General features: G+C 65.2%; 52 protein-coding genes and 1 pseudogene. 34 read left to right on the plus strand and 19 right to left on the minus strand.

Annotation, left to right across the window (positions count from 1 at the left end; all coding sequences use genetic code 11):
* Nucleotides 1-710 precede the first annotated feature (710 nt).
* Complete coding sequence (locus B7G53_RS18665) at nucleotides 711-1,379, plus strand: cysteine hydrolase family protein (RefSeq protein ID WP_096670498.1); 669 nt, start codon at nucleotides 711-713, stop codon at nucleotides 1,377-1,379.
* A 9-nt stretch (nucleotides 1,380-1,388) separates the two neighbouring features.
* Complete coding sequence (locus tag B7G53_RS18670) at nucleotides 1,389-2,117, plus strand: GntR family transcriptional regulator (RefSeq protein WP_096670500.1); 729 nt, start codon at nucleotides 1,389-1,391, stop codon at nucleotides 2,115-2,117.
* Between the two features lie 64 nt (nucleotides 2,118-2,181).
* Here the strand turns inward: B7G53_RS18670 and B7G53_RS18675 are convergent.
* From B7G53_RS18675 to B7G53_RS18695, 5 genes and pseudogenes are all read right to left on the minus strand, one after another.
* A pseudogene (locus B7G53_RS18675) lies at nucleotides 2,182-3,416 on the minus strand (ATP-binding cassette domain-containing protein).
* 109 nt (nucleotides 3,417-3,525) lie between these two features.
* On the minus strand, nucleotides 3,526-3,690 hold the full coding sequence (locus tag B7G53_RS18680) for a rubredoxin (RefSeq protein WP_096670502.1): 165 nt from the start codon (nucleotides 3,688-3,690) through the stop codon (nucleotides 3,526-3,528).
* Nucleotides 3,691-3,738: 48 nt separating this feature from the next.
* Nucleotides 3,739-4,497, minus strand: a complete 759-nt coding sequence (locus tag B7G53_RS18685) for a cytochrome b/b6 domain-containing protein (RefSeq protein WP_096670504.1) — start codon at nucleotides 4,495-4,497, stop codon at nucleotides 3,739-3,741.
* Nucleotides 4,498-4,514: 17 nt separating this feature from the next.
* Nucleotides 4,515-5,033, minus strand: a complete 519-nt coding sequence (locus tag B7G53_RS18690) for a diheme cytochrome c (RefSeq protein WP_096670506.1) — start codon at nucleotides 5,031-5,033, stop codon at nucleotides 4,515-4,517.
* Between the two features lie 30 nt (nucleotides 5,034-5,063).
* Nucleotides 5,064-5,486 (minus strand): DUF1924 domain-containing protein, encoded by a 423-nt coding sequence (locus tag B7G53_RS18695; RefSeq protein WP_096670508.1) that lies wholly within the window; start codon nucleotides 5,484-5,486, stop codon nucleotides 5,064-5,066.
* A 131-nt stretch (nucleotides 5,487-5,617) separates the two neighbouring features.
* Between B7G53_RS18695 and B7G53_RS18700 the strand changes: the two genes are divergently transcribed.
* Genes B7G53_RS18700 through B7G53_RS18710 form a run of 3 tightly spaced genes read left to right on the plus strand, consistent with a single transcriptional unit; the run spans nucleotide 5,618 to nucleotide 8,123 of the window.
* On the plus strand, nucleotides 5,618-6,013 hold the full coding sequence (locus B7G53_RS18700) for a PepSY domain-containing protein (protein WP_141396390.1): 396 nt from the start codon (nucleotides 5,618-5,620) through the stop codon (nucleotides 6,011-6,013).
* A gap of 17 nt (nucleotides 6,014-6,030) precedes the next feature.
* A complete protein-coding gene (locus B7G53_RS18705) occupies nucleotides 6,031-6,693 on the plus strand; it encodes a response regulator transcription factor (protein WP_096670510.1) in 663 nt (220 codons plus the stop codon).
* Entirely contained in the window at nucleotides 6,690-8,123 is a 1,434-nt protein-coding gene (locus B7G53_RS18710) for a sensor histidine kinase (RefSeq protein WP_096670512.1), read from the plus strand. Before B7G53_RS18705 ends, B7G53_RS18710 begins: the two co-directional genes overlap by 4 nt.
* On the opposite strand, the gene B7G53_RS18715 is transcribed toward B7G53_RS18710, so the two are convergent.
* A complete protein-coding gene (locus B7G53_RS18715; protein ID WP_096670514.1) occupies nucleotides 8,113-9,000 on the minus strand; it encodes an exodeoxyribonuclease III in 888 nt (295 codons plus the stop codon). The two genes, B7G53_RS18710 and B7G53_RS18715, sit on opposite strands and share 11 nt — an antisense overlap.
* 11 nt (nucleotides 9,001-9,011) lie before the next feature.
* On the opposite strand from B7G53_RS18715, the gene pyrE reads away from it, so the two are divergent.
* Together pyrE and B7G53_RS18725 are read left to right on the plus strand one after the other, a co-directional pair.
* Nucleotides 9,012-9,779: an orotate phosphoribosyltransferase gene (gene pyrE / locus B7G53_RS18720; RefSeq protein ID WP_096670516.1), complete on the plus strand. Its 768-nt coding sequence runs from the start codon at nucleotides 9,012-9,014 to the stop codon at nucleotides 9,777-9,779.
* A gap of 20 nt (nucleotides 9,780-9,799) precedes the next feature.
* Nucleotides 9,800-10,465, plus strand: coding sequence for a DUF4124 domain-containing protein (locus tag B7G53_RS18725; protein WP_096670517.1), 666 nt, complete (start codon nucleotides 9,800-9,802; stop codon nucleotides 10,463-10,465).
* Nucleotides 10,466-10,549: 84 nt separating this feature from the next.
* Here B7G53_RS18725 and gatB read toward each other — a convergent pair whose 3' ends face one another.
* The 3 genes from gatB to gatC are packed head-to-tail and all read right to left on the minus strand — an operon-like array spanning nucleotide 10,550 to nucleotide 13,881.
* Nucleotides 10,550-12,031: an Asp-tRNA(Asn)/Glu-tRNA(Gln) amidotransferase subunit GatB gene (gene gatB, locus B7G53_RS18730; protein WP_441339002.1), complete on the minus strand. Its 1,482-nt coding sequence runs from the start codon at nucleotides 12,029-12,031 to the stop codon at nucleotides 10,550-10,552.
* Between the two features lie 51 nt (nucleotides 12,032-12,082).
* Nucleotides 12,083-13,585, minus strand: a complete 1,503-nt coding sequence (gene gatA / locus B7G53_RS18735) for an Asp-tRNA(Asn)/Glu-tRNA(Gln) amidotransferase subunit GatA (RefSeq protein ID WP_096670521.1) — start codon at nucleotides 13,583-13,585, stop codon at nucleotides 12,083-12,085.
* A complete protein-coding gene (gatC, locus tag B7G53_RS18740) occupies nucleotides 13,582-13,881 on the minus strand; it encodes an Asp-tRNA(Asn)/Glu-tRNA(Gln) amidotransferase subunit GatC (RefSeq protein WP_096670523.1) in 300 nt (99 codons plus the stop codon). Before gatC ends, gatA begins: the two co-directional genes overlap by 4 nt.
* A 260-nt stretch (nucleotides 13,882-14,141) precedes the next feature.
* On the opposite strand from gatC, the gene B7G53_RS18745 reads away from it, so the two are divergent.
* The 4 genes from B7G53_RS18745 to mrdA all read left to right on the plus strand — a co-directional run bounded on the left by B7G53_RS18745 (nucleotide 14,142) and on the right by mrdA (nucleotide 18,763).
* A complete protein-coding gene (locus B7G53_RS18745) occupies nucleotides 14,142-15,185 on the plus strand; it encodes a rod shape-determining protein (RefSeq protein WP_077592290.1) in 1,044 nt (347 codons plus the stop codon).
* Between the two features lie 78 nt (nucleotides 15,186-15,263).
* Nucleotides 15,264-16,178 (plus strand): rod shape-determining protein MreC, encoded by a 915-nt coding sequence (gene mreC / locus B7G53_RS18750; RefSeq protein WP_096670525.1) that lies wholly within the window; start codon nucleotides 15,264-15,266, stop codon nucleotides 16,176-16,178.
* Nucleotides 16,175-16,693: a rod shape-determining protein MreD gene (gene mreD / locus B7G53_RS18755; protein WP_096670527.1), complete on the plus strand. Its 519-nt coding sequence runs from the start codon at nucleotides 16,175-16,177 to the stop codon at nucleotides 16,691-16,693. The genes mreC and mreD overlap by 4 nt, the downstream gene beginning before the upstream one ends.
* A 33-nt stretch (nucleotides 16,694-16,726) precedes the next feature.
* On the plus strand, nucleotides 16,727-18,763 hold the full coding sequence (gene mrdA / locus B7G53_RS18760) for a penicillin-binding protein 2 (protein WP_096670529.1): 2,037 nt from the start codon (nucleotides 16,727-16,729) through the stop codon (nucleotides 18,761-18,763).
* Nucleotides 18,764-18,776: 13 nt separating this feature from the next.
* Here the strand turns inward: mrdA and B7G53_RS18765 are convergent, their stop codons facing one another.
* A complete protein-coding gene (locus B7G53_RS18765) occupies nucleotides 18,777-19,535 on the minus strand; it encodes a TSUP family transporter (RefSeq protein ID WP_096670531.1) in 759 nt (252 codons plus the stop codon).
* Nucleotides 19,536-19,883: 348 nt separating this feature from the next.
* Here B7G53_RS18765 and B7G53_RS18770 point away from each other — a divergent pair, with 348 nt between their 5' ends.
* Both B7G53_RS18770 and B7G53_RS18775 read left to right on the plus strand, forming a co-directional pair.
* Nucleotides 19,884-21,344, plus strand: a complete 1,461-nt coding sequence (locus tag B7G53_RS18770; RefSeq protein ID WP_441339001.1) for an ammonium transporter — start codon at nucleotides 19,884-19,886, stop codon at nucleotides 21,342-21,344.
* A 14-nt stretch (nucleotides 21,345-21,358) separates the two neighbouring features.
* A complete protein-coding gene (locus B7G53_RS18775; RefSeq protein WP_141396391.1) occupies nucleotides 21,359-21,823 on the plus strand; it encodes a hypothetical protein in 465 nt (154 codons plus the stop codon).
* Nucleotides 21,824-21,846: 23 nt separating this feature from the next.
* On the opposite strand, the gene B7G53_RS18780 is transcribed toward B7G53_RS18775, so the two are convergent.
* Nucleotides 21,847-24,138: a response regulator gene (locus B7G53_RS18780; protein ID WP_096670535.1), complete on the minus strand. Its 2,292-nt coding sequence runs from the start codon at nucleotides 24,136-24,138 to the stop codon at nucleotides 21,847-21,849.
* A 153-nt stretch (nucleotides 24,139-24,291) separates the two neighbouring features.
* On the opposite strand from B7G53_RS18780, the gene B7G53_RS18785 reads away from it, so the two are divergent.
* The gene (locus B7G53_RS18785; RefSeq protein WP_176491412.1) at nucleotides 24,292-24,819 is read left to right on the plus strand and encodes a retropepsin-like aspartic protease family protein; all 528 of its coding nucleotides are present in this window, start codon (nucleotides 24,292-24,294) and stop codon (nucleotides 24,817-24,819) included.
* A gap of 321 nt (nucleotides 24,820-25,140) precedes the next feature.
* On the opposite strand, the gene B7G53_RS18790 is transcribed toward B7G53_RS18785, so the two are convergent.
* Both B7G53_RS18790 and B7G53_RS18795 read right to left on the minus strand, forming a co-directional pair.
* Nucleotides 25,141-26,901: a GMC family oxidoreductase gene (locus B7G53_RS18790; RefSeq protein WP_096670539.1), complete on the minus strand. Its 1,761-nt coding sequence runs from the start codon at nucleotides 26,899-26,901 to the stop codon at nucleotides 25,141-25,143.
* A 151-nt stretch (nucleotides 26,902-27,052) separates the two neighbouring features.
* Nucleotides 27,053-28,570 carry a CoA-acylating methylmalonate-semialdehyde dehydrogenase gene (locus B7G53_RS18795; protein WP_096670541.1) on the minus strand — a complete coding sequence of 506 codons (1,518 nt, stop codon included), beginning with the start codon at nucleotides 28,568-28,570 and terminating at the stop codon, nucleotides 27,053-27,055.
* A 129-nt stretch (nucleotides 28,571-28,699) separates the two neighbouring features.
* On the opposite strand from B7G53_RS18795, the gene B7G53_RS18800 reads away from it, so the two are divergent.
* From B7G53_RS18800 to B7G53_RS18830, 7 genes are all read left to right on the plus strand, one after another.
* Nucleotides 28,700-29,686: a LysR family transcriptional regulator gene (locus B7G53_RS18800; RefSeq protein ID WP_096670543.1), complete on the plus strand. Its 987-nt coding sequence runs from the start codon at nucleotides 28,700-28,702 to the stop codon at nucleotides 29,684-29,686.
* 226 nt (nucleotides 29,687-29,912) lie between these two features.
* Nucleotides 29,913-31,067 carry an MlaE family ABC transporter permease gene (locus tag B7G53_RS18805; protein WP_096670545.1) on the plus strand — a complete coding sequence of 385 codons (1,155 nt, stop codon included), beginning with the start codon at nucleotides 29,913-29,915 and terminating at the stop codon, nucleotides 31,065-31,067.
* Between the two features lie 145 nt (nucleotides 31,068-31,212).
* Nucleotides 31,213-32,001 (plus strand): ABC transporter ATP-binding protein, encoded by a 789-nt coding sequence (locus tag B7G53_RS18810; protein ID WP_096670547.1) that lies wholly within the window; start codon nucleotides 31,213-31,215, stop codon nucleotides 31,999-32,001.
* Between the two features lie 36 nt (nucleotides 32,002-32,037).
* A complete protein-coding gene (locus B7G53_RS18815; protein WP_096670550.1) occupies nucleotides 32,038-32,991 on the plus strand; it encodes an MlaD family protein in 954 nt (317 codons plus the stop codon).
* A complete protein-coding gene (locus B7G53_RS18820; protein ID WP_096670552.1) occupies nucleotides 32,988-33,692 on the plus strand; it encodes an ABC-type transport auxiliary lipoprotein family protein in 705 nt (234 codons plus the stop codon). Before B7G53_RS18815 ends, B7G53_RS18820 begins: the two co-directional genes overlap by 4 nt.
* Entirely contained in the window at nucleotides 33,671-34,270 is a 600-nt protein-coding gene (locus B7G53_RS18825) for a cyclic nucleotide-binding domain-containing protein (protein ID WP_096670554.1), read from the plus strand. The genes B7G53_RS18820 and B7G53_RS18825 overlap by 22 nt, the downstream gene beginning before the upstream one ends.
* 62 nt (nucleotides 34,271-34,332) lie before the next feature.
* Nucleotides 34,333-35,373, plus strand: a complete 1,041-nt coding sequence (locus B7G53_RS18830) for a DMT family transporter (RefSeq protein WP_096670556.1) — start codon at nucleotides 34,333-34,335, stop codon at nucleotides 35,371-35,373.
* Between the two features lie 85 nt (nucleotides 35,374-35,458).
* Here B7G53_RS18830 and B7G53_RS18835 read toward each other — a convergent pair whose 3' ends face one another.
* Together B7G53_RS18835 and B7G53_RS18840 are read right to left on the minus strand one after the other, a co-directional pair.
* Nucleotides 35,459-36,097, minus strand: coding sequence for a MarC family protein (locus B7G53_RS18835; RefSeq protein ID WP_096670558.1), 639 nt, complete (start codon nucleotides 36,095-36,097; stop codon nucleotides 35,459-35,461).
* A gap of 123 nt (nucleotides 36,098-36,220) precedes the next feature.
* A complete protein-coding gene (locus B7G53_RS18840; RefSeq protein WP_096670560.1) occupies nucleotides 36,221-36,967 on the minus strand; it encodes an SDR family oxidoreductase in 747 nt (248 codons plus the stop codon).
* A 109-nt stretch (nucleotides 36,968-37,076) separates the two neighbouring features.
* Here B7G53_RS18840 and B7G53_RS18845 point away from each other — a divergent pair, with 109 nt between their 5' ends.
* The 4 genes from B7G53_RS18845 (at nucleotide 37,077) to B7G53_RS18860 (ending at nucleotide 40,140) form a co-directional block, all read left to right on the plus strand.
* Nucleotides 37,077-37,679, plus strand: a complete 603-nt coding sequence (locus tag B7G53_RS18845) for a 2-hydroxychromene-2-carboxylate isomerase (RefSeq protein WP_096670562.1) — start codon at nucleotides 37,077-37,079, stop codon at nucleotides 37,677-37,679.
* Between the two features lie 60 nt (nucleotides 37,680-37,739).
* Complete coding sequence (locus tag B7G53_RS18850; protein ID WP_096670564.1) at nucleotides 37,740-38,429, plus strand: dienelactone hydrolase family protein; 690 nt, start codon at nucleotides 37,740-37,742, stop codon at nucleotides 38,427-38,429.
* A gap of 3 nt (nucleotides 38,430-38,432) precedes the next feature.
* Complete coding sequence (locus tag B7G53_RS18855) at nucleotides 38,433-39,347, plus strand: amidohydrolase family protein (RefSeq protein WP_096670566.1); 915 nt, start codon at nucleotides 38,433-38,435, stop codon at nucleotides 39,345-39,347.
* A 142-nt stretch (nucleotides 39,348-39,489) separates the two neighbouring features.
* Nucleotides 39,490-40,140: a glutathione S-transferase family protein gene (locus B7G53_RS18860; protein WP_096670568.1), complete on the plus strand. Its 651-nt coding sequence runs from the start codon at nucleotides 39,490-39,492 to the stop codon at nucleotides 40,138-40,140.
* Between the two features lie 17 nt (nucleotides 40,141-40,157).
* On the opposite strand, the gene B7G53_RS18865 is transcribed toward B7G53_RS18860, so the two are convergent.
* Genes B7G53_RS18865 through hemB form a run of 4 tightly spaced genes read right to left on the minus strand, consistent with a single transcriptional unit; the run spans nucleotide 40,158 to nucleotide 43,760 of the window.
* Nucleotides 40,158-40,736, minus strand: coding sequence for a DUF1003 domain-containing protein (locus tag B7G53_RS18865; RefSeq protein WP_096670570.1), 579 nt, complete (start codon nucleotides 40,734-40,736; stop codon nucleotides 40,158-40,160).
* Between the two features lie 37 nt (nucleotides 40,737-40,773).
* Entirely contained in the window at nucleotides 40,774-41,514 is a 741-nt protein-coding gene (locus tag B7G53_RS18870; RefSeq protein ID WP_096670572.1) for a DUF72 domain-containing protein, read from the minus strand.
* Nucleotides 41,515-41,525: 11 nt separating this feature from the next.
* The gene (locus B7G53_RS18875; RefSeq protein WP_096670592.1) at nucleotides 41,526-42,680 is read right to left on the minus strand and encodes a magnesium transporter CorA family protein; all 1,155 of its coding nucleotides are present in this window, start codon (nucleotides 42,678-42,680) and stop codon (nucleotides 41,526-41,528) included.
* Nucleotides 42,681-42,740: 60 nt separating this feature from the next.
* Nucleotides 42,741-43,760, minus strand: a complete 1,020-nt coding sequence (gene hemB / locus B7G53_RS18880; RefSeq protein ID WP_096670594.1) for a porphobilinogen synthase — start codon at nucleotides 43,758-43,760, stop codon at nucleotides 42,741-42,743.
* A 297-nt stretch (nucleotides 43,761-44,057) separates the two neighbouring features.
* On the opposite strand from hemB, the gene B7G53_RS18885 reads away from it, so the two are divergent.
* The 9 genes from B7G53_RS18885 to B7G53_RS18925 all read left to right on the plus strand — a co-directional run.
* Nucleotides 44,058-44,486 carry a CopD family protein gene (locus tag B7G53_RS18885; protein WP_096670574.1) on the plus strand — a complete coding sequence of 143 codons (429 nt, stop codon included), beginning with the start codon at nucleotides 44,058-44,060 and terminating at the stop codon, nucleotides 44,484-44,486.
* 18 nt (nucleotides 44,487-44,504) lie between these two features.
* Complete coding sequence (locus B7G53_RS18890) at nucleotides 44,505-45,755, plus strand: VanZ family protein (protein ID WP_255250087.1); 1,251 nt, start codon at nucleotides 44,505-44,507, stop codon at nucleotides 45,753-45,755.
* Complete coding sequence (locus tag B7G53_RS18895) at nucleotides 45,752-46,102, plus strand: (2Fe-2S) ferredoxin domain-containing protein (RefSeq protein ID WP_096670578.1); 351 nt, start codon at nucleotides 45,752-45,754, stop codon at nucleotides 46,100-46,102. Before B7G53_RS18890 ends, B7G53_RS18895 begins: the two co-directional genes overlap by 4 nt.
* A gap of 118 nt (nucleotides 46,103-46,220) precedes the next feature.
* A complete protein-coding gene (locus tag B7G53_RS18900; protein ID WP_096670580.1) occupies nucleotides 46,221-46,841 on the plus strand; it encodes an alpha/beta hydrolase in 621 nt (206 codons plus the stop codon).
* Between the two features lie 73 nt (nucleotides 46,842-46,914).
* Nucleotides 46,915-48,114, plus strand: a complete 1,200-nt coding sequence (locus B7G53_RS18905) for a D-alanyl-D-alanine carboxypeptidase family protein (protein WP_096670582.1) — start codon at nucleotides 46,915-46,917, stop codon at nucleotides 48,112-48,114.
* 149 nt (nucleotides 48,115-48,263) lie between these two features.
* On the plus strand, nucleotides 48,264-48,641 hold the full coding sequence (gene rpsL / locus B7G53_RS18910) for a 30S ribosomal protein S12 (RefSeq protein WP_096670584.1): 378 nt from the start codon (nucleotides 48,264-48,266) through the stop codon (nucleotides 48,639-48,641).
* 202 nt (nucleotides 48,642-48,843) lie between these two features.
* Entirely contained in the window at nucleotides 48,844-49,317 is a 474-nt protein-coding gene (rpsG, locus tag B7G53_RS18915) for a 30S ribosomal protein S7 (RefSeq protein ID WP_077592325.1), read from the plus strand.
* A gap of 210 nt (nucleotides 49,318-49,527) precedes the next feature.
* Complete coding sequence (gene fusA / locus B7G53_RS18920) at nucleotides 49,528-51,630, plus strand: elongation factor G (RefSeq protein WP_096670586.1); 2,103 nt, start codon at nucleotides 49,528-49,530, stop codon at nucleotides 51,628-51,630.
* Nucleotides 51,631-51,777: 147 nt separating this feature from the next.
* Nucleotides 51,778-51,922: GTP-binding protein (locus B7G53_RS18925; RefSeq protein ID WP_240523322.1), on the plus strand; the 145-nt coding region annotated here is incomplete at its 3' end.

The raw sequence follows: 51,922 nt of genomic DNA on the forward strand, positions 1-51,922 counted from the left end.
ATCTCCAGGCCGATGGTTTCTACGATGCTTTCTTCTGCCATCATCACTTCATGCGGCTCAACATGAAGACCCTCATCGATTCCAATTAACCGGCCAAGGTGTTTCCTATGTCTCCGAACACCTGTTTCCCATGTCTCCTGTCTATACACTTCGCCAAAGAAACCTAAGGAAAAGAAAGGCGACCCGATGGTCCGGGTCCCTCCGCTTCGCTACGGGCAATCTGCGGTGCTCGCCGAAAGTGGGGTCTAGCTCGAACTCGCCTTCGGCTCAGACAATCGCTCGCCCTGATCCACTTTCGGCTGCGCTCCTCGGCCCGGCCCGACGGGTGGGACAGACGAATACCAATGCGGGTGCGGGGAGGCGAGGACGCGCTTCGCGCGTCCTCGCCGGAGCCCGATCCCTTACCCGAATCCGCTCCAACCCCCCTTCTGGCTGCGCCGAGGAGCGGAGGTCCAGCCGGATCAGGGCGAGCGATTGTCTGAGCGTAGCGAGTTCGAGCTCGACCCCGGCTGGACCGAGCACCGCAGGTTGCCCCGGAGCGCAGCGCAGGGGTCGCAGACAGCAGGGGCGCCTTTTCTTTGCTTACTTTCTTTTGGCGAGACAAAAGAAAGTGAGTAGCCGCCGGGCTACCCCCGGCTTGCCCGAAGCACTGGCTAAGTTGGCACTGGCAAATACGCCAGCGGCAGCATGAAACCAACACCCAATCCACCATGCAACTAGACCAAGCCCAACCCTTCCCCTACACCTTCGAGCTGGCGTCCACCGCCCTCGTCATCATCGACATGCAGCGCGACTTCATCGAGCCCGGCGGCTTTGGCGAAAGTCTGGGCAACGACGTGTCGCTGCTGTCCGCCATCGTGCCGGCTTGCAAGGCCGTCCTCACCGCCTGGCGCACGGCCGGCGGGTTGGTGGTGCACACACGCGAGGCGCACCGGGCCGATCTGGCCGATTGCCCGCCTGCCAAGCGCAACCGGGGCAATCCTTCGCTGCGTATTGGTGATCCCGGGCCCATGGGCCGCATTCTCGTGGCCGGTGAGCCCGGCAACCAGATCATCGCTGCGCTGGCGCCGCTGTCCGGCGAGATTGTCATCGACAAACCCGGCAAGGGCGCGTTCTACGCCACGCCGCTGCATGAGCTGCTGCAGCAGGCCGGCATCACGCACTTGGTGTTCATGGGTGTCACCACCGAGGTCTGTGTGCAGACCTCCATGCGCGAAGCCAACGACCGCGGCTACGACAGCCTGCTGCTGGAAGACTGCACCGAGAGTTACTTCCCGGCCTTCAAGGCGGCGGCGGTGGAGATGATGCGGGCGCAGGGCGCCATCGTCGGCTGGACTGCTGCGAGCGGCCAGCTGCTGCCCTTGCTGCAAGACTGCTAGAGTTCCGCCATGCACACCGCTTCCCGCTCTTTGCCTGCCCTTGCCGAGGCGCCTGCCCACCGCTCGCGCGCCGACGAGGTGTACGAACAGCTCAAGCGCGATGTGTCCGAGTTCAAGCTGGTGCCGGGTGACCGCTTCACCGAAACCGAAATCAGCGAACGCCTGGGGGTGTCACGCACGCCAGTGCGGCAGGCGCTGTTCCGGCTGCAGCATGAAGGTTTTGTCGAGGTGCTGTTTCGCAGCGGCTGGCGTGTGTTGCCCTTTGACTTCAACCAGTTCGAGGAGCTTTATGACCTGCGCATGGTGCTGGAAACCACCGCGGCGCACCGCCTGTGTGAAGACGCCCTGAAGGTCAACCCGGCGCTGCTGGACGACCTGGCCGCGATCTGGCTGGTCAGCCCCGAGCAGCGCAGCAGCGATACGGTGCAGGTCGCGCAGTGGGATGAGGCCTTTCACTGCGCGCTGGTGGCGGCGGCCGGCAATGCCGAGATGGCCCGTGTGCACCGCGACGTGACCGAGCGCATCCGCGTGATCCGCCGGCTCGACTTCACCAAGCAGCCGCGCATCGATGCGACCTATGAAGAACACGCCAAGATCCTCAAGGCGATCCAGCGCCGGCGCGGCGACCAGGCGGCCCTGCTGCTGCGCGCCCACATCCAGGCCAGCCAGGCCGAGGTGCGCAAGATCACCCTGCACCAGGTGCACCTGGCACGCCAGCTGGGCCAGGCGATGCGGTAGGTCCGCTCGCCCGAAAATTCAGATAAAAACCGGCTCCAGCCCCTATGGTTTGGGCGCCATCAGCTCACATATCCATAGCATCCGGAGGCGGCAGCACTGCTTCCTCCTCATCCGGCAACGGCTCCGTAGCGCGGCGCAGATCCGGCCGTTCGCCGATCTGCTGGCGCCACATCGCGTAATACAGGCCCTTGCGCTCCAGCAGCGCGCCATGGTCACCGCTTTCGACGATGCGTCCCTTCTCCAGCACGAAGATGGTGTTGGCATGCATGATGGTCGAGAGCCGGTGGGCGATCAGCAGCGTGATCTGGCTGCTGCGCGCCGACACGCGCCGCACGGTGTCGGTGATCTGCTCTTCGGTGATGGAGTCGAGCGCCGAGGTGGCCTCGTCGAAAATCAGCAGCCGTGGTTGCCGGATCAGCGCGCGCGCAATCGACAGGCGCTGCTTTTCGCCGCCGGACAGCTTGATGCCCATCTCGCCGATCTGCGTGTCCAGGCCCCGGGCGACTTGTCCAGCAGGTAGGCACAGGAGGCCTGCTCCATCGCCGCCACAATTTCCGCATCGGTGGCGTCGGCTTTCACGAACTGCATGTTGTCGCGGATGGTGCCGGCAAACAGGTGCGTCTCCTGGGTCACGAAGCCGATCTGCCGGCGCGCCTCGTTGTAGCGCAGCTCCCGCGTCGAGATGTCGTTGTAGAAGACCTCGCCGCTGGCCGGTGTGTACAGGCCCACCAGCAGTTTCACCAGCGTCGATGTGCGGCTCAGCAGCCCGGTCAGCCCGCCCATCACCAGCACACCCACCAGGAACACCGGCACCAGCAACCAGTGGGTGGTGATGGCGTACCAGCAGAGAAAGCCCATGCCGACCAGCGCGGCAAACACGGTGTTGATGAAGATGTTGATGAAGCGTTCGCAGTCGGCGCGCACTTTCTGCAGCAGCGACAGGGTCTCCCCGCTGCGCAGGTCCTCGAACTCCTGGAACTTCAGGCGCAGCACCTGGCGCAGCCCGTCGTTGAAGATCTGCGTGCCGAAGCGCTGCACCACCAGCCGTGTCACATACTCCTGCAGCGCCCTGGCCAGCCGCGACAACACGGCGACCACCACCGCCAGGCCGAGCAGCCAGAGCACGCCCGACACCCGCTGCTCATCGGACATGCCGGGGTGGCCGACCGCATAACCGTCGATGATCTTGCCGAAAATGATCGGATCGACCAGGGCCAGCACCTGACTGATGGCCGCCAGCAGCAGCGCCAGCGCCGCCAGCGCGCGGTGCGGACGCAGGTAGGTCCAGAGGATGTGCATGGCATCAGTTTAAAGAAGATCGAACGCCTCCTCTTCTTGCTACTTCTCGCTTCTTCTCACCTCTTCTTTGTACAGGTGTCGCGCAACCAGGCCGCTGGCTGGGTGGTGTTCAGACCAGCACCATGGTGAAGTCGGCCTTGCCGACATTGCATTCCGGGCAGACCCAGCCGGCGGGCACCGCGGCCCAGGGCGTTCCCGGGGCGATGCCGTCTTCGGGCCGGCCGGCCGCCTCGTCATAGATGAAACCGCAGACGACACACATGTAGACGTTCATGAATTCCTCACTGGGGATAATTTTTGGAGAGACAGGAAACGGGCCTTGTCAGTCGTCATCGTGGGCCTGTCCGGCCGCCGGGCTGCTGCCCCAGGCCCTGGCCGGGATCAGTCCGTGACTCGACTGCTGCCACTCCCAGGCACCGAAGGCCAGCACGGCGAGCAGCAGCAGGGCGGCCAGCCAGACGCGGTTCTTCTGCACCAAGTCCGGCCCCTTGCCGTCGATCCGGCCGGTCAGCATGGGCAGGGCCTGGTTTTTGCGCCTTAGCAGGCTCAGGCCCGCGATCAGCGCCAGGTGGGCCAGCACGACAAACAGAAACGCCTCACCGAAAAATTCGTGGACCTCTTCCAGCCAGTCGCCGCCGAGGAAGTCGCCCCAGTCGTTGTAGGTGGCATAACCGCTGAGCGTCAGCGGCACCACCATCAGCAGCAGGGCCACCACGGCCAGCGCCATCAGCAGGTTCTGGCCCTGCCGCCAGTTGATGCCGGCCAGCGACCGGCTTTGCGTGAGCGAGCGCAGCCAGGCCGGCGCGCCGGCCAGCTTGCGCCACATCAGGCCCAGGCCCGCCGGGCGCGGACCCAGCAGTCCGTACAACACACGAAACACCAGCAGGCCGGCCATGGTGTAGCCGAGCGTGACATGCAGCAGCCGCCAGCTTTCGCCGTCAGCCGTCACATAGGCGCCCAGAAAACTCAGCGCAAACAGCCAGTGGAACATGCGTGTGGGCGCGTCGGTCACCCGGCGGCCCGGCGCGGCCGCTGCGGGCGCGGCTTGGGTGGTGGTGGAAATGGCGGGGGTGGCATGCATGGGGGTTCTCCTTGGGGTCAGTCGTTCCAGGCCCGGCGGTAACGGGCGTCCAGCCCGGCCGGGAAGCGGATGTTGTCGTCGTTGAAGTCGCCCTTGTCGGCCGCGGTGTGGCAGGCCGCGCAGTTGGCCGCGCTCTTGACGCTGGCATGTTTCCAGACGGCCGGATCGACCTTGCGGTGTTTGCGTTCAAACCAGGCCGAGCGCGTGATGCGGTCCTGCGGCGGCTCTTCCGCCACGCGTTTGTAGGTGCCTGCGTTGACCTTCAGCCAGCTGCTCAGCTGTTGCACCGTGGCCGCGTCCAGCGAGGCGTCGGTGCCGTAGTGTTTGTCCAGGCCGGTCATGATGCGTTGCCAGGAGCGGGCCGGCAGCAGACCCGGCGGATAGGCGGTGTGGCAGGCCGCGCACTCCTGGGTGTAGGCCGCCGGCACGTTGCCCGGCAGCAAACGGCTGCTGTCGGCCCGGACCAGGGCGGGCAGCGCAGCGAGGGCAAAGGTGGCGGCGATCAGCAGGCCGCGGGCGGTGGGGAGGGTGTTCATGAAAAAACTCCGGTGGGCGGACGGCACGGCTCAGGGCTTGAGGCTGTTGAGGTAGGCCAACAGATCGGCCTTTTCGCCAGCGCTGCATTCGCGGCTCAGCACGTCCTTGCAGTTGCGGCGGAACCACTTGTCCACCTTGGCGGTGTCGGTGAAAGCCTTGGGGTTGAACGCCGGGGCCAGCGGGGCAATCGACTTGCCGGTACTGGCATGTTTGCCCTGCGCCGTGGGTGGTGTGCCGTGGCAGGAGGCGCAGGACCATTCACCGCCGTGTTTGGCGGTAAAAAATGCCCGGCCCTTGTCGGCATTGCCGGGGGTTCCGGCCTGGGCGCTCCAGTGGCTGAGCTGCTGCGCCGGCGTGGTGTCGCCCGCCTGGCTGGTGGCGGGCAGGAACGCACTGGCCAGCATGGCGGCCAGCAGGGCGGCTGCGGGAAAGGGGCGGCGGATCAGGGTCATGGCTGGGCTTTCTGCGTTTCGGGTGGAGGGGCTCTTGCAGGAGATGGGAGGTAGTTTTGGCGAAGGCGCTTGAACCTTTCCTGAAGACGCCGTTCATCTGCGGTTCACAATGGCTGCAGCACAATCACGCCATGACCTCCGTCCAGCCTTTCCTCCTGACCGGCCAGCGCCGCCATTCGCGGCCGGGCGGGCTGGGGGTGCTGGCGCTGCTGGCTGTCAGCCTGGCGCTGCAGCCGGCCTGGTCCGGCAGCAAGGACGACCACAACCGTGCGCGCCAGGCGGTGCAGGCCGGCCAGGTGCTGCCGCTGCGCAGCGTGCTGGAACGGCTGGAGCGCGAGCACCCGGGCCAGGTCATGGAAGTCGAACTGGAGCAGGAAGAGGGCCGCTGGATCTACGAAGTCAAGCTGCTGCAGCCGCAGGGCCAGCTGGTCAAGCTCAAGCTGGACGCCCGGACCGCCACCCTGTTGCCCGGCAAGGGCAGCAGCAAAAGCGACGAGCGCCGCAGCGGCCGTGACAAGCGTCCCTGACACCCCATTGCCAGCCCATGCGCATCCTCCTGGTTGAAGACGAACCCACGCTGCGCGCCCAGCTGCGTGCCGGCCTGGTGGAAGCCGGCTATGCAGTGGACGAGGCCGACAACGGCCGCGACGCCCACTTTCTCGGAGACACCGAAGCCTTCGATGCTGTCGTGCTTGACCTGGGCCTGCCGGTGCTCGACGGCCTGACCGTGCTCAAGCGCTGGCGCGACGGCGGGCGAACGATGCCGGTGCTGATCCTGACGGCGCGCGACAACTGGCACGAGAAAGTGGCCGGCATCGACGCCGGGGCCGATGACTACCTCACCAAACCTTTCCACATGGAAGAGCTGCTGGCACGGGTGCGCGCGCTGATCCGCCGCGCCAGCGGCCTGGCCTCGGCGGTGCTGCAGTGCGGCGCGCTGGCGCTGGACACACGCAGCGGTCGCGTCACGCTGGCCGGCCGGCCCGTGAGCCTGACCAGCCATGAGTACAAGGTGCTCGATTACCTGATGCACCGCCCGGGCGCGGTGGTGTCGCGCACCGAACTCACCGAGCACATTTACGCCCAGGATTTCGAGCGCGACTCCAACACCATCGAGGTGTTTGTGGGCCGCCTGCGCCGCAAGCTGCCGCCCGAACTGATCGAAACCGTGCGCGGGCTGGGTTACCGGCTGGTGCCGCCGCCATGAGCCTCTGGCGCCGGGCCAGCTCGCTGCGTTTTCGGCTGCTGGCCGCGACGCTGGTGGCGCTGGCGCTGGCGCTGCTGCTGGCGGGCGTGCTGCTCAGCGGCCTGTTTCGCGACCACGTGATGCGGCAGTTCGAGGCGGCCCTGACGCAGCAGCTCGACCAGCTCACCGCCCGGCTCGAATTTGATGCCGCCGGCCAGCCGCTGATCGACCCCCTGGCCCTGTCCGACCCGCGCTGGCAAAAACCCTATTCGGGGCTGTACTGGCAGCTGGACCGCACCACCGCCGACGGCCGGTCCCGCGCGGGCGTGCTGCGCTCGCGCTCGCTGTGGGACACCAGCCTGCCGCTGCGCGCCGACGAACTGGCCGATGGCGCGGTGCATGTGCACCGGGGCAGGGGCCCGCTGGACGCCCCGCTGCTGATCCTGGAGCGCAAGGTGAGCATCGCCGAACAGCCCGATGCCCGTTGGCGTGTCGTGGTCGCGGCCGACATGCAGGAAGTCACCGTGGCCGTGGACAGCTTCAACGGGGTGATGGCCGCTTCGCTGGCGGTGCTGTTGGTGTTGCTGGTGCTGGCGGCGCTGGCGCAGGTGGCGGTGGGGCTGTCGCCGCTGCGCGCCATGCAGCGCGCGCTGGCCGACGTGCATGAAGGGCGGACGCAGCGCCTGCAGGGCCGTTTCCCCACCGAAGTGCAGCCCCTGATCGACGATTTCAACGACGTGCTCGACCGCAACACCGAGGTGGTGGCGCGCGCGCGCACCCAGGCGGGCAACCTGGCCCATGCGCTCAAGACGCCGCTGTCGGTGCTGGACCAGGCCGCGGCCGGGCCCCTGGCGGCGCAGGGCAGCGAGCTGGCCCGGCTGGTGAAGGAACAGGTCGGGCTGTCACGCCGCCACATCGACTGGCACCTGGCCCGCGCCCGCGTGGCCGCCACCCAGCGCCTGCCTGGCCAGCGCACTGCGCTCGGGCCGGTGCTGGCCGGCCTGGTGCGGGTGATGGAACGGGTTCATGCCGCAAGAGGCCTATCCATCACCGTGCTGGCTGCCGATGTGCCGCTGTTTTTCGCCGGCGAGGAGCAGGATCTGCAGGAAATGCTGGGCAATCTGCTGGACAACGCCTGCAAATGGGCACATTCAAGCGTGACGGTCCATGCCGAACCCGTCATGGGCAGTGCGCCGCAGCAGATGCAGATCCATATCGAGGACGATGGACCGGGCATTGACGCCGGACACCTCGCTTCGGTGGTCGCCCGGGGCGTGCGCCTGGACGAGTCGGTGCCCGGCACGGGCCTGGGCCTGGCCATCGTGCAGGACCTGGTCGGCCTGTACGGCGGTGCGCTCAGCTTGCAACCCGCCGCCCGCGGCGGGTTGCGTGCTACCTTGTGCCTGCCGGCGGCCATGGTGCCTGGCGCCACGGCAGGGGTCAAAGCGTGAGGGCGTAGTCCACCGTGATAGGCGCGTGGTCTGAAAAGCGCTGGGTTTTGTAAATCGTTTCGCTTTGGGCCAGGGCCGCCACGGCCGGTGTGGCCAGGTGGTAGTCGAGCCGCCAGCCGACATTTTTCGCATAGGCCTGGCCGCGGTTGCTCCACCAGGTGTAGGCCGCGTCGGTGGCCGTGGGCTGCAGCTTGCGGTACACATCAACCATGCCGCCGCCGCGTGTGGCTTTCACGGTGGGCTGGCCGGTGCCTTCCGTGAGTTCCTCGAGGGCCTCTTCGGCCTCTTCGGCCACCTCGGCATCGCGCAGCAGCTCCGTCATCCAGGCGCGCTCCTCGGGCAGAAAGCCGCTGTTCTTTTTGTTGCCCTTGAAGTTTTTCAGGTCGATCTCCTGGTGCGCAATGTTGATGTCGCCGCACAGCACGAAGTCGCGTGTTTCCTTCAGGCTCGCCAGGTAGGGGTAGAACTCCGCGAGAAAGCGGAACTTGGCCGCCTGCCGCTCCTCACCGGAGGAGCCGCTCGGAAAGTAGCAGCTGATGATGGACAGCTTGGGCGCCTGCTTGCGGCCGGGGCGGTCGAAGCGCAGCTCCACATAACGGCCTTCGGCGTCGAATTCGGTCGAACCGTAACCGGTGATCACGTCGCTGGGCTCGTGGCGGGTGTAGATGGCAACGCCGGAGTAGCCCTTTTTCTCGGCGAAGTGAAAGTGGCCCTTGAGCCCGGCGATCTCCTCGAAACGGCCGGCCACGTCGGCCGCCTGGGCCTTGAGCTCCTGCACGCAAATACAATCCGGTTGGGTCTGGGCCACCCACTCCGGCATGCCTTTGGTGGCGGCAGAGCGGATGCCATTGAGGTTCAGGCTGGTTAATTTAAACAAGGACATCTCCAATGAGCACCCCAACGGTCACGCCAGGGCAAAAACAGAACAACAGCAGCCCAACCGCCGAAGACGGCCGACTGGCGCAGGAATTCGTGCAGTTCGCCATCGAGTCGGGTGTGCTGCGTTTTGGCGAGTTCAAGACCAAGGCCGGGCGCCTGAGCCCCTACTTTTTCAATGCGGGGCTGTTTGACGACGGTGCCAAATTGGGCCGGCTCGCGCAATTTTATGCGCGCGGCCTGCTGCTCGAGGAGAAAACGCGCGGCCTGCAGTTCGACATGATTTTTGGCCCGGCCTACAAGGGCATTCCGCTGGCAGCGGCGGTCGCCGTGGAACTCGCCCGGCTGGGCCGCAACGTGCCCTTTGCCTACAACCGCAAGGAAGCCAAGGACCATGGCGAAGGCGGCACCCTGGTCGGCGCGCCGGTCAGGGGGCGGGTGCTGATCATCGACGACGTGATTTCGGCCGGCACCGCCACGCGCGAGTCGATCGCCATCATCCGGGCGGCCGGGGCGACGCCTCACGCGGTGGCGATCGCGCTGGACCGCCAGGAAAAAGCCACGGAGAACGGCCAGGACGTTAACTACAGCGCCGTGCAATATGTTACGAATCAGCTGGGACTTCACGTTTTCGCGATTGCCCGCTTGACCGACTTGCTGCAGTATCTGTCTGAAGCGAGTCGTGCCCCGCAAGATGCTGCGCAACTGGCCGCCGGCGATTCGCTTCAGACCCATTACCAGCATGTGCTGGCCTACCGACAGCGCTACGGCGTGGATTAAGGACCTTCTTGGCGATACAAATGCATGTTCAGACGATAGCCGCTGTGGCCTGGATCGCGCTGGCGGCCGGCCTGTGCAGCATCGCCCAGGCCCAGGGCATTTACAGCTGCGTCGACGCGGCGGGCCGGAAGATCACCGCCGACCGGCCGATTGCCGAATGTATTGACCGTACGCAGCGGCAAATCAATCCTTCGGGCACGGTCAAACGTGTCGTGGGGCCTTCGCTGACCGCGCAGGAACGGACCGTGCAGGAACAGAAAGACAAGGTGGCCGCCGAAGTGCGGTCCCGCGAGGCGGAGGAAAAGCGCCGCGACCGGGCCCTGCTGCTGCGTTACCCCAGCCGGGCCGTGCACGACAAGGAGCGCGCCGAGGCGCTGGACCAGATCGACGCGGTCATCAGTGCCGCCAGCAAGCGAACGACCGAACTGGTCGGCCAGCGCAAGGCCATCGATGCCGATTTCGAGTTTTACAAATCCGATCCATCCCGGGCGCCGGCCTCGCTCAAGCGCCGGCTCGAGGAAAACGACAGCAGCGTGGCGGTGCAGAAACGTTTTATCGCCGACCAGGAGGGGGAGAAAAAACGCGTCAACCTGCGTTTCGATGAAGAGCTGGGCAAGCTCAAGCAGCTGTGGGCGATGGGCGGTGCGGTGCCCGACGCGGCGGCAGCGTCGACTGCCAGGAAGTAGGCGTTAAAAGGGCTTCCAGCCCCTGTCGGCATTGTGGAATATGCTACCTTTTTGGTAGCAATTCGCCGCTGCTCCCGCCACGCTTCAGCCCAGCTTTTTCTTCAGCAGTTCATTGACCTGGGCGGGGTTGGCCTTGCCCTTGGTGGCCTTCATGGCCTGGCCGACCAGGGCGTTGAAGGCCTTGGCATTGCCAGCGCGGACTTCTTCGACGTTTTTGGCGTTGGCGGCCAGCACGTCGGCTATGATTTTTTCCAGTTCACCGGTGTCGCTCATTTGTTTGAGGCCTTTGGCCTCGATCAGCGCATCCACGTCCTGGCCTTCGCCGGTCCAGAGGGCGTCGAACACTTGCCTGGCAGCGTTGTTGGAAACCGTGCCATCGGCAATGCGCGAGATCAGTTGGCCCAGTTGCCGTGCGCTGATGGCCGAAAGCTCGATCCCCTTGTCTTCGGCGTTCAGGCGGCGCGACAACTCGCCCATCACCCAGTTGCTGGCCAGCTTGGGTTGTTGGCTGGTAGCCGCCACGGCCTCGAAATACGCGGCCACAGCCTTGCTTTGGGTGAGCTGGCCGGCATCGTACTCGGGCAGGCCGTAGTCCTTCACAAAACGCGCGGCCATCACGCGCGGCAACTCCGTCATCTCCGAGCGAACCTGCTCCACCCACTCGCGCGAAACCACGAGCGACGGCAGATCGGGGTCGGGAAAGTAGCGGTAGTCCGCCGCGTCTTCCTTGGTGCGCATGGAACGTGTTTCGCCGGTGTCCGGGTCGAACAGCACGGTGGCCTGCTGGATCGCATGGCCGTCCTCAAGCTGCTCGATCTGCCAGCGCACTTCATAGTCGATCGCCTGCTGCATGAACTTGAAGCTGTTCAGGTTCTTGATCTCGCGGCGCGTGCCGAGCTCGGCGCCGGGCTTGCGCACCGAGACGTTGGCATCGCAGCGGAAGCTGCCTTCCTGCATGTTGCCGTCGCAGATGCCAATCCAAGTCACGATCTTGTGCAGCTCCTTGGCATAAGCCACGGCTTCCGCCGAGGAGCGCATGTCGGGCTCGGTCACGATTTCCAGCAGCGGCGTGCCGGCGCGGTTCAGGTCGATACCGCTCATGCCGATGAAATCTTCATGCAGCGACTTGCCGGCGTCTTCTTCCAGGTGGGCGCGCACCAGGCGCACCGTTTTCTTTTCCAGAGCCTGTCCTGAGCCCGACGAAGGAAGGAAAAACTCCACTGTGCCGCCCTGCACCACCGGTATCTCGAACTGGCTGATCTGGTAACCCTTGGGCAGGTCGGGGTAGAAATAGTTCTTGCGTGCGAACACGCTGCTCTCGGCAATGTGCGCATTGACGGCCAGGCCGAACTCGATGGCGCGTTGCACCGCGCCCTTGTTCATCACCGGCAGCGCGCCGGGCAGCGCAAAGTCCACCGCGGACGCTTGCGTGTTCGGCTCGGCGCCGAACGCGGTCGAGGCGCGGCTGAAAATTTTGGACTTGGTGGTCAGCTGGGTGTGGGTCTCGAAGCCGATGATGACTTCATAACCCTGCACCAGCGGCCCGGTGGGTCGGCCGGCCTGCATCTGGGCGAAGGAGTTCACGGGGGGTGGAGTCTGGCTCATGGTCGGAATCACTCAAATGCCTGTGGGCTGGCGCAGGTGCCAGTCGGTCGCCAGCTGGAACTGGTGCGCGGTGCCCAGCAACTGTGCTTCCTTGAAATAGTTGCCGATCAGCTGCAGGCCGACCGGCATGCCGCCTTCGCCAAACCCGGCCGGCACACTCATGCCGGGCAGGCCCGCCAGGCTGGACGACAGCGTGTAGATGTCGGCCAGGTAGTTGGCGACCGGGTCGTCGGACTTTTCGCCGATCTTCCAGGCCACCGTGGGCGACACCGGGCCGGCGATGATGTCGCACTGCGTGAAGGCTTTCTGGAAGTCTTCGGCGATCAGGCGGCGGATTTTCTGCGCCTTCAGGTAATACGCGTCGTAATAACCATGCGACAGCACATAGGTGCCGATCATGATGCGGCGTGTCACTTCGTCGCCAAAACCTTCGCTGCGCGACTTCTTGTACATGTCGGTCAGGTCGGTATAAGCGGCGGCCCTGTGTCCATACCGCACGCCGTCAAAACGGCTCAGGTTGCTGCTGGCCTCGGCCGGCGCAATCACGTAATACACCGGGATGGACAGCTCGGTCAGCGGCAGGCTCACGTCCACCAGCGTCGCGCCCAGCTTCTCGAACTCGGCCAGCGCGCTGCGCACGGTTTTCAGCACATCGGCCGAACAGCCGGCGCCGAAAAACTGCGCGGGCAACCCAATTCTCAAGCCTTTCAGGGGGGTGGCGCCCGTGGTTGCTGCGCTGGTTGCTATCAAATCAGTAGCGTAGTCGAGCGCCGGCAGGTCCAGCGAGGTCGAGTCGCGGTCTGGGTCCGGCCCGGCCATGCTGGACAGTAGCAGGGCGCAGTCGAGCGCGCTGCGTGCCATCGGGCCGGCCTGGTCCAGGCTGGAGGCAAACGCCACCATGCCGTAACGCGAGCAGCGGCCATAGGTCGGCTTGATGCCGGTGATGCCGGTCAGCGCGGCCGGCTGGCGGATGGAGCCGCCGGTGTCGGTGCCGGTGGCTGCCGGCACCAGCCGCGCCGCCACGGCCGCGGCCGAGCCGCCCGAGGAGCCGCCCGGCACGCGGGTGGTGTCCCAGGGGTTCTGCACGGGCCGGTAGGCGCTGTTGTCGTTGCCCGAACCCATGGCGAACTCGTCGCAGTTGAGCTTGCCCAGGTTCACCATGCCGGCGCCTTGCGGCCCCAGCTTGCTCACAACGGTGGCGTCAAACGGGCTGCGGTAGTTTTCCAGCATCTTCGAGCCGGCGGTGGTCGGGAAGTCGCGCGTGACAAAAATATCCTTGTGCGCCAGCGGCACGCCCAGCAGGGGTGTGCGTTCGCCGGCGGCCAGGCGCGCATCGGCCGCCCGGGCCTGGGCCAGCGAGACGTCCGCATCGGTGGCCAGGAAAGCGCCCAGGCTGTCCTGCTGCTGGATGCGGCCGAGAAAGTGCTGCGTGACTTCCACGCTGGAGACTTCCCGGGCTGCCAGCTTCGCGGCCAGTTGGGCCACGCTCAAGTCATGCAAATCGGTGTGGCTCATTCGATCACCTTCGGCACCAGAAACAGGCCACGCTCGACGGCGGGGGCGCTTTTCTGGCTTTCCTCGCGCTGGTTGGGCTCGGTCACGACATCCTCGCGCAGCCTGAGGGCCACCTGGCCCAGAACCGCGGCAGGATGGGCCAGCGGTTCAACGCCTTCCGTGTTGACGGCGTCCATCTGTTCGACGAGGGCAAAAAAGCCGTTGAGCTGCCGGAGCGTGTGCTCGGTCTCGTCGGGGCGCAACTCCAGCCGCGCCAGGTTGGCGACGCGTGCGATGTCTTGGGATGTCAATGCCATGGGTAAAACAGGGGTCGAAACCAGGTGTAAAGATGAAACAATGGGCAGGGTGCCGCCCGGTGATTTACAGGGGATGCGTTATTATCCCGCCTTTGATGTGAAATCAGGGTTGGATGCACGCTTTAGGCGCGGTTTACGCTCTGGAATCAAGGTGTTGCCCCATTTCCCTGTCCATCGACTCTTTTTGACCACTCACAACAATCACAAACGGCGATAGAGCAACGAAGATTGTTCCATGCCCAAAACCGGACTCCCTCACCATGTTTGAAACATTTCGTCGGTACTTTTCCACCGACCTGGCGATTGACCTGGGTACCGCCAACACCCTGATTTTTGTGCGCGACCGCGGCATTGTGCTGGACGAGCCTTCCGTTGTTGCCATCCGCCACGAAGGTGGCCCGCAAGGCAAAAAAACCATCCAGGCCGTCGGCCACGAAGCCAAGGCCATGCTCGGCAAGGTCCCCGGCAACATCGAAGCCATCCGGCCGATGAAAGACGGCGTGATCGCCGACTTCACTGTCACCGAGCAGATGCTCAAGCAGTTCATCAAGATGGTGCACCCGCGCAGCTTCTTCAAGCCCAGCCCGCGCATCATCATCTGCGTGCCCTGCGGCTCGACCCAGGTCGAGCGCCGCGCGATCCGCGAAAGCGCCCTGGGCGCCGGCGCCAGCGACGTCTACCTGATTGAAGAGCCAATGGCCGCCGCCATTGGCGCCGGCCTGCCGGTTTCCGAAGCCAGCGGCTCCATGGTGGTCGACATCGGTGGCGGCACCACCGAAGTCGGCGTCATCTCGCTGGGCGGCATGGTCTACAAGGGCAGCGTGCGTGTCGGCGGCGACCGTTTCGACGAGGCCATCATCAGCTACATCCGCCGCAACTACGGCATGCTGATCGGCGAGCCGACGGCCGAAGCCATCAAGAAGAACATCGGTTCGGCCTTCCCCGGCTCCGAGGTCAAGGAGATGGAAGTCAAGGGCCGCAACCTGTCCGAAGGCGTGCCGCGCAGCTTCACGATCTCCAGCAACGAGATTCTCGAAGCCCTGACCGACCCCCTCAACAACATCGTCAGCGCCGTGAAAACCGCGCTGGAGCACACGCCGCCCGAACTCGGTGCCGACATCGCCGACCGCGGCATGATGCTGACCGGCGGCGGCGCGCTGCTGCGCGATCTGGACCGCCTGCTGGCCGAGGAAACCGGCCTGCCGGTGCTGGTGGCCGAAGACCCGCTGACCTGCGTGGTGCGCGGTTGCGGCATTGCGCTGGAGCGCATGGACCGCCTCGGCTCCATCTTCACCTCTGAATGAGCCAGGGCGCCGGGTGCGCATGACCGCCTGCACTGCGGCGCGCCAGTTCCGGACCTGCGGCCCGTTTGACACCTCACCATGCCTTTAGGAACCCTGGACCGCACACCGCCCCCGTTCTTCAAACAGGGGCCGTCGGCCTTGTCCAAGCTGATGTTTTTCAGCGCCCTGGCCCTGTTTTTGATGGTGGCCGACCTGCGCTTCAAGATCACCCAGCCGATCCGCGCGGCCGTGGCGACGGTGCTTTACCCCGTGCAGTGGCTGGCCCTGCAGCCGGTTCGTGCGGCGCAGCACGGCGGCGGTTATTTCACCGCGCTGAGCCAGGCCCGCACCAGCGAGGAAGTGGTCCGCCAGAAACTCGCGACCCAGTCGCTGCGCGCCAGCCAGGTCGAGCAGCTCGCTCTCGAAAATTCCCGCTTGCGAAAGCTGCTTGATCTGCGTGAACGGGCGGCCCTCACAGGTCAGGCCGCCCAGGTGCTTTACGACGCACCCGACCCCTACACCCGCAAGGTCATCATCGACAAAGGCCTGCTGCAGGGTGTGGCGCTCGGTTCGCCGGTGGTGGACGAGTCCGGTGTGCTGGGCCAGGTCACCCGCGTCCATCCCCTGGTCAGCGAGGTCACGCTGGTGATTGACCGCGAGCTGGCCATTCCCGTGCTCAACACCCGGACCGGTGCGCGCAGTGTGGCCTTCGGCGAGCCGACCACCCATGGCGGCGGGCTGGAGCTGCGTTTCATGGGCAGCAATTCGGATGTGCAGCAGGGCGACCTGCTGACGACCAGCGGTGTCGACGGCGTGTATCCGCCGGGCCTGCCGGTGGCGAAAATCGACCGGATAGAGCGCCGTGCCGAGTCCGCGTTTGCCCGGATTTACTGCACACCGCAGGCCCAGGTCAACGCGGCTGTCCATGTCATGGTGGTCAAGCCCTTGTCTGGCGAGAAGCTGCCTTCTGCCACCGCCGAGCCTGTGCCCGTCAAAAAAGGAGCCGGCAAATGATCATGCCCTCTGGCCAGCAATTGCTGCTGCCCGCCAACCCGGTGTTCATCTGGACCAGCCTGATCGCGGCCCTGTTGCTGGACATGCTTCCGCTCGGGCGGGTGCCCTGGATGCCGGATTTCCTGGCACTGGTGCTGGTGTTCTGGAACATCCACCAGCCGCAACGTGTGGGGATCGGCCTGGCCTTCATGTTCGGCTTGGGCATGGACGTGCACCAGTCGGCCCTGCTGGGCCAGCACGCGCTGGCCTACACCGCCCTGAGCTTTTTCGCGACCATGATCCATCGCCGCCTGCTGTGGTTCACGGTGCCCTCCCAGGCGCTGCAGATCCTGCCGCTGTTCGCGGTGGCGCACGGCGTTGAAATCACCATCCGCATGATCAGCGGCGGTGTGTTCCCCGGCTGGCTGCTGCTGCTGGCGCCGCTGGCCGAGTCCCTGCTGTGGCCGGTGATCAGCGTGATGCTGCTGGCGCCGCAACGCCGGGCACCGAATCCTGACCAGAATCGGCCATTGTGAACATGGCCCCCACGCCTGTAGAGTTGCACGCGCATGACTGAGCTGCGCAATGTCGAAGCCGATCTCTCGCGTTTTCGCGCGCGGGTGCTGGTGGCCGGGCTGGTCATCCTGTTCGCCTTCATGCTGCTGGCCGCCCGGCTGGTCTTCCTGCAGGTGGTGCGGCACGAGGATCTCAACGAACAGGCCGAGAGCAACCGCACTGCGGTTGTTCCCATCGTGCCCAACCGCGGCCTGATCCTCGACCGCAACGGTGTTGTGCTGGCCACCAATTATTCGGCGTATACGCTGGAGATCACGCCGTCCAGGGTGGCCGATCTGGAGGCAACCATCGAGGCGCTGGGGGGGCTGGTGGAGATCCATCCGCGCGACAAGCGCCGCTTCAAGAAGCTGCGCGAGGAGTCCCGCAATTTCGAATCGCTGCCGATCCGCACCCGGCTGACGGACGAGGAAGTGGCCCGTTTTGCGGCCCAGCGTTTCCGCTTCCCGGGGGTCGACATCAAGGCGCGGTTGTTCCGTAGCTACCCGTACGGCGAGCTGGCCAGTCATGTGGTCGGCTACATAGGACGCATCAACCGCGCGGAAAAGGAGCGGATCGAGGAGACCGACGAGCAAGGCAACTACCGCGGTACCGACTACATCGGCAAACTCGGCGTCGAGCAGAGTTTTGAAGCCCAGCTGCACGGCAACACCGGCGTCGAGCAGGTGGAAACATCGGCCGGTGGCCGCGCGGTACGCAAGCTGGCCAGCACGGCGGCGGTGCCTGGTGACACGGTGATGCTGTCCATCGACATCAAGCTGCAGAAGCTGGTGGAAGACATGTTTGGCGACAGGCGCGGTGCACTGGTGGCCCTGGACCCGTCCACCGGGCAAGTGCTGGCCTTCGTCAGCAAACCGACCTTCGATCCCAACCTGTTTGTCGATGGCATCGACAGCGAAAGCTGGCAGGCGCTCAACGAGTCGATCGACAAACCGCTGCTCAACCGCGCACTGCGCGGAACCTATCCGCCCGGCTCCACCTACAAACCCTTCATGGCGCTGGCGGCGCTGGAGTCCGGCAAGCGGCAACCCGGCAGCATCACCAATGACACCGGGTCCTGGATGTTTGGCGGCCACCAGTTCCGCAGCCACGGGGCGGGGCTCGGCCCGGTGGACATGCACCAGAGCATCGTCAAGTCGAGCAACGTCTATTACTACTCACTGGCCAACGACCTCGGCGTGGATGCCATGCACGACTTCATGAAGCCGCTCGGCTTCGGGCAGATCACCGGCATCGACATCAATGGTGAAGTGCGTGGCGTGCTGCCCAGCCAGGAGTGGAAGCGCAAGACCTACAAGCGGGCCGACCAGCAGAAATGGTACCCCGGGGAAACCATTTCCCTGGGCATCGGCCAGGGCTACAACGCGTTCACCATGCTGCAGCTCGCGCAGGCCACCGCCACGCTGGCAAACAACGGCGTGCGGCACAAACCGCAGCTGGTGATCGCCACGCAAAACCCGATGACGCGGGCCATCGAACCGATTGCGCCGCAGCCGGCGCAAAACCTGGGCTACAAGCCGGAGAACGTGGCGGTGATCCGCAAGGCGCTGGTCGGTGTCACGCAGGAGGGCACGTCGACCCGGGTGTTTGCGGGCGCCGGCTACCTCAGCGGCGGCAAGACCGGCACGGCCCAGGCGGTGGGCGTCGGCCAGAAAGACAGGTACGACGCCCGCAAGCTCGAGGAGCACAAGCGGGACCATGCCCTGTACATGGCTTTTGCGCCGGCCGACCATCCGAAAATTGCGCTGGCGGTGGTGGTGGAAAACGCGGGTTTCGGTGCGGCCCATGCGGCGCCCATTGCCCGGCGCGTGTTTGACTACATGCTGCTGGGGCAGTATCCCAATGAGGTCGACATGGCCGCCGTGCAAAAGGGGCTGGCCGCTGCGCCCATCGGCAAGCCGCGTCTGGCGGCGGAAATGACGGGCTTGCTGGCGGCCGGCGCCACGACAGCCGCCAACCCCGCCAAGGCGGCGGCAATCGCCGAAGCCCTCAGCAAGCTGCCGCCACCGGTGCCTTTGCCCGACCCCGACTAGCGCCGTTCTTGCGCTATTTCAGGAAAGCGTCGAAGCCGGTTTTCAGAATCAGTGCGCTGACCACCACGATAAACACCACACGCACAAAACCCGCGCCATGCTTGAGCGCCAGACGTGTCCCCAGCAGGCTGCCCACCACGTTGGCCAGCGCCATGGTCAGCGCAAAATGCCACCAGACGTGGCCCTTGTAGGCAAACAGCAGCAGGGCGGCCAGGTTGGTCGCCGTGTTGAGCAGCTTGGCTGAGGCCGAAGCCGTCAGGAAGTCGTAGCCCAGCCAGCGCACGAACAGGAAGACAAAAAAGCTGCCGGTGCCCGGGCCGAAAAAACCGTCGTAGAAACCCAGCAGGATACCGATGGTGCAGGCCGCCCAGGTTTCGGCGCGACCGGAAAACCGCGGTGCGTGGGTGCGCCCCAGGTCCTTGCGCACCAGGGTGTAGAGCAGCACGGCCAGCAGCACAAACGGCAGCACCTTGCGCAGAAAGCCCGGGGAAATCACGGTGACCAGCCAGGCGCCGGCGAACGAGCCGGCGAAACCGGCCAGCGCGGCCGGCAGCAGGGCGGCCCAACGCATGTCCACACGCCGGGCGTATTGCACGGTGGCCACCGCCGTGCCCCAGACGGATGCGCCCTTGTTCACGCCAAACAAGGTCGCCGGATGGGCGGTGGGAAACACGGCAAACAGGGCGGGCACCAGAATCAGCCCGCCGCCACCCACGATGGAATCCACAAAGCCCGCCAGCAGCGAGGCCAATGTCACGATCAGTAATTCCATTGGCGAATTGTCTCATTGGCCTCGCCGGCGGCGGGCTTCCGGTCTCGGCCCTGCATGGCGGGTGATCCAGAGCGGGCGGGCAAAAAAAAGCGCCGGGTTGACCGGCGCTTTGTAAAAAACATCTCTTCGGATGCCAATTCTGTTGTGCTTGTGCGAGTTTGTCTCCTCGGCCCTCTGCGAGCAGCTTGGCTCGTATGCAGATCACTGAATGTAGTGTCCGCACCCCCATAGTGCATCGGGACTTTCCCTTCCCTGTGCCGGGTGCGGTGGAACAGGGCGCCGGCAGCATGGCACGACTTATGCCTGTTACGAGATGTTCGCTTCTTTCGGTACCTATCGGAAATCACCATGCACCACAAGCGGTTCGTCACATTGGGTTGGGGTCTCGGGCTGCTGTTGGCCGCCACATGGGCCGGGGCGCAGACGCCGGCGCCTGCAGAGGCCGCGTCCGCCGTACCGGCTGCCAGCGCGCCTGCCGAACCGGTGACGCCGGGGGTGGCCGCGCCGCCTGCTGCAACAGCGACCCCAGCCCCGGTCGCGGTCCCCGCCCCCCTGACCCGCCCGGGTCTGGTGGCCACCGATACCCTCAACGGCGCCGACACCGCCTGGATGATGACCTCGACGGCCCTGGTGCTCCTGATGACCTTGCCGGGCATCGCCTTGTTCTACGGCGGCATGGTGCGCAAGAAAAACGTGCTCAACACCATGGCCTGCGTGGTGGCCATTTGCGCGGTCGTCAGCCTGCTGTGGTTTGCCGTCGGTTACTCGCTGGCCTTCACGCCGGGCAGCGGCGCGCTGGGCCACTACATTGGCGGCGGCGAGCGACTCTGGTTTGCCGGATTGGACTATGTCAAGGACGCGCAGAAAGTCGCGGTCAGCCATATTGCGCCGAATATCCCCGAGTCGGTGTACGCGATGTTCCAGCTGACCTTTGCCATCATCACCGCGGCGCTGGTGGTGGGTGCCTTTGTGGAGCGCATGCGGTTTTCCGCGATGCTGTGTTTCATCAGCCTCTGGACCCTGGTTGTGTATGCGCCGATTGCGCACTGGGTCTGGGAACCCAATGGCTGGCTGGCCCAACTTGGGGCGCTCGATTTTGCCGGTGGTTCCGTGGTGCACATCAATGCCGGCGTGGCGGGACTGGTCTGTGCCTACGTGCTCGGACCGCGCCGCGGCTACGGCCGCGAGGCCTTCACGCCCTTCAACCTCGGCCTCACCATGGCCGGTGCCGGCATGCTCTGGGTCGGCTGGTTCGGCTTCAATGCCGGCTCCGCCGTGGCGGCCGACGGCCGGGCCGGGCTGGCGATGGCGGTGACGCACATTGCCGCTGCTGCCGGGGCCCTTTCATGGATGGCGGCCGAGTGGATGGTCCGCAAACGGCCCACCTTGCTCGGCCTGTGTTCGGGGCTGGTGGCCGGGCTGGTGGCCATCACCCCGGCGGCTGGCTTTGTCTCGCCCCGTGCGGCCCTGGCCATCGGGCTGATTGCCGGCGTGGCGTGCTACTGGGGCGCAACCGGTCTCAAACGCCTGCTCAATGCCGACGATTCCCTCGATGTGTTCGGCGTGCACGGTGTGGGCGGCATCGTCGGTTCGCTGCTGACCGGCGTGTTTGCCAGCAAAACCATCTCCGGCGTGGAGGGCAGCGTGCTGACCCAGGCCATCGGTGTCGGGGCCGTGCTGGGTTACAGCCTGCTCATGACGGCCGTGGTGCTCTGGATCACGTCGCTGGTCTTCAGCCTGCGGGTCAGTGACGGTTCGGAGTCCGACGGCCTGGACATTGCCCAGCACGCCGAGCGGATGGGCACCTGATGGAGGATCTTGCCATGCCTTCCAGCGAAAAAATTGCGATCGCGGCCCACCTGCATGTGTTGCTGCGCAGAAAGACCGGGCGGGTGACCGACACCGAGTGGATGGCGACCAACGCGGAATACGCGGCCGAAATCGTCCGCTTTTCGCGCGAGAAGGCAGTCGAAGATGGCCACATCGATCTTGGCGTCTGGGCCGACCGGCTCGCGGAAATCATGGCGTCTCCGGAGGCCAGACACCGCGCACCGCTGGTCAGGATGATGGCCGATGCCGTCAAGGAGCGCAGCGCGGCACCACCAGCGGCCGCTGCGCCGGTGCCGGACCGGCAAGGTGCCCGCTCGGTCAACACCGAGGAGGCGGTCTACCCCGAGTCGGGTTTCATCGAGTCCACGTTCGGCACCTTTTTTGGCGACAGCGAGAAACGCCGCGAGCGCGATCCGCGCGATCCGGATGCCCCGCGCTATGTGAAGGGGCTGCGCTGAGCGTGGGTGTGCCCCACGTTGCTTCAGCGTGGTACCGGCGCCAGCGTGAAGTAAAAACAGGCACCTTGCCCGGGTGTCGATGAGGCCCAGATACGTCCGCCATGGCGCGTGACAATCCGGCGGGCAGTGGCCAGGCCGATGCCGACACCGGCAAATTCGCCAGGGGCGTGCAGGCGCTGGAAGGCGGTAAACAGCTTGTCGGCATACGCCATGTCGAACCCGACGCCGTTGTCCCTCACGGAAAAAATCAACTCGCCATGGGTGCCCGGCGCGCAGCCCACCGTGATCTCGGCTTCCGCCCGCGTGGACGTGAACTTCCAGGCATTGCCCAGCAGGATGTTCAGCAAATGCAGCACCAGCCCGGCGTCGGCCTGCACGGCCGGCAAGGCCTGGACCCGGCTGGTCACATGGCGCTCCGGGTGCTGCTGCTGGAGCGATTTCAGAACCGAGCCGGCTATGGCGCCCAGGTCCACCTGCTCGCGGCGGGACTGCGTGCGCGACAGCTGCGCCAGCGCCAGCAGGCTGTCGGTCCGCTCGTTCATCTGGCTGACGCCGGCACGGATGCGCTGGAGGTAGTGCCTGCCGCGCTCGCTGATGCTGGCCGCCATTTCCTTTTCCAGCAGCCGGGACATGCCGTTGATGGCAATGTAGGGCTGGCGCAGGTCATGGGCCAGCGCCTGCGAAAAAGCCTGCAGCTCCAGGGTGGCCGCCGTGAGTTCGGCCGTGCGTTTTTCCACGCGGGTTTCCAGCTCCGCGTTGAGCTGCAGGATCTGCTGCTCGGCCAGTTTGCGCTCGGTGATGTCGCGCAGGATCACGCTGACCTGCACGTCGCCCTCGCTGTTCACATGCTGCGACGAGGAGGCCTCGGCCGGAAAGCGCGTGCCATCCCCGCGCACACAGACGAGTTCGCCGCGGAACCTGGCGGAGCGGCTGACCTGCATCATCAGCCCGGCCATGCGTGGATCGGTCCCGTCCACCAGGCCGGCGATGCCGGCTGCCCTGATGTGCTGCTCGCTCATCCCGAACATGGTGCATGCCGCCTGGTTGGCCGCGAGCACGGTGCCGTCGGGCAGGCTTTGCAGAAAGCCGTCCAGGCTGGTTTCGACCACCAGCCGGAAACGCTCCTCGCTGATGCGCAGGGTGTCCTCGGCGGCGAGCAGGCTGCGGTGACGGCGGGCCCGGCTCTGCGCCGCCGAGACCAGCGCTGCCGGAGAAACCGGCTTGGTGATGAAGTCATCCCCGCCTTGCCGGAGCGCCTGGGCCTGCCTGACCAGGCTGGTCTCGGCGGACAGGAAAATGATGGGCACCCGGACAAACTCGGGTTGTTGCCGGATCAGGGTGGCCAGTTCGATCCCGTTGCATTGCGGCATGTGGATGTCGCAGGTGATCAGGTCGGGCTGGAAATCGACCAGCGGCGCCATGACCCGGCAGGGTTCGGTGACGATGCAGGTCTGCATGCCAGCGGACTGCAACACGCCGGCATAAAAGGTTGCCAGTGCTTCGTCGTCCTCGATGATCAGGACCCGGTAGGGCTGCGTCGGCTCCGCAGAGGTGAGCTGGTCCAGCAGGGCGGTGATGGCCCGCACGTCCAGGGGCTGCGGGAAATACCCGGCTGCCCCGGCCCGCACGGCGGCCAGGCGGGTCTGGAAGTCCGTGCCGGCGCCCATGAGCAGCAGGGGCGCCCTGTCTTCGGTGGCCGGGCCGGGCGCGGCCAGCACCGGCCGCGTCACCAGGGAGTCAGCAGAAAAAGTGATGTCGGCAAGAATGGCCGCCGGCGCTTCCTGCAGCGCCGCCCGGTCGGCGGCAGCAGGCTGGGCAAACACGCGGACCTGGTAGCCGCCATGGCGCAACTGGTCGGCAAGCTGGCCTGCCGTGACCCCGTCGGGATCGATGAGGTGAAGCAGCCGAGCTGGCCCGGCGGGCTGTGGCACGACGGCCTCAGGGATGGCCGTGGGCGCCGCAGCCGGCATGTCAGTGGCAGGCTGGTCCGCGGCCGCCGCGGCTTTCAGCGCCTGCAGGCTGGTTTCCAGCGTGAGGCGGTCGTCGATGCCGGGAAAATCCGGAACGCCGATGTTTTCCGAGAGAAGTTTCTCGATCGCTGCCGCCGCTTCGCTGACGGCGGGAAAACCAAAGGTGCCGCCAGAGCCTGCCAGCTTGTGGGCCTGTGCCAGCACGGCCTCCTGGCCGCTGGGCCCGTCGGCGCCGCTGCCCAGCTGTCGCAGCACTGTTTCCAGCGCACGGATCTTTTCCGGCAGCCCGGCCGCATACAGCGCACGCTGGGTCTGCATGTAAAGGGCAAGGCTGGTGGTCGGCATCAGGGCTTTGGGGTTGTAAGGGGTGCTGGTCCATTATCGGGCTCGGGGCGACGTGGGTGGTGTTTTGTCTATCACCCGACGTATCATGGCCCCGGGATGCAGGGCGTCCTGAGTCCCTTCCGCACAGGCAACCACCCGTCAAGCCAACCACCCATGAGACAGCCGGACAGCAACAGCACGAAACAGGCCAGCCCGGCCGGTGCGGGCCTTCGGTGGGGGCCGCTGGTGATCCTGCTTTTCTGGCTGGTGGTCATGGGCGCCCTGTACGCCGTGATGCGCCAGGTGTTGAAGCCGCCGCCGCTGACCGTTTCAGTGAGCGGGGAGCTGGTGATTCCGCGCGCCCGGGACGGCCACTTTTACGCGCGGGGACAGGTCCATGGCCAGCCTGTCACTTTTCTGGTGGACACCGGCGCCTCGCTGGTGGTGGTCAGCCAGGAGTTTGCGCGGACCGCCGGCATGGCGCCGGGCGAGGCGACCACCTTCCGGACCGCCAGCGGCGAGCTGCAGGGCCGGATCGTCAAGGGTGTCACGGTGTCGGTCGGGCCGGCCAGCGTCTCGGGCACACGGGTCGGCGTGGGGCTGGTGGGGCCCGATCCCTCGGTGGCCTTGCTGGGGCAGAGCTTTCTGTCCCGGTTCGAAATTTTGCTTTCCGGGGACAACATGGTGCTGCGCGGCAAATAGGGGCCCTGGTTTTTGTTTTTGCGTTGAACCCGCTGCACCGACAAGCCACAGGTTCTCTCCCTGGCCGCCAAGCTGAAGACCGCACGGTAAATAAGTGACCACCACCCCGGTAATGGATGACTGACACCGGCGCAACGTCCCAAGATGACTTCTGTTCAGCTCTTCCGGCTGATGGCATGAGATGACGAGGCGGACCGCTGGGTCGCGCAGATCAAGAGCTGGATCAGCTGCGCCTGGGAGTTGCGTGCCAGCAAGCAGCGCGTTGATGGCGTGACCATCGCCGCCTTCATCGGGCAATAGCCGCAAGGTGGCGGCTTCGCCTTACACGCCGTCCCGTATCCACTGCGCGGCTTTTTCCGCAATCATCAGGGTCGGTGAATTGGTGTTGCCGCTGGTGATCAGCGGCATCACGCCGGCATCCACCACACGCAGCCCCGTCACCCCACGCACCCGCAGGTGGGCGTCGACGACGGCCAGCGGGTCGTCCGCCTTGCCCATTTTGGTGGTGCCCACCGGGTGGAAGATGGTGGTCGCAATGTCGCCGGCCAGCCGCGCCAGGTCGTCATCGCTCTGGAACTGCACGCCGGGACGGAACTCCTCGGGCTGGTAGCCGGCCAGGGCGCTCTGGCTGACGATGCGGCGCGTGACACGCAGGGAATCGGCCGCCACCTTGCGGTCCTCGGCGGTGCTGAGGTAGTTGGGCGCGATGGCGGGTGCGTCTTCAAAGTTGCCGCTCTTGATCTGAACCGAGCCGCGGCTCGTGGGGTTGAGGTTGCAGACGCTGGCGGTGAAGGCGTTGAAGTTGTGCAGCGGCTCGCCAAACGCGTCGAGCGACAGCGGCTGCACGTGGTACTCGATGTTGGGGTAGGGCTGGTCCGGCGAACTGCGCGTGAAGGCGCCCAGCTGCGATGGCGCCATGCTCATCGGGCCGGTCCGTTTGAACGCGTACTCGAGGCCGATTCTGGCCTTGCCCCACAGTGAGCTTCCCAGGGTGTTGAGCGTGAAGTTTTTCGCCTTGCTGCCCGCAAGAGAGTTGACCTTGTAGACCGAGCGGATCTGCAGGTGGTCCTGCAGGTTGGCGCCGACGCCGGGCAGGTCCACCAGCACCGGGATGCCGTGCTGTTGCAGCAGCGCCGCCGGGCCAATGCCCGAGAGCTGCAGGATTTGCGGCGAGCCTATGCTGCCGGCGCTCAGGATGACCTCGCCGAGCTTGCCCTGCGCCTTGCCGGAGTCGCGCGTGGCAAAGGCCGTCACACGCTCCTCGCCGGTCCAGACCTCGACGCCGGTGCAGCGCTGGTTGCCGTCGTCCTGGCGCTCGACAACGAGTTTGCAGACCTGCGCGCTGGTCCACATCTCGAAATTGGGACGTGCAAAACAGGTCGGACGCAAAAACGCCTTCGCGGTGTTCCAGCGCCAGCCGCTTTTCTGGTTGACCTCGAAATAACCGACACCTTCGTTGTTGCCGCCGTTGAAGTCGTCGGTGGCCGGAATGCCCGCCTGCTGCGCCGCTGCAGAAAACGCGTCGAGGATGTCCCAGCGCAGGCGCTGCTTTTCCACCCGCCACTCGCCGCCCATCTTGCGTGCCAGGCCTTCGCTGGTGGCGTGCTGGCTCTTGTGGCCATGCAGGCGCCGGAAGTTCTCATTGACCACTGCCTCGGCCTGGCCTTTGGGGACATCGAGTTTGTAGTGGTCCTCGTGTTTGCGAAAGCCCGGCAGCACCTGGTCCCAGGCCCATGTGTCGTCGCCGGTGAGTTCGGCCCAGCGGTCGTAGTCGCGCGCCTGGCCGCGCATGTAAATCATGCCGTTGATGCTGGAGCAGCCGCCCAGCGTCTTGCCGCGCGGGTAACGCAAGGTGCGGCCATTCAGGCCGGCGTCGGGTTCGGTGTTGTAGAGCCAGTCGGTGCGCGGGTTGCCGATGCAGTACAGGTAACCGACCGGGATGTGGATCCAGTGGTAGTCGTCCTTGCGGCCGGCCTCGATCAGCAACACACGTTTGGACGCATCGGCGCTCAGGCGGTTGGCCAGCAGGCAGCCGGCGGTGCCGCCCCCGACGATGATGTAGTCAAAGATGTTTTCGTTCATGCGCCTTGTCTCGCTGCTCTTCTCTGTAATGTGGTCGGATTTGCCTGGCGCCATCTAGCCTCAGTGCGCCTCAAGCCAGCGCGGACTGGCTTCGCCATTCCGCAGATGGCGCCCCCTGAGGGGGAGGCGGCCAAAGGCCGCTTCGGGGGGGCTACTTCGCCGTCGGCATGACAAACTCCGCACCCTTGCCAATGCTCTCGGGCCAGCGCTGCATGATGGACTTCTGCTTGGTGTAGAAACGCACGCCTTCCTCGCCGTAGGCATGCATGTCGCCGAACAGGCTTTTCTTCCAGCCGCCAAAGCCGTGCCAGGCCATGGGCACGGGAATCGGCACGTTGATGCCGACCATGCCGACCTGGATGCGGCGCGAAAATTCACGCGCTACATTGCCGTCGCGGGTGAAGCAGCTCACGCCGTTGCCGAACTCGTGGGCGTTGATCAGGTTCACCGCTTCGGCCAAATCCTTCACGCGCACGCAGCCCAGCACCGGGCCGAAAATTTCTTCCTTGTAGATGCGCATGTCGGGCGTCACATGGTCGAACAGCGTGCCGCCCATCCAGAAGCCCTGGTCGCAACCTGGGCCCGCGCTTTGGCCGGTGAAGCCGCGGCCGTCGACCAGCAGTTTGGCGCCTTCCTTGACGCCGGTGTCGATGTAGCCGGTGATGCGGCTGTGCGCCGCGGCCGTCACGATGGGACCCATCTCGGCATCGAGCTCGACCCCGTTCTTGACGACCAGGGTTTTGGCGCGTGCGGCCAGCATGGGAACGAGTTTGTCGGCGACATTGCCGACCAGCACCGCCACCGAGATCGCCATGCAACGCTCGCCGGCCGAGCCGTAACCGGCACCTATCAGGGCATCCACCGCCTGCTCCAGGTCGGCGTCGGGCATGACCACCATGTGGTTCTTCGCGCCGCCCAGCGCCTGCACACGTTTGCCGTGGTGCGCGCCGGTTTCATAGATGTAGTTGGCAATTGGCGTGGAGCCGACGAAAGACACGGCCTTCACGTCCGGGTGCACCAGCAGGGCGTCCACCGCTTCCTTGTCGCCCTGCACGACGTTGAACACACCGTCGGGCAGGCCGGCCTGCTTGAGCAGCTCGGCCATGTACAGGCTGGCGCTCGGGTCGATCGGGCTGGGCTTGAGGACAAAGCAGTTGCCGGCGGCAATCGCCACCGGGAACATCCACATCGGCACCATCACCGGGAAGTTGAAGGGTGTGATGCCGGCGACCACGCCGAGCGGCTGGCGCAGCGTCCAGTTGTCGATGCCGGTGCTGACCTGGTCGGTGAAGTCGCCCTTGAGCAGCTGCGGAATGCCGCAGGCGAACTCGACGATGTCGATGCCGCGCGCGACCTCGCCCTGGGCATCGGTGAAGACCTTGCCGTGTTCGGCGGTGATCATGTGGGCCAGGGTGTCCTTGTTCCGATTCAGTAGTTCGAGGAACTTGAACATCACGCGTGCCCGGCGAATGGGCGGCGTGTCGGCCCAGGCCGGGAAGGCGGCCTGGGCCGCGCTGACGGCAGTGGCCACCTCGCTGGCATTGGCCAGCGCCACGCGGCCGGTCACGGCACCGGTGGCGGGGTTGAAGACGTCCTGCGCGCGGCCGGAGTTGCCGGGCACGGCGCGTCCGTTGATGGCGTGGCCGATGGCCTGGATGCTGCTGTTCATATTTGGGCGGCTCATATCATTCATGGGGCGGTCTCCTGCAATTAACCTGTAATTAATCCAATAGATTAGCGGACTGGACAAGCTTTTGCTACTTTGAATTTCTCAAAAGTGTTATAAATATTTCTAATAATGGACATCCAGACACTCCGGATTTTTGTGGCGGTGGCCCGCGAGGGCAGCCTGTCGCGCGCTGCCGACAAGCTGGCCCTGACCCAGCCGGCCGTCAGCCTGCAGATTAAAGGCCTGCAAGCTGCCACGGGGCTGACACTGTTCAAGCGCAGCGCGCAGGGCATGAACCTGACGCGCGACGGCGCAGCCCTGCTGCCGCTGGCCGAAAAAGTGCTGGCCGCGCAGAACGACTTCAGGAACGCCGCCGCCCGCCTGCATAGCCAGGTGCGCGGCCGGCTGCGCATCGGCACCATTCTCGACCCCGAGTTCACCCGGCTCGGGGCTTTCCTGAAGGTGCTGGTGGAAACCGCGCCCCAGGTGGAAACCGAACTGCGCCAGGCCATGAGCGGCGAGGTGCTGGCGCAAATCGACCGGGGCGAGCTCGACGTGGGCTTCTACCTCGGCACGCCGGCCCACCCGCTGGGCGAGACCCGTGATTTTGTGAAAAATCAGGCTGCAGCCCTTTCCACACAAGCGCCAGCAGCGCTACCTTCAGGAGCGGACCTGGCCCAGGAGCGGCCGGCGCGTTTCGCCGTCCGGGAACTGACGCACTTCACCTACCGGGTGCTGGCCCCCGCCGGCTGGGGGCCGCAGGTACGCGGCAAGGACTGGAAAGCGCTGGCGGGCCTGCCCTGGATTGCCACGCCGCCCGCCTCGGCGCATCACCGGCTGCTGGCCAGTGTGTTTGGCCCGCTGGGCGTCGAACCGCACCGGGTGGCGCTGGTGGACCAGGAGGCGTCGATGCTGGACCTGGTCAAGTCCGGGGTGGGCCTGAGCCTGGTGCGCGACTCGATCGCGATCCGCGAGTCGCATGCCGCCGGCCTGGTGATTGCCGACCAGGTCAGCCTGCAAAGCGTGCTGAGTTTTGTCAGCCTGAGCGCGCAGCGCCAGGCGCCGGTGGTGGCCAGCGCCTGGCAGGCGATCGAGGCGGTCTGGGGCGCGGAATGATTCCCGCGCTGGCCGGATGCCCACACGGTCCTGGGCCATCCCGGCAAGCCGCATTCTTCGCGCCCTCGCTGTAGGACAGGGCAGGGTATCGATTGGGGAGAAATGCTGTAGTGCCCACGCCGGTGGCTGGATTAATATGTATTCAGTGGGCAGTCGTCACGCAGGTGGACCCGATGCCCGCCCTGTTTCGCCCATCGATCCCAAGCCGCTTGCACCTATCGACCACATGCCATCTCCGGAGGACGACGCCGCGCGCGAATCTGCTCCGCACATTGACCCGCAAGACACGCCCGAAGGCGCGTGTTACCTGGTGCTGGGTCCATGGACGGCCGCCGAGCTGACGGCCCAGCCGGCGTGGCAGGCACTGACGCTCCAGCTGAATGCGCTGGATGCTGCGGTGGCCAGTACGGCCCTGTGGGACTTGCGCCAGATCGGCCAGCTCGACCATCTGGGCGCACAGGTGTTGTGGGACCACTGGGGCCGGCAATGGCCTGACCAGCTGGAGGTCCTGCCGCCCCAACGCGCGGTGCTGGACCGCGTGGCCCAGTTCAGTACCGACCGGCCCGAACCGCCGGCCCCGGGTTGGCGGGAGTCTTTTCTGTCGCTGGGCGAAGGCGTTCTGCAGGTGGTGGATCACGGCGCCGATCTGCTGGCCCTAGTGGGCCGGCTGTTGCTGAACCTCGTCAAACTTGTCAGGAATCCGCGCGAAGGCCCCTGGCGCGACCTGTCCGGCCACCTGTACCACATCGGTGCGACGGCCTTGCCCATCACCGCACTGGTCGGCTTCCTGATCGGTGTGGTGCTCGCCTACCTGATCTCGCAGCAGTTGCGCCAGTTCGGCGCCGACGCCTTCATCGTCAACATCCTGGGCATCTCCCTGATCCGTGAACTCGGGCCGGTGCTCGCCGCCATTTTGATCGCCGGCCGTTCCGGCTCGGCCATCACGGCACAGATCGGCGTGATGCGTGTCACCGAAGAACTCGATGCCATGCGTGTGATGGGCATTGCGCACAGCTACCGGCTGGTCATGCCGCGCGCCATGGCGCTGGCCATCGTGATGCCGCTGATCAGCGTCTGGACCACCATCGCGGCCCTGCTGGGCGGCATGCTGGCCGCCGACCTCGTCATGGGCGTGACGCCGTCCTTTTTCATCGATGCCCTGCCGGAGGCGGTGGATGCCGCCAACCTGACGCTGGCCACCGCCAAGTCGGTGGTGTTTGGCGTGCTGATTGCACTGATCGGCTGCCATTTCGGTCTGCGCGTCAAACCCAACACCGAAAGCCTGGGCCAGGGCACCACGGCGTCGGTGGTCACCTCGATCACGGTCGTCATCCTGGTCGATGCACTTTTTGCAGTGTTGTTCAAGAGTATCGGTATATGAACAGGCCCCCACGTTCGCTCACTGCGTGTAGCTCTCTGCCCCCCGAGGGGGCCGCTGCGCCTGCGGCCCGGCAAAGCCGGTTCCGTGGCCCCTGCTTGAAGTGGGGAACCCTCCCGTCATTCGGAACAACGCCGGGACGTGCGCGATGAGTGACACCATTGTGGACATCCGTGATCTGTGGACCGTGTTCACAAGCGGCAAGAAAGAGGCCGTCATTCACCAGGACCTGAACCTGCGCATCGAGCGCGGCGAGTTCATGTCGCTGGTCGGCGGCTCGGGGTCGGGCAAGACCGTGCTGCTGCGCGAGATGCTGGGGCTGGAAGTGCCGACCCGCGGCGAGATCACCGTGCTGGGCAAGCCGGCCGCCGAACTGGGCAAGCGCGGCGCCGCGCGCCGCGTCGGCATGCTGTTCCAGCAGGGCGCGCTGTTTTCGGCCTTCACCGTGCTGGAAAACATTGCCTTCCCGCTGCGCGAGCTCAAGACCCTGCCGGACGCGCTGATCCGCGAGGCGGCCATGGTCAAGCTGCAAATGGTTGGCCTGGCGCCCGAACATGCGGACAAGATGCCCGCCGACCTGTCCGGCGGCATGGTCAAGCGGGTGTCGCTGGCACGCGCCCTGATCATGGACCCGCCGCTGCTGCTGCTCGACGAGCCGACCGCCGGGCTGGACCCGGAAAGCTCCGACAGCTTCTGCGCCCTGCTGCGTTCGCTGCACCGCGACATGGAACTCACGGTGGTGATGGTCACGCACGACCTGGACACGCTGTTCGAGCTCAGCACGCGCATTTCCGTGCTGGCCGACAGGCAGGTCATTGTCAGCGGCCCGCCCCGGGACGTGATTGCCTTTCCCCACCCCTTTATCCGCCACTTTTTTCTCGGCGAACGGGGCCAGCGCGCGATGGAACTGCTGCGCGAATACCCGTTTATCGTCTGACCATGAGCCCGGTCAGCAATTTTCAGGAGCATTGAGATGGAAAACAAAGCCCATGCCATGGCCGCCGGCGCTTTTGTGCTGGTGGTGGCCGCGCTGCTGGCGCTGCTGGCCGTCTGGCTGACACGCGACAACGGCGAGCGCCACCTGTACGAGCTGTCCACGCGCGAGACGCTCTCGGGCCTGCAGCCGCAGGCGCAGGTGCGCTTTCGCGGCGTGCCGGTCGGCAAGGTCGAGTTCATCGGTTTTGACCACAAGACCAAGGGCAATGTGCTGGTGCGCATTTCGGTCGATGTCGGCACACCGCTGACCCAGTCGACCTTTGCCACCGTGAGCTCCCAGGGCGTCACCGGGCTGGGTTTCATCCAGCTCGAAGACGACGGCCCCTCGACCGTGCTCCTGGTGCCCAACGACGACGACCCGCCGCGCATCCCGCTCAAGCCGGGGCTGCTCGACAAGCTGCTCGGCAAAAGCGAGGCGATCATGGACCAGGTCGAGGCGGCCAGCACCAAACTCAACAAGCTGCTGGGCGACGGCAACCAGCAGGCGCTGATGAGCGCGGTCCAGCAGTTCGGCCAGGCGGCCGACAGCCTCAACAAGGTGGCCCTGAAGCTGGACCCGGTGGTGGCTTCGCTGCCCAAGCTGAGCCAGGAGGCCAGCGTCACCATGAAGTCGCTCAAGACCGCGGCCGACGATGTGTCCAAAACCGCCATCGACGTGGGCACCACGGCCGAGCGCCTCAACGCCAAGGGCGGGCCCCTCGACAAGCTGGCCGAAGGCGGTGCCGCCCTCGCGACCACGGTGGAGACCTTCAGCGCAGCCACCCTGCCGCGGCTCGGTGAGGTGGCCGAGGAAACCGCCCGTGCCATGCGCCAGCTCCGGCGCACCGTCAACGCGGTGGACGACAACCCGCAGTCGCTGATTTTCGGCAATGGCCCGCCCACGCCCGGCCCGGGTGAGACCGGCTTTACCGCTCCCGGAGGAAAACCATGAATCCTGTAAACGCTTTCAACGCTATAAATACAGTAGCTGTCAACGATCGCCAGTCAAGGGCTGGAGGCCGATTTGGCTTGATGCTGCTGGTGGCACTGGCACTCGGTGCCTGCTCGGCCCTGCCCGACAAGCCGCTGCGCGCCGCGCTCTACGACTTCGGGCCCGGCCTGCTCAGCACGCCGCCCGCGACGCGGCAGGCGCCGCTGCCGCCGTTGGCACTCAGCGACATCGCGACGCCCGGCGGCGCACTCGACAACCAGGCGGTGCTGTACCGGCTGGCCTACGCCGATGCGCAGCAATTGCGGCCTTACTCGCAGGCGCGCTGGAGCATGCCGCCCGCGCAACTGGTGCGCCAGCGCCTGCGCGAGACGCTGGGTCGAGATCGGGCCGTCTTCAACGCCGGGGAGGGGCCGGCCCTGAACCGTAGCGCGGGGCTGGGGGCGACGCCACGCACGCTGCAGCTGCAGCTCGAGGAGTTCAGCCACCTGTTCCAGTCGCCCGGCAGCAGCACCGGCCTGGTGCGGCTGCACGCCACCTTGGTGGAGAACACGCCGAGCGGCGAAAAACTGCTGGCCCAGCGCTACTTCACGGTCCAGCGTCCGGCGACCAGCGCCGACGCGCCCGGCGGTGTGCGCGCGCTGACCGCGGCGACCGACGCCGCCATCGAGGAGATCGCGCAATGGCTTCAGCAAACTCCCTGAACACCGCCGCGCCGCCGTCGGGCGCGGAGGCCGCTGCCCTGGAAGACCAGCTGCGGCAGGCCGGGCTGGAAGTGCTGGGCAGCTGCCAGAAGATGTCCGGCCGCGGCCCGGCGCTGCTGCAGCACTCGGCCTTGCTGGAAGACTTCACCCTGAAGGAACTCGACACGCTCGGTGAAGCCATGCTGCTGATCCGCGCGCAGCCCGGGCAGGTGCTGATCGCCGAGGGGGATGCTGGCGACTGGATGCTGTTGCTGCTCAGCGGTACCGTGGATGTGACCAAAACCACCCCGGCGGACGACGACGACCCGGATGCGCATGAAAACAGGTCCCGCCTCGGCGTGACCACCGAGGGCGCCGCCCTCGGCGAGATGTCGATGTTCGACCGCGACGTGCGTTACGCCACCTGCACCGCCATCGACGCGGTGGAGGCCGCGGTGCTGAGCCGCGCCGCCATCGGGCAACTGATCCGCCAGCACCCCGGCGTCGGCGCCAAGCTGATGGTCAAGATCACCCAGTTGCTGGCCCAGCGGCTGCGCAACACCAGCAACCGCCTGGTCCGGTTGCTGCAAAAAAAATAGCTGGGTGCGCCCGCCGGTGTGGGGGTGGAGGCTGATTTGATTGATTTCTTGAGGAGGCATGCATGAACACACCGGCCTTGCGCGGTGGCCTGCTGGCCCTGCTGGCGGCGACACTGTTCGGTGTCAGCACGCCGCTGGTGCAGTACTTGGGCCTGGGCTTGGGGCCGCTGACCACGGCCGCCCTGCTGTACGCCGGCGCCGCACTGGCCGGCGCGCTGCTCAGGAAAGGCCGCCAGCAAGAGGCCCGGCTGCGGCGCAGCGATGGGTGGCGTTTGCTGGCGGTGGTGGTCTTCGGAGCGGTGGTCGGGCCGGTGGCGCTGGCCTGGGGCCTGCAGCGAACCAGCGGCGCCAGTGCCTCCCTCATGCTGACCCTGGAGGCGCTGTTCACGGCGCTGCTGGCCTGGCGGCTTTACCGTGAAACCCTGGGTGCACGCGTCTGGGTCGCCATGGCGCTGTTGCTGGCCGGCGGGGCCGTGCTGGTGCTGGACCAGGCCCGCCTCGGCGGCGCCCAACTGGCCGGCCTGCTCGCCGTGCTGGTGGCCACGGCCGCCTGGGGCATGGACAACACCCTGTCACGCGCGCTCGCCGAGCGCGACCCGGGCCAGGTGGTGCTGGTCAAGGCGGCGCTGGGCGCCACCGTCACGGCGCTGCTCGCGCTGGCGTTTGCCGAACCGGCGCCCGCGCTGGCGGCGGCCGCCGGCTTGCTGGCGGTCGGCGCCACCGGCTACGGCCTGAGCCTGCGCTTTTACCTGCTGGCGCAGCGGGCCTTCGGGGCTGCCCGCACCGGTTCGGTTTTCGCCTTCGCGCCTTTCATCGGTGCGGTGTTTGCGCTGGCCCTGGGCGACCGCTCGGTCAGCGCCTGGATGGGCGCTGGCGGGCTGTTGATGCTGGGCGGCGTGTTGCTGCACCTGATGGAATCCCACGGCCATGCGCACAACCACACGGCCATGGACCATGAACATGCGCACGACCATGCCGATGGCCACCACACCCACACCCACGCGCCGACGCCCGAGGGGACGCACAGCCACCCGCACCACCACGAGCCGCTGGAGCACGCCCATCCGCATGTGCCCGATGCGCACCACCTGCATCGTCACTGAGCCGGTTGAGCGTGACGGCAGTGCTGTCCTGCTATTAAAAAGGTAGCTTGCTGCGACCGCCTCGCATGGGCTGGCGGCGGATTTGCTACAGGCCGCGGCCGAGGATGGGAAACAGCTTGAGCAGTCCGCCGGTCATCACCTCGATCGCCAGCGCGGCCAGGATCAGACCCATGAGCCGCGTCATCACGTTGATGCCGGTCTTGCCGAGCACGCGCGCAATCGGGTGGGCCAGCGCGAAACAGACGGCCGTGGCCAGGCCGATCACCACGCCGTAGCCGACCAGCATGCCGAGCTGGAGAAGGTTCTGGGCCTTTTCGGCGTAGATCACCACCGTGGACATGGTGGCTGGGCCGGTGAGCAGGGGAATGGTCAGCGGCACCACGGCAATGCTCGCGCCCATGGCGGCTTTTTCCGCGCCGTCTTCGAGCTCATGGGTGTTTGGCTTGGCCTCGGCCGGCTGCGCGTTGAGCATGTTCATGGAACTGATCAGGAGCAGCATGCCGCCACCGACCTGGAAGCTGGCCAGCGAGATGCTGAAGAACTCGAGGATCTGCAAACCCAGCAGCGCGCTGGTGGCGATCACCAGGAAGGCGCTGAACGAGGCGATGACGATGGTGCGCCGCCGCTGCTCCGTCGAAAATCCCCGCGTGTAATGAATGAAAAACGGCACGATGGCCAGCGGGTTGACGATGGCCAGCAGGGTAACAAGCGGTTTAAAGTCCATCGTTGCTCCCAAAAGGCGATTCAAATACCAGCCGGGGCCGCGGAACCGGCTTCGCCGGGCCGCAGGCGCAGCGCCCCCTCGGGGGGCAGCGACGTACACGCAGTGACGAGCGTGGGGGCCACGTCACCTGCCTCCACCAATGTCCAGCAGCGCGCCGGTGGTGTAGCTCGAGCCCTTGCCGAGCAGCCAGACAATGCCTTGCGCCACTTCGTCGGCGCTGCCCGCCCGCTGCATGGGCACCTGCGGCGCCAGGTCGCGCGCGCGGTCGGGCAGGCCGCCCGAGGCATGGATGTCGGTGTCAATGATGCCGGGCCGCACCGCATTGACGCGTATGCCTTCGGCCGCCACCTCTTTGGCCAGCCCGATGGTGAAGACGTCCACCGCGCCCTTGGCGGCGGCGTAGTCCACATACTGGCCGGGGGCGCCCAGCCGTGCGGCCACGCTGGAGACATTGACGATGGCACCGCCCGCGCCGCCATAACGCGTGCTCATGCGTTTGACCGCTTCACGCGCGCAGACCATGGTGCCGATCACGTTGATGTCGAACATGCGCTTGAGGCGCGCCACGCTCATGCCGTCCACCCGCGCGGTCTGGTCCACCACGCCGGCGTTGTTCACCAGCGCCGTCAGCCGGCCGAGCTTGGCATCGACCTTTTCAAACATGGCCAGTACCTGGCTTTCCTCGGCCACGTCGGCCTGCACCGTGATCGCCGTGCCGCCGCCCTGGCGGATCTGCCGCACCACCTCGTCGGCAGCGAGCGAGTTGGTGGTGTAGTTGACGGCCACGGCGTAGCCGGCGCGGGCGGCCTGCAGGGCGGTGGCGGCGCCTATGCCGCGCGAGCCGCCGGTGATCAGAACAATGTTGGACAAATCCGGTCTCCAGCAAAAAAATGCAATCCCGGTTACAAACCGGGTTGACCCGAATCTACCTCAATCGGCCGCAGCGGCCGGAAAAACTGCATCCCCACTGGAGACACCCTTGAGCACCACCATCGACTATTACTTCACGCCGCAAAGCCCCTGGACCTACCTGGGCCACCAGCGGTTTGCGCAGATCGCCAGCGCAGCCGGTGCGGCGGTGCGGGTGCTGCCGGTGGATTTCGGCAAGGTTTTTCCGGTCTCCGGTGGCCTGCCGCTGGGCCAGCGTGCGCCGCAGCGCCAGGCCTACCGGCTGGTGGAGCTGCAGCGTTTCAGCGAACACCTGCAGCTGCCGATCAACCGCCAGCCCAAATTTTTTCCCGTGGGCGGTGACCCCGCCGCGCGGCTGATCACCGCGGTGGACCAGACCGACGGCAGCGCCGCTGCCATGGCGCTGGCCGGCGCGATTTTCAAGGCGGTCTGGGTGGAAGAGCGCAACATTGCCGACGACCAGATGCTCGCGGAGATCCTGCAGGAATGCGGCCTGGAGGCCGAACGCCTGGCCCAGTCGCACAGCCCGGCCATCCAGCAGCTGTATGAAACCCGCACCCAGCAGGCCATCGATGCGGGGGTGTTTGGCGCACCCAGTTATGTCGTGGATGGCGAGATTTTCTGGGGCCAGGACCGGCTGGAGCTGCTTGAGAAAAAACTTGCCGCCAAGTAAATTGAAGTTGAAATTGAAAAATTGAAGCCTTAACCAGCAACTGAACAGGAGATTTCCGCCATGGGCAAATTCATCGACCTCACTTCCGCCGACGGTTTTGTTTTTCCAGCCTACGTGGCCGAGCCGGCCGGCACGCCGAAAGCCGCCGTGGTGGTGCTGCAGGAAATTTTCGGCGTCAATTCGCACATCCGCTCGGTCGCCGACGGTTACGCGGCGGCCGGTTACCTGGCGGTGGCGCCGGCCACCTTCCACCGTGTCCGGCCGGGTGTGGACATTGGCTACACCGACGCCAACATGAAAACCGGGATGGAGCTCAAGGCCGCAGTGGAAGCCCTGCCAGCACCCGGCGTGTTGCAGGACATCCAGGCGGCCATCCAGCACGCGGCGAAAAGCACGGGCGGCAAGGTCGGCATCGTTGGTTATTGCTGGGGCGGCCTGCTGACCTGGCGCGCGGCCTGCACGCTGTCCGGCCTGTCGGCGGCCGTGCCCTATTACGGCGGCGGCATGACGGTGGGCGAGGAGCCGGCGCGCCAGCTGGCCTGCCCGGTGATGGTGCACTTCGGCGACCAGGACCACTGGATTCCGCTCGACACCGTCGAAGCTTTCAAAAAAGCCCAGCCCGGTGTCGAGGTGCATGTCTACAAAGCCAACCACGGCTTCAACTGCGACCAACGCGGCTCGTACAACGAGGCGGCGGCCACCCTGGCGAAGCAGCGCACCTTGGCATTTTTCGCCGGCCACCTGGGCTGAACCATGGGCCGCCCGCGCTTCAGGTGCTTTTGGCCTTTGGCCCTTGACTGGCGGGCACCAGCGGCTCTGCTTTTGGTAGCATTTTCGGCGACCGCCCAGGCGGCCGACTACAGCGGCCCGCTGTTCGATGCGCACCTGCATTACAACGAGGAGGCCTGGAACGGCAGCGTCGGCCCCCATGGTCCCGCCGATGTGCTGGCGCGCATGCAGCGCAACGGCGTCAAGGCCATCGTCGCCAACTCGCGGCCCAACGACGGCACCAAGGCGCTGGCGGCCTCGGAGCAGACGGCGCGCGCCGGTGTGACCGTGGTGCCTTTCATCCGTCTGTACCGCAACCGCGCCGACTACGACAACTGGTTTCGCGACGAGACGATTTACGAGATGGTGCAGGCCGAGTTTGCGCGCGGCGTCAGCGGCGCCCAGGCCGGGCCCTACAAGGGCATTGGCGAATTCCATCTGTACGACAGCGCCAACGCCAACGGACCGGTCGCGAAAAAGCTGATGCAGTTCGCCGAGAAAAACAAACTCGCGGTGCTCTCGCATGTGGACGATGTGGCGATCGACCTGCTGATGGCGCATGCACCCAACGCCCGGCTGATCTGGGCGCACACCGGCATCAGCGGCGCCCCTGTGGCGCGGGTGGAGGCGCTGCTGGCCCGCTACCCGACGCTGATGGGCGAGCTGTCCTACCGGCCCGGCCTGACCTGCGACGCCGGCAAGCTGTGCCCCGAGTGGCGCGCCTTGCTGCTCAAATACCCGGGCCGATTCATGATCGGCTCGGACACCTGGGTCAACCAGCGCTGGCAGTACTACGACGAACTCATGAAGGGTTACCGCAGCTGGCTCGGCGATTTGCCGCCCGACGTGGCGCGGAAAATCGCCTGGGACAATGGCGCGACTCTGTTTGGCGTGAAATGAAGAGAACTCTCCCCACCATCGCAATTTTCCGCCAGACGTGCTGCCAGCCCAGCCGGGGCCGCGGAGCCGGCTTTGCCGGTCCGCAGGCGCAGCGCCCCCTCGGGGGGCAGCGAGCTACACGCAGTGAGCGAGCGTGGGGGCTATGAAGCAGCTCCACTACTACCCCAGCACCGCGGCCATGGTGCCGCACATCGTGCTTGAAGAAATCGGCGTGCCTTACCAGCGCGTGCTGGTGGACCGGCTGCAAAACGCGCACAAGGCGCCGGCCTACCTCAAGCTCAACCCGAACGGCCTCATTCCGGTGCTGGTCGATGGCGACCTGGTGCTGTATGAAACCGCGGCGATCTGCCTGCACCTGAGCGACATGCATCCCGACGCGAGGCTGGTGCCGCCCCTGGGCACGGCAGGGCGCGCGCACTTCTACAAATGGCTGATGTGGCTGACCAACACCCTGCAGGCCACGCTGATCACCTACTTCTATCCGGAGCGTTCGGTGGCGCCCGGCAATGCCGCCGGCGCGGCGGAAGTCAAGGCGCAGGCCGAAGCAAAAGTCGGCGGCCTGCTCGACCAGCTGGACGCCGAACTGGCACGCCACGGCGGTCCCTGGTTTGCCGCTGAGCAGTACAGCGCGCTGGACCCCTATGTGTTCACGTTGTGCCGTTGGACGCGCAACTTCCAGTCGCCCGCCGCGCGCACGCGTCCGCATCTTGGGCCCTACCTGCAGCGCATACTGGCGCGGCCGGCGGTGTTGCGGGTCTTCGAAACGGAGCAGATCGCCCAGCCCTGGGTCTGAGCGGCTGCAACGCCCGGCTATTGGGGCGCGTGGGAACCGTCGCGCTGCGCCTGCTCGATTTGCGCCACCAGTGTTTCCGGATGTGTCGCCTTTTTCAGGATGTGCACGGCGGGATCGTCGTCCATCGACACACCGACTTTTTTGGCGATGCGCTCCAGCATCTGCAGCATCTTGGTGTTTTCCTGTTCCGTCAGCAGGTTGATCTGCAGGTCCAGCTGGTTGCGCCGTTCGCTGATCCGCAGCTCGTGGTTCTGGCTGATCAGGATGAAGGTCGACAGGAAAATCGCTTCGAGCGACACCACCAGTGTGAGGAAGGTGAACGGGTAAGGGTCGAAGTGGGGCAGCGCAGGGACTGAATTGACCAGCAGCCAGGCAGAAAATATCGCCACGTGCACCCCGACAAAAGGCATGGAGCCGCAAAAGCGGGCAATGAAACCGGCGATACGGTCAGAACGGCTGCGCGAGGCGAGTGCGGCCTCTTCCAGGCGCTGCATGGCCTGGACGTTCTGGCGCGTCAGGTCGTCGACACATGTCGGTTCTGCGGCGGACCCGGGGTCGCCGTACGGAACGGGTTTTGCTGGGGCGGCTGGATTCATCGCAACTCCCTGGGCTTGCGGTTGAAAAATGCCGCTGTCAGGTGCCCGGCTCCTGTACTGCGCGGCAGGTGTAGAGGGCATTTTCCGTGGCAGCCCCCGAGGCGGTGTTGTCAAAAATGCACCAGACCTTGTCAGCCGCCGCCGCTTCCAGGACAAGCCGCGCAGCCAGCCTGTCCAGCAGGGCCTGGCTGTAGGCTGAGTAATACATACGCGGCGACCCATGCAAACGCAGGTAGACCAGGCCGGGCCAGCCGCCGGGCCAGGCGCCTGCCTCAAACATCACCGGATCGGCGAGTACACGGGCGACTTCAAACGAACGCAGCAGCGCGTCGGCAGGCGGCTCGAACCAGCTGGCATGGCGGGGCTCGAGTGCAATGGGGCCGGTGTGCTGCTTTCTCAGGGTTTGCAGAAAGCCGCACGCCACGCGGGTGTCCAGTGCCAGGCTGGGCGGCAGTTGCAGCAGCAGGCAGCCGAGCCGGTCGCCCAGGCCGCGCGCCTGGGCCAGGAAGCTGTGCAGCAGCGGGGCGCAGCCTTGCAGGCGTTTTTCGTGGGTGATGGTTTTGGGCAGCTTGACCGAAAAACGGAAGCCGGCGGGTACCGCCGCGGCCCAGCGTTCGTAGGTGGCCGGCTGGTGCGGCCGGTAGAACGACGAATTGATTTCCACCGCGTTGAAGCGCTGGGCGTAACGCTGCAGGTGGGGGCCGGTGTCGGGGAACTGCGGCCAGCTGTCCCTTGGAAGGCTCCAGCCGGCGCAACCGATACGCACCACCGTCGCCATGTCCCTGGTTCCTAACGCCGGCTTCGGGCCAGGTAACGTTTGCGCCAGAAGACCGACACCACCACCCCCACCAGCAGCCCCATGAAGCCGAAGGTCCACCAGAAGCCGCCGGTCTGGTGAATCAGCGGCATGAACTCGAAGTTCATGCCGAAAAAACCGGTGATCAGGTTCAGCGGCAGAAACACGGCGGTCAGCGCGGTCAGCGTGCGCATGATGTCGTTGGTGCGGTTGCTCTGGGCGCTGAAGTGGATCTGCACCACGGTTTCAGCGGATTGCTCCAGCCGGCGCGCGTGGTGCACCACGCGCTGGATATGTTCAATCACATCGCGCGCCCGCGCCACCATCTGGTCGCGCCGGGTCAGCGCCAGCTGTTCATCGGCGGCAAAGGACGACATCGGCTGCTCGCGCAATGAATCGAGCCACTCCTGCATCGCGTCGTGCTGCTCGTCGCACAGGTCTTCCAGCACGTGCAGCTGGCTGCGTGCACTCATCAGCGAGCCCCAGTTGATAAAACGCGAATTGGGCTTGAGCAGTTCGGCCTGCCAGTGTTCGAGCTGCTTGGTCAGCTCCTTGCGCACCTCGAGGTAGCTGTCCACCATGGTGTTGACCATGCGCAGCACCAGGTCGGCCGGGCTGGACGGGATGCGGCTGCGCGCGGAGACGCTGTCCACGCTGAACTTGGCGTCGCTCAGCGCGCGCTGGATGAAACTTTTGGCGGTGTAGCAGCCGCGCGGGTGAACGCTGATCAGCAGCCGGTCGAACACCACAAAACCCACCGCCCGGGAGCTGATGCGGTTGAAGGCGGGCAGGCCACCGCGCGGCTTGATGCGCGGCTCGCCACCCTGGCCGTGGTAGGCCTCGGCCGTGGCCTCGTCTTCGACCTCGGCCCGGGTTTCGACCTGCGTGGCCAGCCGCCGGAAGATGACGAGGTCGTAGATCGAGGTGTAGTCGTAGTGCGAAGGGTGGGCCGGGTTGCGCAGGTCCTGGCTGTGCAGGTCCAGCAGGGCGGAGCCGCCCAGTTGCTGCGCCGCCAGCTGCAGCATGGCCTCGTGGGTCTCGAATTCGTCGCGGTCCAGGAACACCCAGACAAAACCGTCGGCCGGCGCCTGCGCCGGCAGGGTGTCCGAAAAGCGCAGGCTGTCGGCGGTGAATTCAACAATTTGCACGGTGTCTGTCCGGTTGATGGTCAAATTGGACTGCAGCCCTTGCCAGCCCTTCGTAGAAGGCTATGTTTTTTGTAGCAAACGCGCTGCCGCGATGGCGAAATAGGTGAGCACGCCGTCGGCACCGGCACGCTTGAAGGCCAGCAGGCTTTCCATCATGACCGCGTCGTGGTCCAGCCAGCCGTTTTGCGCGGCCGCCTTGAGCATCGCGTATTCGCCGCTGACCTGGTAGGCAAAGGTGGGCACGCCGAACTCGTCCTTCACGCGGCGCACCACGTCCAGGTAAGGCATGCCGGGCTTGACCATCACCATGTCGGCGCCTTCGGCAATGTCCATGGCCACTTCGCGCAGCGCTTCGTCGCTGTTGCCCGGGTCCATCTGGTAGACCTTTTTGTCGGCCTTGCCGAGGTTGCCCGAGGAGCCGACCGCATCGCGGAAGGGGCCGTAAAACGCGCTCGCGTATTTGGCGCTGTAGGCCATGATGCGGGTGTGGATCAGCTTGCGCGCTTCGAGTGCCTGGCGGATCGCGCCAATGCGGCCGTCCATCATGTCGCTGGGCGCAACGATGTCCACGCCGGCCTCGGCCTGGGCCAGCGCCTGCCCGACCAGCAGCTCAATCGTCTCGTCGTTCAGGATGTAGCCGGTGTCCTTGTCGGGCAGGCCGTCCTGGCCGTGGCTGGTGAACGGGTCGAGCGCCACGTCGGTCATCACGCCGAGCTCCGGGAAACGCTTTTTCAGTTCGCGCACCACACGCGGCACCAGGCCGTCCGGGTTCAACGCTTCCTTGCCGTCGTACGTCTTGAGCGAGCCGTCGATCACCGGAAACAGCGCCATCACCGGGATGCCGAGTTGCACACACTCTTCGGCCACCGGCAGCAGCAAATCCAGGCTGAGCCTTTCCACGCCGGGCATGGAGGCCACCGGTTCACGGCGCTGCGTGCCTTCGGTGACAAACACCGGGTAAATCAGGTCGTGCGCGCTCAGCGCGTTCTCACGAACGAGGTTGCGCGTGAAGCTGTCGCGGCGCAGGCGGCGCGGGCGGCCGAGCGGGTAGGGGGCGAAGTTGGAGGCGTGGAGGGTCATGACCAAATTGTGCCAAAGCTTTGTCAAGGCCAGAAATTCATCACCGGCGCCGGCCATCTGTGCGCTGCCGCACATAGCCAGTGAAACTATCTTTCACTTTGCTTGTCATCGCCTTGCATGCGTGGTTAGAATGCGGCGTGTTGTCACCTTTTTGGTGGCAGCATCCCGCTTTTCCTCCCTGAGCGGGCGCCTTCAAGTGTCACAGCAGACAAGGCTTCCAGGCCCGGTTGACCCAGTGTCATCCGGGCATTTTTTTTTGCCGTGAGACCGTTTTTGAGCGCGCACTAAACTACGCTGATGCTCTGGGTCAAGTCACTCCACATCGTTTTTGTTGCCAGCTGGTTTGCGGGCCTGTTTTACCTGCCGCGCATTTTTGTCAACCTGGCGATGGTGCCGCCGGAAAGTCTGGCCGAGCATGAGCGCCTGATCCTGATGGCACGCAAGCTGCTGCGTTTCACCACGATCCTGGCCGTGCCCGCGCTGGCTTTCGGTCTGTGGCTGTGGCTGGGTTACGGCATAGGGCGCGGCCCCGGCAATGGCTGGATGCACGCCAAGCTCGTCATCGTGGCCCTGGCCCTCGGTTACCACCATGCCTGCAGCCGCATGTTGTCGACCTTTGTGGCCCGGCGCAACACCCGCAGCCACGTGTGGTGGCGCTGGTTCAATGAAGTGCCGGTGCTGCTGTTGCTGGCCGCCGTGATCCTTGTTGTGGTCAAGCCGTTCTAGTACACAGGACGACACCGCGTGAAGCCCTCGACCCCACCAGCAGACGCGAGCGAACCGGCCTTGCCGGGCGCGATGCATCGTCCCCTGGAAGGGGAAAAGGCACGACACGAAGCGCAGCGCAGTGGGAACGACAGGGGTGAGCCAACTTCCGGTGAGCCCACCGCTTCGTGGCCGCTGGCACTGGCCACGGTCTGCCTGATTGTTTACGCCAGCCTTTACCCCTTTTCCGAGTGGCGCAACCAGGGCATCTCGCCGCTGACCTTTCTGACGGCGCCCTTGCCACGCTACTGGACCGGTTTTGATGTGGGCATCAACCTGGCCGGTTATGCACCGCTGGGTTTTCTGCTGGCTCTGGCGGCGCTGCGCAGCGGCCGTACACGCTGGGCGGTCAGTGTGGCCGTGCTCGGCGCGGGCGCCCTGTCGCTGGTGATGGAGTCCCTGCAAAGTTACCTGCCCGCGCGTATTCCCTCCAACGTCGACTTTGCCCTGAACACGGCCGGCGCCTGGCTGGGCGCCTGCAGCGCCTGGCTGCTGGAGCGGGCCGGTGCGATGGACCGCTGGAGCCGCTTTCGGGCGCGCTGGTTTGTCCGCGACGCCCGCGGCGCGCTGGTGCTGCTGGCCCTGTGGCCGGTCGCGCTGCTGTTTCCGGCCTCGGTGCCGCTGGGGCTGGGGCAGGTGCTGGAGCGGCTGGAATACGCGCTCGCCGACGTGCTGGCCGACACGCCGTTTCTCGAGTGGCTGCCGGTGCGCGACATCGAACTGCAGCCGCTGGTCCCCGGCGCCGAAGTGATCTGTGTGGCGCTGGGCGCGCTGATTCCCTGCCTGCTCGGCTACTGCGTGATCCGCACCTGGCTGCAACGCGCTGTTTTCCTGATGCTCACGCTGGCGGCCGGCATCGCGCTGACTGCCCTGTCCGCCGCGCTCAGCTACGGCCCGGACCATGCCTGGGCCTGGCTGGACCTGCCGGTGCGCGTCGGCATGATCATGGGGGGTGTGCTGGCCGTGCTGCTGCTGCCGGTGCCGCGTCGGGCCGTCGCCGCGCTGCTGCTGCTGGCGCTGAGCATTCATTTGTCCCTGCTCAACCAGGCGCCGGTCGGGCCTTATTTTGCCGAGACCCTGCAGATCTGGGAGCAGGGGCGGTTCGTCCGTTTCAACGGCCTGGCGCAGTGGCTGGGCTGGCTCTGGCCCTATGCGGCCGTGCTGTATGTGCTGGTGCGTTTGTCCAGCCGCCGGGTCGCCGACGCCAGCGAAAGTAAAATCCAGGCATGACTTCCTCCAGCGCACCCCCCGCCTCCTATTACGAGCGGCACATCTTTTTCTGCCTGAACCAGCGCGCCAGCGGTGAAGACAGCTGCGCCAACCACCAGGCCCAGGAAGGGTTTGACCGCTGCAAGGCGCAGGTCAAGGCGGCTGGCCTGGCTGGCCCGGGCAAGGTGCGTGTCAACAAGGCCGGCTGCCTGGACCGCTGCGCGGCCGGGCCGGTGGCCGTGGTCTATCCCGAGGCGGTCTGGTACAGCTATGTGGATGCGCAGGACATCGACGAAATCGTCGAGTCGCACCTGAAAAACGGCAAAGTGGTCGAGCGCCTGCGCATACCCGCCCATCTGGGGCGCTGATGGACCTGCAGACTGCCCGTCGGCGAAAGTCATGCGTGTTTTATGGCTTTGGCCCTGATGGAGCGGTCACCGGCAGCTACTGTTTTCGTAGCGAATTGAACCCCTCGAAGTTGTCCCCATGAACGCTCAAACCCAGAAAAGTACGGTGGCCGGCCCGGCCGGCGCGATTGAAGCCGCGCTGGACGCGCCCGCCGGCCCGTCGCGTGGTGTCGCCGTGATTGCGCACCCGCATCCACTGTTCGGCGGCACCATGGACAACAAGGTGGTGCAGACCCTGGCGCGTGCCTTCACCCAAGCCGGCTGGACCGCCGTGCGTTTCAATTTCCGCGGCGTTGGCGCCAGTGAAGGGACGTACGACGAGGGTCGCGGCGAGATTGACGACATGCTCGCGGTGGTGCAGCAGCTGGCGCCCGCCGGGGCGCTGGCCCTGGCCGGGTTCTCCTTTGGCGCGTTCGTGACTTCACACGTCTTTGAACGCTTGCAGGCCGCCCGCCCGATCGACAAGCTGGTGCTGGTCGGCACCGCCGCCAGTCGCTTTGCGGTGGCGACCATCCCGGCGGCGGCCCACGCGCAGACGCTGGTGATCCACGGCGAGCAGGACGACACGGTGCCGCTGCAGGCGGTGCTGGACTGGGCACGGCCGCAGGTACTGCCTGTTACGGTTGTCCCCGGGGGCGGGCACTTCTTTCATGGACAATTGCCGCTTCTGAAAAATCTGGTGGTCCGCCACCTGGGCTGACCGTTTTCGGGCCGGAGCCGGGCTTCCCACCTCTTCTTTTTCTTCTCTTCCATATTTCAGGTCTTATTTCCCCATGCACCGTTTCCTGACTGCTTTCCGTGGCCTGGCTTCATCGCTTGTGCTGCTTTCTTCCGTGGTCCTGTTGCCGGTAGCGCAAGCGCAGATGCCGCTGCCGCCGGAAGTGGCTGCCCGCTCCTACCTGCTGCTCGATGTCACGGCCAACCAGATCCTGGCCGCCAAGGACATCGACGCTCCGATCGAGCCGGCCTCGCTCACCAAGCTGATGACCGAGTACCTGGTGTTTGACGCGCTCAAGTCCAAAAAAATCACCCTCAAGCAGACCTTCAGCGTCAGCGAGCGCGCCTGGAAAATGCCGGGCTCACGCATGTTCATCGATCCCAAGATGCAGGTGCCCGTGGAAGACCTGATCAAGGGCATGGTTGTCCAGTCCGGCAACGACGCAACCATGGCGCTGGCCGAAGGGGTGGGCGGCAGTGCCGAGAATTTTGTGAAGCTCATGAATGAGCAGGCCAAGGCGCTGGGCATGAAATCGACCGCCTACAAGAACCCGGAAGGCCTGACCGAGCCGGGCCACACCACCACGGCGCGCGACCTGAGCATCCTGTCGACGCGCCTGATGCAGGATTTCCCCGACTACATGGGCTTTTCGGCCATCAAGAAGTACCGCTACCCGGGCACGCCGGCGGCCAACGACACCAACCGCAACACCCTGCTGTTTCGCGATCCCACGGTTGATGGCCTGAAAACCGGCCACACCGCCGCGGCCGGTTACTGCATGATTGCCACGGCCAAGCGCGACTTTCCGAACCTGGGTGCCGCCGGCGCACCCGGTGGCCGGCGCCTGGTGGCCATTGTGCTGGGCACCGCCAGCGACAGCGCCCGTGCCAACGAGTCGCAAAAGCTGCTGAACTGGGGTTACACCGCGTTTGAGGCGGTCAAGCTGTTCGATGCCGGCCAGGCGGTGGTTTCGCCGGCCGTGTGGAAAGGTAAATCCGGCACCGTCAAGCTGGGCCGGCCCGAGGCCATCGTGATTGCCGTTCCCGCCGGAAGCTCCGCCAAGGTCCAGACCCAGGTTGCCCGGCCCGACCCGCTGGTCGCGCCTTTCACCCGCGGTCAGGCCCTCGGGACGCTCAAGGTCAACGTGGGCGGTGGCGAGACCATGGTGGACGTCCCGCTGGTGGCGCTGGAAACGGTGGAAGAAGCCGGCATCCTGGGCCGCGCCTGGGATTCGGTCCGGCTCTGGATCAAGTAGGGCGCCATCCCTGCCGGGTAAATTTGCAGAGCCCCCCCCAAACTGCTACACTCGAGGGCTTTTCCGGAATTTCCGGGGAGATTCACGTTTTCACGTAAATAGTCACGTATTCAGTCAAGTCAGAAATCAGACGTTTAGGGACGTTTTAAATGCCAACCATCAATCAGCTAGTTCGCCAGGGGCGCGAGGTCGAAAAGATCAAGTCCAAGAGTCCTGCGATGCAGAACTCCCCCCAGCGCCGTGGCGTGTGCACCCGTGTGTACACCACGACGCCCAAGAAGCCAAACTCCGCTCTGCGTAAAGTCGCCAAAGTGCGCCTGACCAACGGGTTTGAAATCATTTCCTACATCGGCGGCGAAGGCCACAACCTGCAGGAACACAGCGTGGTGCTGGTTCGCGGCGGTCGTGTCAAGGACTTGCCCGGTGTGCGTTACCACATCGTCCGTGGCTCGCTCGACCTGCAAGGCGTGAAAGACCGCAAGCAGTCGCGTTCCAAGTACGGTGCGAAGAAGCCGAAGGTCAAATAAGACCGGCCGGCCCGGACCTTGCGGTTCGAGCCCGAAGAAGTTGTCATGACGTCTTCAAAACAAGGTGTTTGAATTGCCCTGGCAGGTGGTTCAAGCGAAGTGACCCAAGTGCAAATTGTTGCGCCGGTCGAGTAAGTGAGGGTTTTGATAACTCTCGCGGTGCTGCCCAAAGCGGTGCCAACTGAAGCAAAGAGGTGAAAAAATGCCACGTCGTCGCGAAGTCCCTAAACGTGAAATTCTCCCTGACCCAAAATTTGGCAATGTTGACCTTGCCAAATTCATGAACGTCATCATGCAAGGCGGCAAAAAAGCTGTCGCCGAGCGTATCGTCTATGGCGCCCTCGAGCAGATCGAGAAAAAGAACCCCGGCAAAGATCCGCTGGAGGCTTTTCACATGGCCATCGGCAACATCAAGCCCATGGTTGAGGTGAAGTCCCGCCGTGTCGGCGGTGCCAACTACCAGGTGCCGGTTGAAGTGCGTCCGGTCCGCCGCATGGCCCTGGCCATGCGCTGGCTCAAGGAAGCCGCCAAGAAACGTGGCGAAAAGTCCATGTCCCTGCGCCTGGCCAACGAACTGATGGAAGCCACGGAAGGTCGTGGCGGTGCCATGAAAAAACGTGATGAAGTGCACCGCATGGCCGAAGCCAACAAGGCGTTCAGCCACTTCCGCTTCTGATTTTCCGTTCGCAGTATTTGCTGCGCTGATTTGACGGGTTGCCGAGCGGCCTCCAGGTGTCCTCCACCTTGACGCCGGCCGGTTCAACCCCAATTTCTGCCAGCTGAGCGCACAACGCACAGCTGGCAGACGCGCAGAAAACATGAGAGATGCCAATTGCAGGGCGTCTTTCAGCAGTCTTTGTTCGTAACCCCGAACTGAAAGTAATTTATGTCCCGCGCTACCCCCATTCAAAACTACCGCAACATTGGCATTTCCGCGCACATCGACGCCGGAAAAACCACGACCACCGAGCGGATCCTCTTCTACACCGGTGTGAACCACAAAATTGGTGAAGTGCATGACGGTGCCGCCACCATGGACTGGATGGAGCAGGAGCAGGAGCGTGGCATCACGATTACGTCCGCTGCAACCACCTGCTTCTGGAAAGGCATGGACACGTCCCTGCCCGAGCACCGCATCAACATCATCGACACCCCCGGCCACGTGGACTTCACCATCGAGGTGGAGCGTTCCATGCGCGTGCTGGATGGCGCCTGCATGGTGTACTGCGCCGTCGGCGGCGTTCAGCCCCAGTCCGAAACCGTCTGGCGCCAGGCCAACAAGTACAAAGTGCCGCGTCTGGCCTTTGTCAACAAGATGGACCGTACCGGTGCCAACTTCTTCAAGGTCGTGGACCAGATGAAACTGCGCCTGAAGGCCAGCCCCGTGCCCATGGTGATCCCCATCGGCGCCGAGGAAAACTTCACCGGTGTGGTGGACCTGATCAAGATGAAGGCCATCATCTGGGATGAGGCCTCACAGGGCATGAAGTTCACCTACAGCGAAATTCCCGCCGAGCTCGTCGAGCTGGCCAAGGAATGGCGCGAAAAGATGGTCGAAGCCGCAGCGGAGTCCTCCGAAGAGTTCATGAACAAATACCTTGAAGAAGGTGATTTGACCGAAGACGAAATCAAGCTGGGCATCCGCACGCGTACCATCGCCAGCGAGATCCAGCCGATGTACTGCGGCTCCGCATTCAAGAACAAGGGTGTGCAGCGCATGCTGGACGCCGTGATCGAGTTCATGCCGTCGCCGATCGACATCCCGCCTGTCAAGGGCATGGATGAAGACGAAGCGCCCGTGACCCGCCGTGCCGACGACGAAGAGAAATTCTCCGCGCTGGCATTCAAGCTGATGACCGACCCGTTTGTGGGCCAGCTCACTTTCGTGCGGGTGTATTCCGGCGTGCTGAAAAAGGGCGACAGCGTCTACAACCCGATCAAGGGCAAGAAAGAGCGTATCGGCCGTATCGTGCAGATGCACGCCAACAACCGCGAAGAAGTCAGCGAAATCCGCGCCGGCGACATCGCTGCCTGCGTGGGCCTGAAAGACGTGACCACGGGCGAAACCCTGTGCGATCCGGATGCCATCGTCATGCTCGAGCGCATGGTGTTCCCCGAGCCTGTGATCACGCAGGCCGTCGAACCCAAGACCAAGGCCGACCAGGAAAAAATGGGCATCGCCCTGCAGCGTCTGGCCCAGGAAGATCCGTCTTTCCGCGTCAAGACCGACGAAGAGTCCGGCCAGACCCTGATCGCCGGCATGGGCGAGTTGCATCTGGAAATCATTGTGGACCGCATGAAGCGCGAGTTTGGCGTGGAAGCTAACGTCGGCAAGCCCCAGGTGGCTTATCGCGAGACCATCCGCAAGACCATCGAAGATGCCGAAGGCAAGTTCGTGCGCCAGTCGGGCGGCAAGGGCCAGTACGGCCACGTGGTGCTCAAGATCGAACCCAATGAAATGGGCAAGGGCATCGAGTTCATCGACGCCATCAAGGGCGGTGTGGTTCCTCGCGAATACATCCCTGCGGTGGAAAAAGGCATTCACGAAGCCGTGACTTCGGGCGTGCTGGCCGGTTACCCGGTGGTGGACGTCAAGGTCACGCTGCACTTCGGTTCGTACCACGACGTGGACTCGAACGAAATGGCGTTCAAGATGGCTGCGATCTTCGGCTTCAAGGAAGGCTGCCGCAAGGCCGGCCCGGTGATTCTGGAGCCGATGATGGCCGTCGAGGTGGAAACGCCTGAAGACTACGCCGGCAACGTGATGGGCGATCTGTCCTCACGCCGCGGCATGGTGCAGGGCATGGAAGACATGGTCGGTGGCGGCAAGGCCATCAAGGCCGAAGTGCCGCTGTCCGAGATGTTCGGTTACTCGACCACGCTGCGTTCGATGTCGCAGGGCCGTGCCACCTACACCATGGAGTTCAAGCACTACTCCGAAGCGCCGCGCAATGTGTCCGAAGCCATCATGGCTGCACGCGCCAAGTAAGTAAAACCGATGTCGGTCCCGCAGGGGCCGGCACCTTCTTTTTTCCTGTCTGCGATTGTGTGCCCCTCACTGCCCGTGGTGATGGAACAAGCAACACAGTGCAAACGTTAAACCATACACGGGCGTGTTCTTTATCTGGAGTTAAAAATGGCAAAAGGCAAATTTGAGCGGACCAAACCGCACGTCAACGTCGGCACGATTGGGCACGTTGACCATGGCAAGACCACCCTGACGGCAGCGATCACGACCGTGCTCGCAGCCAAGTTCGGCGGCGAAGCCAAAGGTTACGACC

Source organism: Polaromonas sp. AET17H-212 (genome assembly GCF_002379085.1).
In the GTDB taxonomy this organism is placed as follows: Bacteria; Pseudomonadota; Gammaproteobacteria; order Burkholderiales; family Burkholderiaceae_C; genus Polaromonas.

Excerpts from the sequence above, each read along its gene's own strand:
- B7G53_RS18665 (WP_096670498.1), top strand. The coding sequence starts at position 711 with ATGCAACTAGACCAAGCCCAACCCTTCCCCTACACCTTCGAGCTGGCG.
- B7G53_RS18670 (WP_096670500.1), top strand. The coding sequence starts at position 1,389 with ATGCACACCGCTTCCCGCTCTTTGCCTGCCCTTGCCGAGGCGCCTGCC.
- B7G53_RS18680 (WP_096670502.1), bottom strand. The coding sequence starts at position 3,690 with ATGAACGTCTACATGTGTGTCGTCTGCGGTTTCATCTATGACGAGGCG.
- B7G53_RS18685 (WP_096670504.1), bottom strand. The coding sequence starts at position 4,497 with ATGCATGCCACCCCCGCCATTTCCACCACCACCCAAGCCGCGCCCGCA.
- B7G53_RS18690 (WP_096670506.1), bottom strand. The coding sequence starts at position 5,033 with ATGAACACCCTCCCCACCGCCCGCGGCCTGCTGATCGCCGCCACCTTT.
- B7G53_RS18695 (WP_096670508.1), bottom strand. The coding sequence starts at position 5,486 with ATGACCCTGATCCGCCGCCCCTTTCCCGCAGCCGCCCTGCTGGCCGCC.
- B7G53_RS18700 (WP_141396390.1), top strand. The coding sequence starts at position 5,618 with ATGACCTCCGTCCAGCCTTTCCTCCTGACCGGCCAGCGCCGCCATTCG.
- B7G53_RS18705 (WP_096670510.1), top strand. The coding sequence starts at position 6,031 with ATGCGCATCCTCCTGGTTGAAGACGAACCCACGCTGCGCGCCCAGCTG.
- B7G53_RS18710 (WP_096670512.1), top strand. The coding sequence starts at position 6,690 with ATGAGCCTCTGGCGCCGGGCCAGCTCGCTGCGTTTTCGGCTGCTGGCC.
- pyrE (WP_096670516.1), top strand. The coding sequence starts at position 9,012 with ATGAGCACCCCAACGGTCACGCCAGGGCAAAAACAGAACAACAGCAGC.
- B7G53_RS18725 (WP_096670517.1), top strand. The coding sequence starts at position 9,800 with ATGCATGTTCAGACGATAGCCGCTGTGGCCTGGATCGCGCTGGCGGCC.
- gatB (WP_441339002.1), bottom strand. The coding sequence starts at position 12,031 with ATGCAGGCCGGCCGACCCACCGGGCCGCTGGTGCAGGGTTATGAAGTC.
- gatA (WP_096670521.1), bottom strand. The coding sequence starts at position 13,585 with ATGAGCCACACCGATTTGCATGACTTGAGCGTGGCCCAACTGGCCGCG.
- gatC (WP_096670523.1), bottom strand. The coding sequence starts at position 13,881 with ATGGCATTGACATCCCAAGACATCGCACGCGTCGCCAACCTGGCGCGG.
- B7G53_RS18745 (WP_077592290.1), top strand. The coding sequence starts at position 14,142 with ATGTTTGAAACATTTCGTCGGTACTTTTCCACCGACCTGGCGATTGAC.
- mreC (WP_096670525.1), top strand. The coding sequence starts at position 15,264 with ATGCCTTTAGGAACCCTGGACCGCACACCGCCCCCGTTCTTCAAACAG.
- mreD (WP_096670527.1), top strand. The coding sequence starts at position 16,175 with ATGATCATGCCCTCTGGCCAGCAATTGCTGCTGCCCGCCAACCCGGTG.
- mrdA (WP_096670529.1), top strand. The coding sequence starts at position 16,727 with ATGACTGAGCTGCGCAATGTCGAAGCCGATCTCTCGCGTTTTCGCGCG.
- B7G53_RS18765 (WP_096670531.1), bottom strand. The coding sequence starts at position 19,535 with ATGGAATTACTGATCGTGACATTGGCCTCGCTGCTGGCGGGCTTTGTG.
- B7G53_RS18770 (WP_441339001.1), top strand. The coding sequence starts at position 19,884 with ATGCACCACAAGCGGTTCGTCACATTGGGTTGGGGTCTCGGGCTGCTG.
- B7G53_RS18775 (WP_141396391.1), top strand. The coding sequence starts at position 21,359 with ATGCCTTCCAGCGAAAAAATTGCGATCGCGGCCCACCTGCATGTGTTG.
- B7G53_RS18780 (WP_096670535.1), bottom strand. The coding sequence starts at position 24,138 with ATGCCGACCACCAGCCTTGCCCTTTACATGCAGACCCAGCGTGCGCTG.
- B7G53_RS18785 (WP_176491412.1), top strand. The coding sequence starts at position 24,292 with ATGAGACAGCCGGACAGCAACAGCACGAAACAGGCCAGCCCGGCCGGT.
- B7G53_RS18790 (WP_096670539.1), bottom strand. The coding sequence starts at position 26,901 with ATGAACGAAAACATCTTTGACTACATCATCGTCGGGGGCGGCACCGCC.
- B7G53_RS18795 (WP_096670541.1), bottom strand. The coding sequence starts at position 28,570 with ATGAACAGCAGCATCCAGGCCATCGGCCACGCCATCAACGGACGCGCC.
- B7G53_RS18800 (WP_096670543.1), top strand. The coding sequence starts at position 28,700 with ATGGACATCCAGACACTCCGGATTTTTGTGGCGGTGGCCCGCGAGGGC.
- B7G53_RS18805 (WP_096670545.1), top strand. The coding sequence starts at position 29,913 with ATGCCATCTCCGGAGGACGACGCCGCGCGCGAATCTGCTCCGCACATT.
- B7G53_RS18810 (WP_096670547.1), top strand. The coding sequence starts at position 31,213 with ATGAGTGACACCATTGTGGACATCCGTGATCTGTGGACCGTGTTCACA.
- B7G53_RS18815 (WP_096670550.1), top strand. The coding sequence starts at position 32,038 with ATGGAAAACAAAGCCCATGCCATGGCCGCCGGCGCTTTTGTGCTGGTG.
- B7G53_RS18820 (WP_096670552.1), top strand. The coding sequence starts at position 32,988 with ATGAATCCTGTAAACGCTTTCAACGCTATAAATACAGTAGCTGTCAAC.
- B7G53_RS18825 (WP_096670554.1), top strand. The coding sequence starts at position 33,671 with ATGGCTTCAGCAAACTCCCTGAACACCGCCGCGCCGCCGTCGGGCGCG.
- B7G53_RS18830 (WP_096670556.1), top strand. The coding sequence starts at position 34,333 with ATGAACACACCGGCCTTGCGCGGTGGCCTGCTGGCCCTGCTGGCGGCG.
- B7G53_RS18835 (WP_096670558.1), bottom strand. The coding sequence starts at position 36,097 with ATGGACTTTAAACCGCTTGTTACCCTGCTGGCCATCGTCAACCCGCTG.
- B7G53_RS18850 (WP_096670564.1), top strand. The coding sequence starts at position 37,740 with ATGGGCAAATTCATCGACCTCACTTCCGCCGACGGTTTTGTTTTTCCA.
- B7G53_RS18855 (WP_096670566.1), top strand. The coding sequence starts at position 38,433 with ATGGGCCGCCCGCGCTTCAGGTGCTTTTGGCCTTTGGCCCTTGACTGG.
- B7G53_RS18860 (WP_096670568.1), top strand. The coding sequence starts at position 39,490 with ATGAAGCAGCTCCACTACTACCCCAGCACCGCGGCCATGGTGCCGCAC.
- B7G53_RS18865 (WP_096670570.1), bottom strand. The coding sequence starts at position 40,736 with ATGAATCCAGCCGCCCCAGCAAAACCCGTTCCGTACGGCGACCCCGGG.
- B7G53_RS18870 (WP_096670572.1), bottom strand. The coding sequence starts at position 41,514 with ATGGCGACGGTGGTGCGTATCGGTTGCGCCGGCTGGAGCCTTCCAAGG.
- hemB (WP_096670594.1), bottom strand. The coding sequence starts at position 43,760 with ATGACCCTCCACGCCTCCAACTTCGCCCCCTACCCGCTCGGCCGCCCG.
- B7G53_RS18885 (WP_096670574.1), top strand. The coding sequence starts at position 44,058 with ATGCTCTGGGTCAAGTCACTCCACATCGTTTTTGTTGCCAGCTGGTTT.
- B7G53_RS18895 (WP_096670578.1), top strand. The coding sequence starts at position 45,752 with ATGACTTCCTCCAGCGCACCCCCCGCCTCCTATTACGAGCGGCACATC.
- B7G53_RS18900 (WP_096670580.1), top strand. The coding sequence starts at position 46,221 with ATGAACGCTCAAACCCAGAAAAGTACGGTGGCCGGCCCGGCCGGCGCG.
- B7G53_RS18905 (WP_096670582.1), top strand. The coding sequence starts at position 46,915 with ATGCACCGTTTCCTGACTGCTTTCCGTGGCCTGGCTTCATCGCTTGTG.
- rpsL (WP_096670584.1), top strand. The coding sequence starts at position 48,264 with ATGCCAACCATCAATCAGCTAGTTCGCCAGGGGCGCGAGGTCGAAAAG.
- rpsG (WP_077592325.1), top strand. The coding sequence starts at position 48,844 with ATGCCACGTCGTCGCGAAGTCCCTAAACGTGAAATTCTCCCTGACCCA.
- fusA (WP_096670586.1), top strand. The coding sequence starts at position 49,528 with ATGTCCCGCGCTACCCCCATTCAAAACTACCGCAACATTGGCATTTCC.